The 57671-nt window shown below is 33.6% G+C and carries 50 protein-coding genes (1 of these 50 only partly in view); 12 read left to right on the top strand and 38 right to left on the bottom strand.

Going from position 1 to position 57671, the window contains the following annotated elements:
- Nucleotides 1-2474, bottom strand: partial view of a type II CRISPR RNA-guided endonuclease Cas9 gene (gene cas9, locus M2372_RS00275; protein WP_228455665.1) — the 5' portion only. The gene continues 1963 nt to the left of window position 1, outside the view; 2474 of the gene's 4437 nt are visible here — the first part of the coding sequence; the start codon lies at nucleotides 2472-2474; its stop codon lies off the left edge, out of view.
- Nucleotides 2475-2688: 214 nt separating this feature from the next.
- On the opposite strand from cas9, the gene M2372_RS00280 reads away from it, so the two are divergent.
- Nucleotides 2689-4812, top strand: a complete 2124-nt coding sequence (locus M2372_RS00280; protein WP_115971588.1) for a Tex family protein — start codon at nucleotides 2689-2691, stop codon at nucleotides 4810-4812.
- Between the two features lie 174 nt (nucleotides 4813-4986).
- Nucleotides 4987-5619: an HAD family hydrolase gene (locus M2372_RS00285; RefSeq protein ID WP_185018744.1), complete on the top strand. Its 633-nt coding sequence runs from the start codon at nucleotides 4987-4989 to the stop codon at nucleotides 5617-5619.
- Between the two features lie 138 nt (nucleotides 5620-5757).
- Here the strand turns inward: M2372_RS00285 and M2372_RS00290 are convergent, their stop codons facing one another.
- From M2372_RS00290 to M2372_RS00325, 8 genes are all read right to left on the bottom strand, one after another.
- Entirely contained in the window at nucleotides 5758-6045 is a 288-nt protein-coding gene (locus M2372_RS00290; RefSeq protein ID WP_123318861.1) for a hypothetical protein, read from the bottom strand.
- Between the two features lie 142 nt (nucleotides 6046-6187).
- Nucleotides 6188-7054 (bottom strand): hypothetical protein, encoded by an 867-nt coding sequence (locus M2372_RS00295; protein ID WP_148060739.1) that lies wholly within the window; start codon nucleotides 7052-7054, stop codon nucleotides 6188-6190.
- Nucleotides 7055-7057: 3 nt separating this feature from the next.
- A complete protein-coding gene (locus M2372_RS00300; RefSeq protein ID WP_123318859.1) occupies nucleotides 7058-9529 on the bottom strand; it encodes a L,D-transpeptidase family protein in 2472 nt (823 codons plus the stop codon).
- 21 nt (nucleotides 9530-9550) lie between these two features.
- The gene (locus tag M2372_RS00305; RefSeq protein WP_123318858.1) at nucleotides 9551-10054 is read right to left on the bottom strand and encodes a DUF4280 domain-containing protein; all 504 of its coding nucleotides are present in this window, start codon (nucleotides 10052-10054) and stop codon (nucleotides 9551-9553) included.
- 37 nt (nucleotides 10055-10091) lie between these two features.
- A complete protein-coding gene (locus tag M2372_RS00310) occupies nucleotides 10092-11219 on the bottom strand; it encodes a hypothetical protein (RefSeq protein WP_123318857.1) in 1128 nt (375 codons plus the stop codon).
- A 383-nt stretch (nucleotides 11220-11602) separates the two neighbouring features.
- Nucleotides 11603-13174: a M20/M25/M40 family metallo-hydrolase gene (locus tag M2372_RS00315; RefSeq protein WP_123318856.1), complete on the bottom strand. Its 1572-nt coding sequence runs from the start codon at nucleotides 13172-13174 to the stop codon at nucleotides 11603-11605.
- A gap of 294 nt (nucleotides 13175-13468) precedes the next feature.
- The gene (locus tag M2372_RS00320) at nucleotides 13469-14617 is read right to left on the bottom strand and encodes a carboxypeptidase-like regulatory domain-containing protein (protein ID WP_123318855.1); all 1149 of its coding nucleotides are present in this window, start codon (nucleotides 14615-14617) and stop codon (nucleotides 13469-13471) included.
- Between the two features lie 348 nt (nucleotides 14618-14965).
- Nucleotides 14966-15142 (bottom strand): histone H1, encoded by a 177-nt coding sequence (locus M2372_RS00325; RefSeq protein ID WP_034684091.1) that lies wholly within the window; start codon nucleotides 15140-15142, stop codon nucleotides 14966-14968.
- Between the two features lie 751 nt (nucleotides 15143-15893).
- On the opposite strand from M2372_RS00325, the gene M2372_RS00330 reads away from it, so the two are divergent.
- Nucleotides 15894-16133 (top strand): hypothetical protein, encoded by a 240-nt coding sequence (locus M2372_RS00330; protein WP_123318854.1) that lies wholly within the window; start codon nucleotides 15894-15896, stop codon nucleotides 16131-16133.
- A gap of 129 nt (nucleotides 16134-16262) precedes the next feature.
- On the opposite strand, the gene M2372_RS00335 is transcribed toward M2372_RS00330, so the two are convergent.
- Complete coding sequence (locus M2372_RS00335) at nucleotides 16263-17672, bottom strand: PLP-dependent aminotransferase family protein (RefSeq protein WP_123318853.1); 1410 nt, start codon at nucleotides 17670-17672, stop codon at nucleotides 16263-16265.
- Between the two features lie 116 nt (nucleotides 17673-17788).
- Here M2372_RS00335 and M2372_RS00340 point away from each other — a divergent pair, with 116 nt between their 5' ends.
- The 3 genes from M2372_RS00340 (at nucleotide 17789) to M2372_RS00350 (ending at nucleotide 20601) form a co-directional block, all read left to right on the top strand.
- Entirely contained in the window at nucleotides 17789-18304 is a 516-nt protein-coding gene (locus M2372_RS00340; RefSeq protein WP_123318852.1) for a hypothetical protein, read from the top strand.
- Nucleotides 18305-18394: 90 nt separating this feature from the next.
- Nucleotides 18395-19306, top strand: coding sequence for an AraC family transcriptional regulator (locus tag M2372_RS00345; RefSeq protein WP_123318851.1), 912 nt, complete (start codon nucleotides 18395-18397; stop codon nucleotides 19304-19306).
- 89 nt (nucleotides 19307-19395) lie between these two features.
- Complete coding sequence (locus M2372_RS00350; protein ID WP_123318850.1) at nucleotides 19396-20601, top strand: MFS transporter; 1206 nt, start codon at nucleotides 19396-19398, stop codon at nucleotides 20599-20601.
- 70 nt (nucleotides 20602-20671) lie between these two features.
- On the opposite strand, the gene M2372_RS00355 is transcribed toward M2372_RS00350, so the two are convergent.
- Both M2372_RS00355 and M2372_RS00360 read right to left on the bottom strand, forming a co-directional pair.
- Entirely contained in the window at nucleotides 20672-21025 is a 354-nt protein-coding gene (locus M2372_RS00355; RefSeq protein WP_123318849.1) for a DUF488 domain-containing protein, read from the bottom strand.
- A gap of 100 nt (nucleotides 21026-21125) precedes the next feature.
- Nucleotides 21126-22223 carry a lactonase family protein gene (locus M2372_RS00360; protein WP_123318848.1) on the bottom strand — a complete coding sequence of 366 codons (1098 nt, stop codon included), beginning with the start codon at nucleotides 22221-22223 and terminating at the stop codon, nucleotides 21126-21128.
- 346 nt (nucleotides 22224-22569) lie between these two features.
- On the opposite strand from M2372_RS00360, the gene M2372_RS00365 reads away from it, so the two are divergent.
- Nucleotides 22570-22929: a prevent-host-death protein gene (locus M2372_RS00365; RefSeq protein WP_115971571.1), complete on the top strand. Its 360-nt coding sequence runs from the start codon at nucleotides 22570-22572 to the stop codon at nucleotides 22927-22929.
- 1294 nt (nucleotides 22930-24223) lie between these two features.
- On the opposite strand, the gene M2372_RS00370 is transcribed toward M2372_RS00365, so the two are convergent.
- The 13 genes from M2372_RS00370 to M2372_RS25500 form a co-directional block, all read right to left on the bottom strand.
- Nucleotides 24224-24766 (bottom strand): hypothetical protein, encoded by a 543-nt coding sequence (locus M2372_RS00370; protein ID WP_123318847.1) that lies wholly within the window; start codon nucleotides 24764-24766, stop codon nucleotides 24224-24226.
- 41 nt (nucleotides 24767-24807) lie between these two features.
- A complete protein-coding gene (locus M2372_RS00375; RefSeq protein ID WP_123318846.1) occupies nucleotides 24808-25341 on the bottom strand; it encodes a hypothetical protein in 534 nt (177 codons plus the stop codon).
- A gap of 923 nt (nucleotides 25342-26264) precedes the next feature.
- Nucleotides 26265-26702: a hypothetical protein gene (locus M2372_RS00380; protein WP_123318844.1), complete on the bottom strand. Its 438-nt coding sequence runs from the start codon at nucleotides 26700-26702 to the stop codon at nucleotides 26265-26267.
- Between the two features lie 326 nt (nucleotides 26703-27028).
- Nucleotides 27029-27499 carry a hypothetical protein gene (locus tag M2372_RS00385; RefSeq protein WP_123318843.1) on the bottom strand — a complete coding sequence of 157 codons (471 nt, stop codon included), beginning with the start codon at nucleotides 27497-27499 and terminating at the stop codon, nucleotides 27029-27031.
- 363 nt (nucleotides 27500-27862) lie between these two features.
- On the bottom strand, nucleotides 27863-28258 hold the full coding sequence (locus tag M2372_RS00390) for a hypothetical protein (protein WP_148060738.1): 396 nt from the start codon (nucleotides 28256-28258) through the stop codon (nucleotides 27863-27865).
- 11 nt (nucleotides 28259-28269) lie between these two features.
- Nucleotides 28270-28527, bottom strand: a complete 258-nt coding sequence (locus M2372_RS00395) for a hypothetical protein (protein ID WP_123318841.1) — start codon at nucleotides 28525-28527, stop codon at nucleotides 28270-28272.
- A gap of 239 nt (nucleotides 28528-28766) precedes the next feature.
- Complete coding sequence (locus M2372_RS00400) at nucleotides 28767-29291, bottom strand: hypothetical protein (protein ID WP_123318840.1); 525 nt, start codon at nucleotides 29289-29291, stop codon at nucleotides 28767-28769.
- Nucleotides 29292-29294: 3 nt separating this feature from the next.
- Nucleotides 29295-30557 (bottom strand): RHS repeat-associated core domain-containing protein, encoded by a 1263-nt coding sequence (locus M2372_RS25495; RefSeq protein ID WP_123318839.1) that lies wholly within the window; start codon nucleotides 30555-30557, stop codon nucleotides 29295-29297.
- The gene (locus M2372_RS00410) at nucleotides 30535-31026 is read right to left on the bottom strand and encodes a hypothetical protein (protein WP_123318838.1); all 492 of its coding nucleotides are present in this window, start codon (nucleotides 31024-31026) and stop codon (nucleotides 30535-30537) included. The genes M2372_RS25495 and M2372_RS00410 overlap by 23 nt, the downstream gene beginning before the upstream one ends.
- A gap of 706 nt (nucleotides 31027-31732) precedes the next feature.
- A complete protein-coding gene (locus M2372_RS00415; RefSeq protein ID WP_123318835.1) occupies nucleotides 31733-32095 on the bottom strand; it encodes an enoyl-CoA hydratase in 363 nt (120 codons plus the stop codon).
- Between the two features lie 9 nt (nucleotides 32096-32104).
- Nucleotides 32105-32704 (bottom strand): hypothetical protein, encoded by a 600-nt coding sequence (locus M2372_RS00420; protein WP_123318834.1) that lies wholly within the window; start codon nucleotides 32702-32704, stop codon nucleotides 32105-32107.
- 157 nt (nucleotides 32705-32861) lie between these two features.
- Nucleotides 32862-33560 (bottom strand): hypothetical protein, encoded by a 699-nt coding sequence (locus tag M2372_RS00425; RefSeq protein ID WP_148060737.1) that lies wholly within the window; start codon nucleotides 33558-33560, stop codon nucleotides 32862-32864.
- Between the two features lie 6 nt (nucleotides 33561-33566).
- Nucleotides 33567-34733, bottom strand: a complete 1167-nt coding sequence (locus M2372_RS25500; RefSeq protein WP_123318832.1) for an RHS repeat domain-containing protein — start codon at nucleotides 34731-34733, stop codon at nucleotides 33567-33569.
- A gap of 405 nt (nucleotides 34734-35138) precedes the next feature.
- Here M2372_RS25500 and M2372_RS00435 point away from each other — a divergent pair, with 405 nt between their 5' ends.
- Entirely contained in the window at nucleotides 35139-35483 is a 345-nt protein-coding gene (locus M2372_RS00435; protein WP_123318831.1) for a helix-turn-helix domain-containing protein, read from the top strand.
- Between the two features lie 140 nt (nucleotides 35484-35623).
- Here the strand turns inward: M2372_RS00435 and M2372_RS00440 are convergent, their stop codons facing one another.
- The 10 genes from M2372_RS00440 to M2372_RS00485 all read right to left on the bottom strand — a co-directional run bounded on the left by M2372_RS00440 (nucleotide 35624) and on the right by M2372_RS00485 (nucleotide 48765).
- Nucleotides 35624-35854, bottom strand: a complete 231-nt coding sequence (locus M2372_RS00440) for a hypothetical protein (protein ID WP_123318830.1) — start codon at nucleotides 35852-35854, stop codon at nucleotides 35624-35626.
- A gap of 3 nt (nucleotides 35855-35857) precedes the next feature.
- Nucleotides 35858-36937 carry an RHS repeat-associated core domain-containing protein gene (locus tag M2372_RS25560; RefSeq protein ID WP_123318829.1) on the bottom strand — a complete coding sequence of 360 codons (1080 nt, stop codon included), beginning with the start codon at nucleotides 36935-36937 and terminating at the stop codon, nucleotides 35858-35860.
- Between the two features lie 364 nt (nucleotides 36938-37301).
- Entirely contained in the window at nucleotides 37302-37706 is a 405-nt protein-coding gene (locus M2372_RS00450; RefSeq protein ID WP_123318828.1) for a hypothetical protein, read from the bottom strand.
- Nucleotides 37703-38119, bottom strand: coding sequence for a hypothetical protein (locus M2372_RS00455; protein WP_123318827.1), 417 nt, complete (start codon nucleotides 38117-38119; stop codon nucleotides 37703-37705). The genes M2372_RS00450 and M2372_RS00455 overlap by 4 nt, the downstream gene beginning before the upstream one ends.
- Nucleotides 38120-38121: 2 nt before the next feature.
- Nucleotides 38122-39333: an RHS repeat-associated core domain-containing protein gene (locus tag M2372_RS25505; protein WP_185018769.1), complete on the bottom strand. Its 1212-nt coding sequence runs from the start codon at nucleotides 39331-39333 to the stop codon at nucleotides 38122-38124.
- A 191-nt stretch (nucleotides 39334-39524) separates the two neighbouring features.
- Nucleotides 39525-40001, bottom strand: a complete 477-nt coding sequence (locus M2372_RS00465) for a hypothetical protein (RefSeq protein ID WP_123318826.1) — start codon at nucleotides 39999-40001, stop codon at nucleotides 39525-39527.
- 165 nt (nucleotides 40002-40166) lie between these two features.
- Nucleotides 40167-40628: a hypothetical protein gene (locus M2372_RS00470; protein ID WP_123318825.1), complete on the bottom strand. Its 462-nt coding sequence runs from the start codon at nucleotides 40626-40628 to the stop codon at nucleotides 40167-40169.
- Nucleotides 40629-40636: 8 nt separating this feature from the next.
- A complete protein-coding gene (locus tag M2372_RS00475; RefSeq protein ID WP_228455664.1) occupies nucleotides 40637-44284 on the bottom strand; it encodes a DUF6443 domain-containing protein in 3648 nt (1215 codons plus the stop codon).
- A gap of 70 nt (nucleotides 44285-44354) precedes the next feature.
- Entirely contained in the window at nucleotides 44355-47138 is a 2784-nt protein-coding gene (locus tag M2372_RS00480; RefSeq protein WP_148060736.1) for an RHS repeat protein, read from the bottom strand.
- A gap of 7 nt (nucleotides 47139-47145) precedes the next feature.
- The gene (locus M2372_RS00485) at nucleotides 47146-48765 is read right to left on the bottom strand and encodes a T9SS type A sorting domain-containing protein (RefSeq protein WP_123318823.1); all 1620 of its coding nucleotides are present in this window, start codon (nucleotides 48763-48765) and stop codon (nucleotides 47146-47148) included.
- Nucleotides 48766-49391: 626 nt separating this feature from the next.
- Here M2372_RS00485 and M2372_RS00490 point away from each other — a divergent pair.
- Nucleotides 49392-50234 (top strand): M12 family metallopeptidase, encoded by an 843-nt coding sequence (locus tag M2372_RS00490; RefSeq protein ID WP_123318821.1) that lies wholly within the window; start codon nucleotides 49392-49394, stop codon nucleotides 50232-50234.
- A gap of 228 nt (nucleotides 50235-50462) precedes the next feature.
- Here M2372_RS00490 and M2372_RS00495 read toward each other — a convergent pair whose 3' ends face one another.
- From M2372_RS00495 to M2372_RS25565, 3 genes are all read right to left on the bottom strand, one after another.
- A complete protein-coding gene (locus M2372_RS00495) occupies nucleotides 50463-52376 on the bottom strand; it encodes a hypothetical protein (protein WP_123318820.1) in 1914 nt (637 codons plus the stop codon).
- Nucleotides 52377-52509: 133 nt separating this feature from the next.
- Nucleotides 52510-53913, bottom strand: coding sequence for a hypothetical protein (locus M2372_RS00500; RefSeq protein ID WP_123318819.1), 1404 nt, complete (start codon nucleotides 53911-53913; stop codon nucleotides 52510-52512).
- A 247-nt stretch (nucleotides 53914-54160) separates the two neighbouring features.
- Nucleotides 54161-54532: an alpha-ketoglutarate-dependent dioxygenase AlkB gene (locus M2372_RS25565; RefSeq protein ID WP_123318818.1), complete on the bottom strand. Its 372-nt coding sequence runs from the start codon at nucleotides 54530-54532 to the stop codon at nucleotides 54161-54163.
- 300 nt (nucleotides 54533-54832) lie between these two features.
- Here M2372_RS25565 and M2372_RS00505 point away from each other — a divergent pair, with 300 nt between their 5' ends.
- The 3 genes from M2372_RS00505 to M2372_RS00515 all read left to right on the top strand — a co-directional run bounded on the left by M2372_RS00505 (nucleotide 54833) and on the right by M2372_RS00515 (nucleotide 57053).
- A complete protein-coding gene (locus M2372_RS00505) occupies nucleotides 54833-55879 on the top strand; it encodes a hypothetical protein (RefSeq protein ID WP_148060735.1) in 1047 nt (348 codons plus the stop codon).
- 182 nt (nucleotides 55880-56061) lie between these two features.
- Nucleotides 56062-56463, top strand: coding sequence for a hypothetical protein (locus M2372_RS00510; protein ID WP_123318816.1), 402 nt, complete (start codon nucleotides 56062-56064; stop codon nucleotides 56461-56463).
- Between the two features lie 32 nt (nucleotides 56464-56495).
- Complete coding sequence (locus M2372_RS00515) at nucleotides 56496-57053, top strand: hypothetical protein (protein WP_123318815.1); 558 nt, start codon at nucleotides 56496-56498, stop codon at nucleotides 57051-57053.
- Nucleotides 57054-57671: the final 618 nt, after the last annotated feature.

The following is a 57671-nucleotide window of genomic DNA, read 5'->3' on the forward strand; positions in this document are numbered from 1 at the left end:
GAAGAAGAAGGTTGGGCCGTTTTACTGATTTTCAAAATATCATCGTCAATTTCTATATCAGAATTTAAAATTCCATCTTCATAAATCTTCAAAATCTCCTGTTGCATAGGAGAATAAGGACGAACATCTTCTACAGAATTATCACTCATCATTTCTGCCAGTAAAGCTTTGATACGGAGATTTGTATTTTCATTTTCCGTTATTCTCTTTGTAGCCTCTACCCTTTCATCTTTTGTTTGTTTCATCTCCCTTCCCAGCTCAATATGAATTTCGTTGAAGAAATCTTTAGCTCCATTTCCGTATTTCAACCAGATATCCTTTACCACTCTAAGCGTTTCTGTAATTACCTGTTCAACAATTGGGTTACGAAGCGAATGTTGTTTAAACCCTTTTAAGAATTCTTCCAAATCATCAGCAGAATTCCATTTATCAATCATTGATCCTTCTGAATGTCTTCCATAAACAACGTATTGAGCCAACCATAATTGTAAACCTCGAAAATCATTTTCTACCGTAAGATGAATTGCCTTTTCTCTCACTTTATCTTTGATATTTTCATCAAATTCACCAGTAATAATTTTCTGAATCCTATCTTTTGAATGTTCGTTGATATTTTCGTAATTCCAGTATTTACCTAACCTCATCAAAGGCAGCAATTTCTTAATAGCTTTTTCAGAAAAGGAGCCATATTCACTTTTAAATGGGGGAAATTTTTTGAATGCTTCGAAGAACGAATTTTCATCCAGCTTATATTTCCCAGCAAAAGTTTTCAATGCTTTTTCATATTCAATCTTGTCATTGACAGAATAGATTATATGCCAAATTTTTTGTTCAATGTCTCTTGTCAGAAAATCATCAGAGATATTTTCAACCTTATCCAATCTCAATGAAATCATTGTTTTGGTTTCGTTACAAGGATATTTTTTGTCTTCAACATAATTCCAGCGAAACTTTTCAGTTTCAGCATTGAGTAATTTTCCTTTAAATTCTTTTTGCTCCAAAAGAAATTTAAGTAGTGGCTTCTGTTCAATTTCTTTTCTGTTATTCAAGAATTCAAATAGATTTTCAAAATCTTTGGTGGTGCTTAAAAATTCTTTTGTAACGTTAACATCATCATCTTTTTTATAAATATTCAGATTAAAAATCCATTGCCAGATACGGAATTCCTGATAAAACGGGTTAGACTTTGGGATTACTTTTAAAAACTGCGTATGTTCTACTCCATTTGCATCTTTATACTTTCTGAATTCCAAAGTACAATTGGAAATAGATGATTTCTGACTTCTCAAAGGTCTTTGGTAAAAAATAATATCATTCATAAAAAGGTGTACAAATTCTTTTTTACTTAAAGTCAATTGATGTGCTTCGTTATTTCGATACAATTCCCGCACACAATCGTTGTACAGGTCGTCACTCTTCAATTCCTGATAAAATTCTTTCTGCTTTTCTAAAATTTGTTTAAGTTCTTTCTTGTAAAACTTTCTTTCAATGGTACGAACCAGTTTACCTTTGATCTTCTGTTTCGGATTTTTAAGAAGAGTTTCATAAATATATGTTCCAACAGTTTTGTGGGATTTATCAATTTCCTGCTCGGTTTTCTTTTTTATAAGTGTCCAATCATTTTCGCTAGGTGCACGGAAACTTCTTTTTTCATTTCCGTCTTTGTCAGTTTTGACACTTCCATCATCATTTAAATCAGTAGAAACTATAAAATCTCTTGTTTTATCTTTCCAATCTAATAAAGACGTTTTGCTTGAACGTCTGTAAATCCAACCATTTTCTAAAATTAAAGAATACCAAATATCAGATTTCCCTTTTTGAGGCTCATCTTCCAAAACATCTATAATTTTTAAGGAATAAAATTCTATAAGTTTATTTGGATTCTCTTCCTCTTCCTCGCCACGTAATTGATAATATCCACGTTTTTGATTAAAATTCAATAGAATCCAGGCCAGCTCTTCTTTTTGTATTTTATGAGCAAGTGCCTTTTTCCGGAGATAATAAATCGTCCAATCGTAGGGAATTTTTTTGTCATTTTCTAAAAGTTGGGGTTGATGATTTTTAAAATCAGTAAGCATTTCATCAAAAGAATTCTTGAAAATAAATCCATCATTATTATAAGCCAATTTCGGTTCAGACTCTTCTTTGAACTTTCCAAATCGTTTTTCAAAATCAATTTGCAAAGCATAATGTTCCGGAAGAAAATTCAAAACGTTCAAAACTCTGTGAAGCCTTTCTCTTCTTAACAAAAATCTTTCACGCAGTCTTCTTACCCCTCTATAATCAGTTCTTGCCGCGGTTTGTGAAACAGAATTTCCAGCACCGAATTCTCCAAGAACCTTCTGATCCATTGGAATAATTCGGCTTCCCATCCCAAGAATTTCGCCATACTTGTTTTCAAAATTCTGTCTTATCAAGGCCCAGCCAATGGAGTTGGTTCCCAAGTCTAATCCAAGTATATTTTTAATCATCATTTTATTTTTTGGTACTACATAAAAATAGAAATAAAAAAAACATTCAAATTATGGATTCCCATAATTATAGTAAAGATGTTTTCTTCTATATTTGTAGTAATAATTTTGAAAAGCAATTCACAATAAGGATTATTCCGTTGTGAAAACATTCAAGGCGGGGCAACTCGCCTTTTTTCGTTTTAAAACCCTATTTTAGCCTTCCGAAAACAGAACAATGACGACCGTAGAATTTATACAGAAACAGCTCGATATTTCTGAGAAGAGCATCAACAATACTTTACAATTATTAGCAGAAGACTGTACCATTCCTTTTATTTCCCGATACCGTAAGGATAAAACCGGAAATCTGGATGAAGTACAGATTGAGAAGATCTCAAAGATCAGCAAGCAGTTTGATGAAATTGTAAAGAGAAAGGAATCTATTGTAAAATCTATAGAAGAACAGAATGCACTGACCCCCGAGCTCAGACAAAGAATTGAAGAAAGCTTTGATATCCAGGAGTTGGAAGATCTATATCTGCCTTTTAAAAAGCGTAAAAAAACCAAAGCGGATAATGCTAAGGAAAAAGGATTAGAGCCTTTAGCCAAAATCATTATGAGCCAGAAGAATAATGAAGTGCAGTTTCTGGCATCCAAATATTTGAATAATGAGGTTCCTTCTGAAGAAGATGCCCTTCAGGGAGCGAGAGACATTATGGCAGAATGGATCAATGAAAACATGTATGTCCGTAAGAATCTGCGTCGTTTATTCCAGCGTAAGGCTGTTGTTACTTCTAAAGTCGTGAAGGCTAAAAAGGATGAGGAAGATGCCCAGAAGTTCTCTCAGTATTTCGAGTGGGAAGAAAACCTCAGCAGAATTCCTTCTCACAGGCTTTTGGCTATGTTGAGAGCTGAAGCGGAAGGTTTTGTGAAAACCAATGTGGGGATTGACAAGGAAGAAGCCGTCGATTTTATTGAGAAAGCAATTATCAAATCTGATAATGAAAGTTCTGAACAGATTGCATTAGCGATAAAAGACAGTTATAAAAGGCTTCTGGAGCCTGCTATTTCCAATGAAGCTTTACAGGAAGCCAAAGAAAGAGCTGATAAAAAAGCCATTGAAATCTTCTCTGAAAACCTAAGTCAGTTACTTCTGGCTCCCCCACTGGGAGAGAAAAGGATACTGGCGATTGATCCCGGTTACAGAAGCGGCTGTAAAGTAGTTTGTATAGATGAAAAAGGAGATCTTCTTCATAATGAGACCCTCTACCCTCACGCTCCACAGAATGAATCCGGAATGGCAATGAAAAAAATCCGTTCTATGGTGAATGCTTACAATATTGAAGCAATTTCTATTGGGAATGGAACAGCAAGCCGTGAAACTGAATTTTTCATTAAGAAAATTGCTTTTGATAAGCCTTTACAGGTTTTTGTGGTTTCGGAAGCGGGTGCCTCTGTGTATTCTGCCAGTAAAATTGCAAGGGATGAATTTCCAAGCTATGATGTAACGGTTCGTGGTGCGGTTTCTATCGGAAGAAGACTTTCAGATCCATTGGCTGAACTGGTGAAAATTGACCCGAAATCGATTGGCGTTGGACAGTATCAGCATGATGTGGATCAGACTCAATTGAAAAATGAACTGGATTCTACTGTGATGAGATGTGTGAACTCCGTAGGAATCAACCTGAATACAGCCAGCAAATCATTATTAAGCTATGTTTCCGGGATTGGAGAGAAAATGGCTGAAAACATTGTGAATTTCAGAGCTGAAAACGGAGCTTTTGAAGACAGAAAACAGCTTAAAAAGGTTCCGAGACTTGGAGAAAAGGCATTCCAGCAGGCCGCTGCATTTGTACGAATCAGTAATTCAAAAAATCCATTGGATAATTCTGCCGTACACCCTGAAGCGTACGGAATTGTTGAAAAAATGGCCAAGGACCTGGGCATTAAAACCAATGAGCTGATTGCCAATAAGGAAAAAATAGCCCTGGTAAACCCTGAACAATATATTACCGGAGACATCGGAATCCTGGGAATCAAGGATATTTTAAAAGAGCTTGAAAAACCTGGTTTGGATCCAAGGAAAGCCGCTAAAGTATTTGAATTTGATCCCAATGTAAAAAGTATAAGAGACTTGAAAGCAGGCATGATCTTACCGGGAATCGTCAATAATATTACCGCATTTGGTTGTTTTGTAGATCTTGGGATCAAGGAAAGCGGACTGGTTCATATTTCACAGCTTAAAGATGGATTTGTATCGGATGTGAATGAGGTTGTAAAACTGCATCAACATGTGAGAGTAAAGGTAACTGAGGTGGATGAAGCAAGGAAAAGGGTGCAGTTGAGTATGATTTTGTAAGCATGTGATCTGTATTGTTTTAATTCTTAAAATATTTTAAGGGTTTAGAATATTAAGTTGAACTTCTCTTTAAAGTATTTGTTTATAAAAATCAAAGATTTTTACTTAACTGACCTTAATGGTTAAATAATTGCTTGTTAAAAGTCTTTATTCATCAATTAAACAAGAAACATTTTGAGTTATAAAAATTTAATTTTCGATCTGGACGGAACTTTATGGGATTCCAGAGCAACGATTATCAAAATATGGAATGATGTTTTAGGCAAGCATCAACTTATCCAGCAAGAGCTGAAGCCTGACGATATGAATCAATATATGGGTTTACTCGCCCACGATATTCTGAAGGATATGCTTCCGGGAATTTCGGATCTGGAGATTCAGGAACTTCTTTCTGAAGTGGTAGCTCAGGAAAACAAGGTATTGCGTATACAAGGCGGTATTCTTTATCCTGGTGTGGAAGATACACTGAAAAGCCTGGCCAATACCCACAATCTTTTTATTGTAAGCAACTGCCAGGACGGATATATTGAGTCTTTTTTAGAATATTACCAGTTCAATAATCTCTTTGTAGACTTTGAATCTCATGGACGCACTCAAAAAACGAAGTCAGAAAACATAAAGCTTCTCATGGAGAGAAACAGTTTATCTGTTGATGATTCTGTATATGTTGGGGATACCCAAACTGACTATGATTCTGCTGCTTCCAACGAGTTGCCTTTTATCTTCTGCGAATATGGATTTGGAAAGCTTTCTAAACAGCATGAAGCCCAAATTTCAGTATTTTCTGATTTAAAAAATTATATTTAATTAAAATCCGTCCCGCAAAACTGTGGGACGGATTTATTTTTTATTTGATCTTTTGTATCGGCATTTCAATAATCCCGTTATGAGGTGGAGAGGTCAAAAAACTTGATATAAAGTATTCATTCTTTCGTTTAACCAATGTTAATAAAGGTGACAGTTCTCATTCCTCCCTTCTATTATTCTTTTTGTAAAAAACTCTATAGAATCTTTATTGGCTGTGGCAAAAATTCCTCCAATGTATTCTTTATAGTTATCATCCTTACTATACCTTTTCCTTTTATTATCTGCTAACCAGCTTTTAAATATACAACTATCAGGTTTTATCAAGCCTTTCCATTGTTTAAATAACTCACCAGAAATAAGTTCATCCTCTCCTTCTAACTCATCACCTAATTTTGTGATATCATTATTTTTCTTCTTGATTATCACTTTGATCTGTCAGGAATGTTGAGTTTTTACGTTCTCCATTTACCGGACTATCCGTTTTTGTACATGAAAACATCTGCACAAGTAATAAAACATACCTCAATCTAATGCTTGATTGAAAGAAACTTTTATTCATTTGTAATATCTATTTATTACTAATTTCACCTGAGTTTAATTGAAGTTTTTCGATCATAGGAAAAACATGTTGTTTAAAATAATTCATTTCCGGCACATTCATCTTTTGCATCAGCTCTTTTCCAAAAAAAGAATTAATATTTACAAAATCTTTATTAATCGTTTCAAAATTGGTATAAAAAGAGGGTCCAAGCTGCACTTTTACTTTTGGCATCCCATCCATCTTTTTCATCAATGGAAAATATACTATTTCTTTCTGTGCCTCAGATTTTAAAAGCAACAGATCTTTTTCACCAGACTTTATATAACCTAAATTCATATCTAAAAAATCCTCATCAATAAAGTACCCTTGAGACATTTTAAGAATATAATTTAACAATGAAGAATCATTATATTTTACACTTTGCTGAATAAAGAAATAAGAATCATTTAAAAACATTTGGATCAAAAGGTTTTCATAGAGTTCGATTCCATTATAAGAAACCGTTTCATTCTTTGAAATCTCAGATAATATATAAAAAGCATTGCTATCCGATAATTCTGCTATTCTTAGCAATAGTAACTGGCAAATGAAAGAAGATTTCAGCTCGTCTTCTTCTGTTTTAATATCAGTCAGATATTCTATGAATGAGCTTCTAAATTTCTTATCCAAAAGATCTTTTATCTTAATATTTTCGATATAATCTTCTTTATATTTAATCTTTTTAAGCAGAATATTATTTTTATCAAACAGGTAGTTATTTTCTAAATGTAAATTATCAATGAGTTTACTTTCCTGCTCCAGTTCTATAGTTTTTTGAGTCATAAGTTCATTATTTTGTTTATTATTCTGGCAACCTGTTATAAGGAGAAGTGTAATCAATAGGAATATTTTCATAATTTATTTTTTAATTATTACTTTTCCAGGTTTTACGCCTGGATCTGTTTTTTTAAATTCAATCCACCAATTATAGAAGTCTTTTGCATCCTTATCGTAAATTCTTATACATCCTTCGGTTCTTTTTAATGTTTTAACAGGATAACCTTCCTGTCTGCCTCCATGTATTCTAATAGAAGATCTTCCACTGTTATCAGCCTCATCTTTACTTCCCTTAATAGGTTCAAAAACTAATCTTGGATTTGGACCATATGTAATTTTATTTGCGGCTGTAGAACTATAAAAAGGAGTACTTTCATTTATTTTATAAGCCCCATATGGAACATCAGCTGAAGTTTCACTTCTATCTTCTCCTTTTATTCCTTCCAGTAAACAATCAACTATTGTAAATACCACCTTACTGTTATCATCGAAAACTTCTATTTTTCCTCTTCTGCAATTATTTCTAATTGGCGTTCGTTCTAAGTGGGTACATTTATTACCAGTATAATGTTCTGTAATGATCACATTCCAAGTTCCTTTTTCAGGCAATAAAGTTGCAACAGCATTACCTTTTTGACAGTCAAAGAATTTTCCTTTATTTAATTTTCCTTTCTCAATATATTTTTGGATTCCTTTTTTAATTTCTGCTTTGGTTACCATTCCATCTCCATTACCATATTTAGGATTAGTATCAAACCCAGAATTTACTCCATAAGCATTTATCCGCTCTTTATAGTTTCTATCACCTTTATTCAAACCTTCTCCATCTCTACTAAATACAACATGTTCATCAGACTTTCCCATTGAAGCTGGAAATAGAATTCTTAAATAAAAATCCACAAATTCATAATCCTTATTTCTTATATTTTCAAAATATTTTTTCACATAATCCAATTGCTTTACTGCAGTCATCTTTGCAAGTGCACTTGTAGTTGTTCCTAAGTCTTTAGCTGTATCAGCCATAAATTGAATTAACCCTGTTGCTGTAGACTTAGGATTTTTAGCAGAAGGGCTAAAACTTTCTCCTGTTTCCCAAGCCATGCAGGCCATGAGATTATTAGCCATTACCATATAATTTTTAGGCCATAAATCCTTACATATTTCAACTACTTTTTTTCTAAAATCACAACTTACTTTACCACTCCAGATTAAATCTTTATATTGTTCCTGACATATACAGTTTATCTTTTTCTCTTCTTTCTTCTCGTTAATCACTACAACAGAATCATTAGCCTCCACCTTCATCGGTTCTGCACCAGCACTTACAGGGATCACCTGAGACGTTACAGAGGTATTCAAATGTTCAACTTCTATAAAATATTCCCGTTCATTGCCTTCTCCCCATTCGTAGCTTTTGGTATACATAGCTTTGGTCAGGATAATACCGTTAATAAAGTTGTTAGTATCATAAGTCAGTGTTATTGGTTTTTCATACATAAGATCATTGCTGTATAGTGAAAAATCTTCTTCCCAGATTCTTACCATTACATTTTTACCTTTCATACTTTGAGTAACGATCTTAATCGATACAGCATCACCTGTTTTAGCATTTTTCAAAGGTTTTCCTGCTGCATCTGTAAATGCTGCACTTATGATTTTCCCTTCAGGATCAGCCTGTTTTTTTGCAGCTGGGGTTTGAGGAAATTTAGGAGTATCTTCTTTAGGTTTTGGCTTACCAGGCTTTACCTCTTTCTTTTCAGGAGCAACCGGAGATTTCCTGTGAGGAGGAGAAGTTTCCTTGGATTTTTGCTTTTCAGGAAGCTCAGGAATATGGGTAGGATTGGCAATATTTACATTGGGACTGGCCTTCAGAATATGTTTGGAAATCATTTCTGCCGTCACATAATACTCATGAGCTTTCCCTTCGTTCTTATCTCCTTCAGCTACCTGAGCATTGGCAATCTGCACAGCCATAGTATAGCTGGGTAACCTGAAAATCACTTTAGCAATACCTTCATGATCCACTTCACCTACAAGAGGTACCGGATTGATTCTGTTCATCATATTAATCACCGGATCATGCCCTTTTCCTATTGCATCATCTTCCCATAAGGTGAAAGATACTTTATGACCGAACATCCCCACACAATAAGCCTTAGCGATTAAAGCATCTGTATAATGAAGCAGTTTTCCTTTTTTTAAACGCTGAGAATTAATGTCCAATAAATCTATACGGAGTATTTTCGGTTCCTCGGCATGCTTTGGTTTTATATACAGTTCACCTTTATCCTTCCCTCTCGTTACTTCAATTTTTAAAGCTTTATATTGTAAACTTTTATGGGTGAATTTATAAGTAATCTGCTCGCCTTCTTTTTTATTTCCATGAGTAGTTCGCCATCCTTTCCGGTCCTGTACATGGATATTCCACTGTATTTTAACAGGTGGAAATGAAAAGGAATTGGAAGATATCAGATTATCAAAAACTGCAAGTGAATAAGCCTCTACGTTTCCAACAACAGGTTTTGTACTTCCGGTAATAGTCAATTTTGCCATATCTGTTAATTTTGAAACATGTTACTCGTAGACCGGATCGGGTTCTTCCAGATCTTCCTTGGATTCTTTTAAATCCATAAACGGATTGATAAAATGATAGCTTTTCGGATCAGCCAACGTTATATTTTGCCGGTTCATGGTTGAGGTTTGTCCATGTTCCTTCACTGTAATGATTCCTCCGGTACTGCACATCAGCTCAGAGATTTCAGAAAGACAGCTTTTCCCCATAATCTTTACTTTTTCATAAGTTTTCTGCCATTTTCCGGCTGGAGCATAAGCGCAGGGTAAATACCCTCCGGAGGTAGGTTTTAATCTGCATTTGCCGAAGCTTGCCCCGGAAGGGTTGAACTCTACATCTTCTTCCGTAACAGCAAGATTATCTTCTGAAGTTTCATGATGATTCCAGTAATGCTTCTGATGGGACATTACCTTAAACTGAGGGAATAAATCTCCCTGATTACAGCAGGCTCTGCCTTTTTGGATGACAAAGTGTTTACCATCGTGTGCTGATAAATTTTCTGACATAATTTTTGTGTTGAGTTGGTTCAATCGTGTTTTTTAATTAACCTGCTAATTTTTCCAGTTCAAAAGTCATAGACTTCTCATAACCGGCAATCTGAATATCAAATTCTGCTTTTATCTTCTGAACAGAAAAATCTTCAGCATTCAAAGTATATATTGCTGAATGATTGGCCGTCAATGATTGTAAATGAGGCTTTGTTTCTTCCTCATATTCAAGGTCTGTATTATACAATTCTTCAATGGTACGATAATCTACAGATTTGCCAGTCTGTAAAATTTCTATGAAACGGGAATCTCTTTCCGGTAAAGTATGATTCAGTAATTCCATTTTAACCGGAGAAGCCGGAGCCAGCCATGAAAAGTCATCTGTATATGGAACTGCTGTTCCCTTTATGTTATAGTCGGCCTGATAAAAAAGGCTGAACAGAAACTGTATTGGCAGTATCTTTTTCAGACTGTTATAAATAATCTGAGGAGTAGCCATTTTAGCTTTCATATGATCAATATGTGAAGATGCATAGAATCCCTGATGATAGTTTTTTAATGATTCAATTTCACTCATCATTTCCGGGATCTCTTTATGGGTTTCTGCTGCTATCAGTTCTCCGGAACGGTCTACAATCAATGTTATGGGATAAATGATTTTTACAAATGCGGAAGCCAGGTTACTGATCTTCTCTCCCGGCTCTTCTCCGTCTTTTTCAAAATCACTCATTGAAAAATGAATATAATGTCCTTTTTCTTCTTTTATATGATTAAAATGTAATGAATAGGCATATTCACTTTTCTGAACCCTATCATCACTTTCGGTTTGCTTTACTCTATAATCTCCAAGTACAGATCTTCGGTTAAAAGGAATTTTTCCTTTGGGGAACTGTTTATACCAGCCTTTTCCACGCTCCCTGATCAAAGAATTTATGGTCAGGATCTCTCTTTCATCAGGAATACAGAGCTTATGCAAAAATCTCAACGCTCCGTTTTCAGGAATAATATCAAGAAAACTGCACCGTTTATTGTGATATTCACGGAGGTATTCGTGGTTTTCAAGCATCAGGTCCCTTGCGATACTTTCCAAGGTTTCTCCAGACTTTACAAGATAAAAATTCTGTTTTTCTATAGGATCAATTCTGTGAGCAGGATCTTTCCCGATCAAAATATTTTTTTTCATAATGTGTGTTTTTTAATTCTAAAAGCTTTTTAAAATTAAAGATCCCCACTTTATCTCTTTTTGCATTTACGTGTGTTTTTATTGCATATTATATTAAAAACATGTACAAAAAAATTAAAATTTATGCAAAATAAAAGCTGTTCCATTTCTGAAACAGCTCCGTTTATTAGGTATTCGTACAACCTTGTTTTTCAAGCACTTAATATTTAATCTGCATTTTTGCATGCAACAATCATACATGAAGATTATTTATGCTAAAATAGCCATTACTAAAAAGCAAACACAAAGGCATTATTTCAACAATAAGTGAAGTAAAAAAAATAAAAAAAGGTCGCCTTTTCAGGCAACCTTTTTACTGAAGAGCTATTTTTTAAAAGACCCTTTTATTTATAATCTTTAGAACTTCTTTTAGGCTCTTTTGCTTCCGGCCATTGTACCGTAATTCCTTTCTCGTCTTTAGGCATTACTCTTTTCTCCCTATTGGTAAATTCAGGATCTTCAGAAGCCATATAAGCCAAAGCTGCCGTTAAGATCACGTTATTCTTCACCTCATCAAAAACAATCTTGTCATAAGTATCTTTTGTAGTATGCCAGGTGTATCCGAAATATCCCCAATTCAGAGAACCTAATGAGAATCCGGGTACTCCTGCTGCCACAAATGAAGCATGATCTGATCCGCCACCGCCAGGCATTCCAGGGAAATCTGTCTTTATGTGACTTCTTACCGCTTTTGGAACACCATCAAGCCATTTTCCAATATAATCATAAGCTTTTACGAACCCCTGACCACTGATATTGACAACACGTCCGGTACCGTTATCCTGGTTGAATGCTGCCTGTGTTCCTTTAATAATCTGAGGATTATCTGCCACAAAGCCTCTTGAACCGTTCAATCCCTGTTCTTCACTTCCCCAAAGACCAATCACAATAGTTCTTTTGTTATTAGGATAGTATTTTTTAAGGATTCTCATGGTTTCAAGCATTGTAAGTGTTCCCGTACCATTGTCTGTAGCTCCCTGTGCTCCGTCCCATGAATCAAGGTGAGCAGAAAGGATCACATACTCATCCGGCTTTTCTTTTCCTTTAATCATACCGATCGTATTAAAGCTTTTTGCCTCCGGAAGTACCTTCGACTGGGCATCGATTTTAATTTTAGGCTGAGCTCCTTTTTCTGCCATTCTGTAAAGCATTCCGTAATCTTCCACATCAATGTCTACCATAGGAATTTTGGATGTCTTAGCTCCAAAGATTCTGTTTGCCCCCATAATTCCGGTCCAGTTTGAAATAGCAATTCCAGCTGCTCCTGCATTTTCTAAAGCTTCAGGAAGTGTATTATTATCATAGCCGATATTTTTTACATAAGCTGCAAAATCCTTGGTTGCCTGCTCTTTTTCTGCCTTAAGTTTTTCATAAAGTTCCGGAGTAGCAAATTCCTTAATCTGCTCATCAGAACGTCCGATTTTCTGATACTGGGCCATCAGCACAATTTTCCCTTTTACGGAAGGAAGCCATTTATCGAATTCTGCTTTGGTTGATACTTTTGGAAGAACTACTACTTCTGCTTCCACCGCCTTTTTGGTAGCCGGACTCCATGCCAGCTGAGTGGCAGACAATGATTTTACCCTTGGAAAAACCATATCAACATGAGTGGTTCCTCTCTGCCATCCCTTCCAGGTCCCGAACTGCTGAAGATTGGCCTCAATACCCCATGAACGAAGCTTTTCTGCACTCCATTCATTAGCAGCAAGCATTTCTGGAGTCCCTACAAGACGGGGTCCTATCCCATCCAGAAGCTCATAAGCCATGCCTTCAAGCTGGGAACTGTTGTTTACTTCATCTACAAAACTCTTTACGATTGGATTAAGGTTTTCTTTTGGGTCTACCTTTACCTGGGCCCATGAAAATTGGGCAGCCAACACTACAGCCGGTACTGCAAAAAATCTATTTATCCTCATAATGTATATTGATTGCACTAAAGATAAAAGAAATTGCGGAGATGATGAAGGAATGGGCATAAAAAGTAGGTATAAATACTGTTTGAATAAACCGTAACTCTACAATTTTAAGAATTTCACAGTTGAAAAAGTGACAATATTCTGTATACTCCATTTGGCTTAAAAATTACAGCATGGATTTTTACGAATATAAAATTATTGAGTCTGTAATTATCACAAACAAAACCATATTAACAACTCATTACCAAACAGATATAAATATTTACAGGTAAATAAAAATTCAAATCTAAAGGATTATTTTCCATTCATAAAAATCTGTTCTTCTTCGGAAAGCAGAATGGTATTGTTCTTATTTTCCTTTACAGGAACGTTATCCCAGATGTTTTTACTGAAGTCTACCTTTGGATCAAGACCTTTGTCATCAGATTTCCTAAAGGTATTATAGATCAGTTCTCTGCTGAAGTTTTTCTCATGTTTTACTCCTTTGTAAACTGCAAAGTATTTGTAGCCTTCAAGTTTAGTCAATGCAGGAACATACCCATCATCATTTTTAGAAAAATCAAATACCAGCATTGCATTTCCAAGCTTATAATCGTATTCTTCTCCTCCGGCTGTTTTTCTTTTGACCATAGGGTAATTTTCCTGTATGTAATGGACTTCAAAATACGTAATTACTTTATCTGCCGTGTTATATTTAAACTCCCCTTTCATTTCAATTCCTTCTCCGGATCTGATCTTAAAGATCACCAATTGTTCGTTACCATCTTCAAATACCATGGTCCCCGAATATTTAGCACCCTTACTTTTTATATGAAATAACACCCGGTTAAGTTCAAAATTGAAAAAATAATTCCCCATATATTCATGAGAAAACTCTCTGTTACCTGTAGTAAAAATACTGTCTGATTTGTTATTTTTCAGATATTTCACATTATTCAGCTGCATTTGAAGAATCTGGTCATAATCCATTTTAACCCCGTCTCTGTAACTATAATAATTGCTTTTACTCCAAAGCTTCGCTTCTGCAATGGCTAGAAAATACAGCTTATCATTATCTGTCTTTTTTTCTTTGTAGACCACATTGTAAACAGATGGTTTTCTGTAATATCTCTTTTTATAATTTGTATTGATATCCTCAAAGATCTCCTTAAGATCTACACTGGCCATTTTTACTTCATCAATATTTTTATATGCTCTTTTAAGCTTTACTGAGGAATTATATGCTGGTATTACTGCGCTTTGAAAACCCGAAGCTGAAACTCCGAAGTCAGCTGCATCCTGATCTACCGGAGCAAAACCGTCTTCATTGGTATAAACAATCTGGTTATGGAGAATAATTCTTGCATTGGGAACCGGAGCTCCGGTTTCTGAATCTTCTACTCTTAATTTTTGGCCCGAAAAAAGTCCGAAAACCAGAGCAAATAAGACATAATAATGTTTCATGAAAGTGCTTACTGTTAAGACAATTAAAATACAAATTAAATTTACAGTTTTCACGATAGAGTGTAAAAATTAAAAATCGGAAGAATAAAACTGAAAATTGTTTTTTATATAAAAGAATATCACGCTCAGCAAAACTTGCGCTTCAGCGTTATTTCAACATATATACTTATAAAATTATAAAGTGAGATGGTTTCAATGATCGGGAATATTGATAGAATTATTTATCCATCTGTATAATCATTTCCATTCAATAAACAGTAATGCCTTCAAAATTGAAAATCGCAAAATCCGAAGTCTCAAAAATAAAGGCATAAAAAAACCGGCTACAAAAGCCGGCTAAAGGTTGAATTACTTCTTAGATTCTTCTACAGAAACTTTTCTGAAATCCTTGAACAATTTGCTAAGTTCTAAAGCTGATTTACGAGCTCTTGTACCTGCTGCCTTGTTTCCTTTTTCCGCTTGTTGGTTTGCCTCAGTTGTGAACGCTTCAAATTCTGCGTTGATTTTTTCAATTAGTTCTTTCATTATATTTAAAAATTTAGGCTGCAAATATAGGTTTTATGGTGATTCCAGCCTAGTCGCAGAGAAAAAAGTTTAGCCAAAATGAGTGAAATTTTAACATATTTCTACTCTGAAACCGATTTTTATCGATTTTCACCCTCTCATTTTCATAAAAAACCTGCTGCAATCCCTAGCAAGCCAATTTTTTTCCAGGATTACCTCATTCATTTTCTTTCTCAATTTTTATTTTAATGGCAACAAATTTTGAAAGGCTTACCTGCCACCTATCTTATTTTTTCAAAGCACCTCATGAATTATCTTGTGTTCTGGATTTTATATTAAATTTTAAAAAAATGACTTAATCCATGTTCATAAAATTAATTTTCCTGGCGCTTATACTGCCATTATTTGTTTTTCACAAAACAAGATCGGTTATAAAATTTATTATGATGAAGATCTTGCAAAGAATGGGTTAAAAGTACAGGTAGATTATAAATTGAAAAAAGCATCTGATACTTTATCCTTTTATTATGTTGATGAAAACTGAGGTGAGAATGATCTTTTTAAAAACCTGACAATAGTAATGAAGAAAATCCTGATATTAACTTTGAAATTAAACCTGAAAGCAATACAATAAAGATCCGGAAGAAAGAAGGAACTGAGTTTTCCCTAATCTATCATATCAAACAAGATTTTATAGCCCCCCAGTTACAATATATTCAACCGTCCGAGAATCAATAACACATTCTTTCATGTTTTGGGTAAAAATCTTTTTATGGTTACAAAAGCACCAGATGAGCGGGAATTTGAATTTTCTGTTGAGTGGGTGAATTTTCCGGAAAAGTTCAGACTTCATAATAATTTTGCTTCTCAAATTCAGAAACATATCATAAACGGTGAAGATATTGATCTTACAAAGGAAAAATGGATAGATGGTTTCTATTTCAAGATTACTGGTGGAGTTCCTCAATTGGAAGTTGACAAAAGTAAGAATATCAAGTATCTGATTGAATAAAACGGGGATATAAACCACCCCGTCAAATCTTTGATCTGACACCCTCCAGAGGAAGGGAATTGAAGCCCTTCGATTGTAATATAAGCCTAATAGGCTATTTTGTATTTCTTTATACACTTTCTTTTTCTCTTACATGAACTCACAAGCCTTTGTTCCTGTTTTATCTAATACCTGAAGACTTTCAGGAGTTATTCTTTCTGCAAAGACCACTCTAAAGTGATGATCGTATTTATCTGTAAGGGAAAATGTATTTCCGGGAGTAAATAAAATATTATGCTTTTCGCAATACTGATGAAATCTTTTCATATCCATATTTTCAGGCATTTGTGCCCAAATACTGTATCCTCCTTGAGGTCTATGGAAATAAGATCCTTCCGGAAATGACTTTCTCAGGACTTCAAGCAACTGAATGGCCTGTTGATTGAGTTTCTTCCGGAATGATCGCAAATGCCTTTCATAGCTGTTTTCCTGTAAAAGTTTCAGGATCAATTCCTGATAAAGTGGAGATACTGATCGGCCCAGGGCAAACTTTGCTCTTTCTGCTCTTGCATAAAATTGTCCGGCACATAGCCAACCTAACCTAATCCCAGGAGCCAGGGTCTTGGAGAATGAAGAATACATTATGACCCGCCCTTTTTCATCAAAACTTTTAATACTGGAGGGTCTTTTTTCTTCAAAGTAAAGATCAGAGTACATATCATTTTCGATAATGCATATCTGATGATCTTCTGCAATTTTCAACAGCTCCTTTTTAGTATCATCACTCATCATAATTCCGGTTGGATTATGGAAATTGGGAGTGACGATAAGTGCGCGGACATTATTTTCGCCACATACTTTTCGGAAGTAATCTGTGTCAAAACCACTTCGGTAATGAACAGGAACTTCAATAACCTTCAGTCCAAGATTGGCAATAACTTCCAGAATGGAAAATACACATGGGCTATCCACCGCAACCACATCACCTGCCCTGGTTACAGACGTAAGTGCAATTGTAAGTGCCTGCAAAGCACCATCAGTAATGATAAGCTCATCGGGATTGAATCTGCATCCATATATTCCCATTTGTTTTGCAATCTGTTTTCTCAGTGCTTCAAGTCCGTTGGAAGGATAATACCTCAGCAGAGAAGCTCCTTTTTCCCGGATCACTTCCTGCATAGTTCTTAGAATAAGTTTTTGAGGAATCAGAAGATCACCGGGCACTGCGGTATTGAAAGAACTTGATTCGGAAATCCTTTTGGAAGTCAGCAGCATATTCTTCATAAATACCTCATCCCGAACGACAGGAGGAAGCTTTGTTCTGAATTCAGGAATGTTCTCTTCTCTTTTATCTGCAACAAAATAACCTGAACGCGGACTGCTTTCAACCAACCCTTTGATGATCAGATATTCAAAACCATTTTGCACAGAGCTTGTACTCAGGCTATATTTTGCTTTTATTTCCCGAATAGAGGGTAGTTTATCACCACTCTGTAAAATTCTGTTCCGGATCTGCTCTTCAATTACTGCTGTAAAAGCTTCGTATTTGTATGTTTTCATCGTCTCAGGTCAATCTGTACCGAACAAATTTACAAAATTAGAATCTGTATCGATTGTATTTTAATCATCTGTATCCTTTCTGAATGAATTAATCTCATAATTTTGAAGAAAAAAGAATGGAAATCATTTCAAAATTCACCATAGGTTCAGATGAGGGCGTTAATGATCTTTTTACAGTTGTTAAATCTTATGTAAACACAACTTATAAAGACCTTATTTCAGTGGAAGAGATCAAACACTATATTGAAGACTGGGATCCCAGGAAAATGATCAATGAACTGAACAATCTCTCTAACCAGCTTATTATTACCTATGCCGATCAAAAGCCTGTAGGATATGGTATTTTAAAAAGTGGTTCCCGTTATCCCGGATTTCCGGAAGAGAAAAGGCTTACTGAGCTTTATCTAGTAATTCTTCCTGAATACAGCACTCCTGAGATCCGTGAATCATTATGGAAAAAATGCAGAGCTGCGGCCTCCTTTACTGATATTATCTGGACTAATATCCTTATTCAGGATCCTTTACTGGAATTTTTGAAGGAATCTGGTTTTAGTATTAAAGAAAGTTCCAGGACAGACCCTTTTCAACTCTCTTCTTATATTGTAGAAATGCAGATCACTAAGAATGGGTAGGTTTTAAATCAATACCAATGATAAAAACTATGGAAGGCAAATCTTAAAAGAAAAGATTTGCCTATCTTTGATTTTTATAATTCTGGAAAAATGAGTGATCAACTGGAAACCATAAAAGATTATTACAACCGTACCCGCAGAAACATTCTTGATGTCCCTGAGGCTGATTTTGAGGGTGGTAAATCTCATTTCAACATTATTCCACGGAAATATTGTAGTTTTAAAAGCCCTTACAACCGTCGTGATTATTACAAGATATGCTTTATCATAGGCAAGGGAACGGCTCATTACGCCTCTCATAAACTGTATGTTGACCGCCCTGCCCTATTCTTTCCTTCTCCTAACATTCCTTATACGTGGGAATGTGAAGATGATTTTCAGGAAGGGTTTTCCTGTCTGTTCAATCAGGAATTTTTTAATGTAAATTCAGAATTCAATTTGTTTAAAAAAACTTCACTGTTTAAGGAATGGAGTAAGCCTTTTATATTCCTGAATGAGGAACAGATCCAATTGGTCAGTATGTACTTTGAGCAGATGTACAGACTGAATCATTCTTCTTATCCGTTCCGCTGCAGCGGTATTAAAAGTAATCTGGCTTCTGTTTTACACCTGGCTCTTGAAAACCGGGTTGAAGACGTAAGTCTTAATGAGCTTCCTGCCAATGTGCGTTTATACAGACTATTTGATGAACTTCTTAACAAACAGTTTCCTTTAGACTCTCCGGCCTACCCTTTAGTTTTAAAAACGGCTTCTGATTTTGCAGATCATCTGAATGTGCATGTGAACCATCTGAATTCCTCAGTAAAATCGGTTACGAATCTTACAACCACTCACATCATTAAAGAAAAAATATTTGAGGAATCTAAAAATCTGTTGAAATACACCAACTGGGATATTGCTCAGGTGGGGTATACACTTGGATTTGAACAGCCTTCCCACTTTAATAATTTCTTTAAAAAGCATGCGCAGACTTCACCCCTGAAATTTAAAAACTTATTTTAAATATTTGAATTTTGTAATTTTTACTTTGTCTTTTAAAACTTAGTTTTCTATTTCTTGGAGTATTTTTGCATGGTAAAAAATGAATGAACATGTTGAGAGAAGCATCTGAGAAACGCATCAGATTAATAACCATTATGGCCTTTGTGTCTATCCCGCTTTCTGGGTTTGTCACGGATATTTACCTGCCATCCTTTCCTTCTATGGCCAAGGAAATGATGGTTTCGGAAAAAGATATACAGATTACTTTAACCTCATACCTTTTAAGCTATGGAGTTTCCCAGTTATTTGTGGGAGGAATATTAGACAGCATTGGACGCTATCGCCCTAAATTACTGGCTTTATTCATCCTTATACTGAGCAGTCTTTTAATTACAATGACTAATAGTATTCTGCTGATATGCCTGCTCCGTATTCTTCAGGGAGCCGCTGTCTCAGTACTTGTGGTGGCTACGCGTGCCATTTTTGTTGACATTTATGATTCGGAAAGGGTAAAGCATTACCTGAGTTATTTTACAATTGCATGGTCTTGCGGCCCTATTCTGGCACCTTTTCTGGGAGGGTATTTAGAAAAATTGTTTAACTGGCATGCTAATTTTTATTTCCTGGCCTTTTATGCAGGATTTTTATTCCTGTTTGAGTGGTTCTTCAGTGGAGAAAGTCTTCCACAGAAAAAGAAACTTGATCTTTCAGAAAACATCAGTCTGTATTCTATGATGCTTAAGAATAAGATCTTTATGCTGGGAATCATTATTTTAGGATTAAGTTATTCTATTGTAATGCTTTTCAATATCACGGGACCTTTTATTATTGAAAATACATTCCACTTTACTCCTGTTGTGATCGGATACTGTACTTTGATCTTAGGATTTTCATGGATGATCGGAGGTTTTATCGGGAAACGCAGGCTGACACTGGACTTCAAACCAAGGATTTTACAGCCGATTCTTCTTCAGTTGGTCCTGATTGCAGGATTAATCATTACAAGTTACTTTTTTGAAAGTCTTTATATAATGATTCCCTTTGCTTTTTTTATTCATATCTGTTCCGGGATCTTATTTACATCATTCTTTACGACAAGTATGCTGTACTTTCCTAAAAATGCAGGTACAGCTGGCGGGCTGATGGGCGGACTGGTCTATGTTATCACCTCTGTTACCAGTTTTATTATTTCCGTAAGCGGAACGGTAACGGAGCAGAAAGGGCTTTCCTGGCGTTATCTGATCATTGCAGTTTTGCTCCTTGGAGTAATCCTCATTATGAATCAGGCCGTAAAAAAAGAAAAAGCAGAGAATTGATCTCTGCTTTTTTTATTGTTGTTGACTGCATTATGATACGGAGAGCTTCACTCAACAGAAGAATGTCAATTTATTTCAGATTTTCCAGATACTTTTTTAAAACAACAGCATGACAGTGTTCTTCATCCTTTGCAGCATAAACCAATATAATTTTTTCCTGATTTTTAAGGCGTTTCAGAAAATCTTTACCCAAATTACTTTCATAAAGTTCTTTCATATATTTTTCTGAAAATTCTTTCCAGAGTTGAGGATCGTGATGGAACCATTTTCTTAATTCTGAAGACGGCGCAATGTCTTTATCCCATTCATCAATATCAGCTTTTGCTTTATTGAGCCCGCGAGGCCATAAACGATCTACCAAAACCCGACAGCCATCTTTTGGGGAAGGTATTTCATAGACTCTTTTTAATGCAATTTCGGACATAATACCAATAATAAAGATCAATCAAAACATGAATAAATAAATGCAAACTTCATTCCTTCTTCCTTTGAAATTCAGTATTCGGTTTTAATAATATCAAAAATTAATATTTCCTGACCTGCACTGTTGAAACCCCTTCCAATTTCACTTTTTCCACTTTTTTCAGGAGTCCTGTTTCAGCATTTCGTTTGAAAACAACAGCAGTTCCACTTACCGGATGGGCCACTATCAAGAAATTTCCGGTACTATCGATGGTAAAAACTCTCGGATGTATTCCTTTAGTAGATTGGTAGCCTACAGTTTTTAAAGTTCCATCATTTTGGATTGAAAATATGGCTATATTATTCTCATTTCCCCTGTTTGAAGCATACAGATAGCGTCCGTCAGGAGAGATATGAACATCTGAACTTTCAAAATTATCTTTAAATTTCTCTGAATGGGTATTGATTCTCTGAATGGATTCCAGTTTTCCGTTCTCATATTGATAAACACTTACTGCGCCCCCCATTTCTTCGATACAATAGGCGAATTTTCCATTTGGATGAAAGGTAAAATGTCTCGGACCACTTCCGGGAGTTGCCTTTGTAAAAGAAGCTTCCGTTTCTGTCAATGGCTCTTTTTTATCGCTTCCAAATGCATAGGTTCTTATTTTATCTGCTCCAAGGTCAGGCAAAAAGAGGTACTTAAAATCAGGAGAAAAAACCGTTGAATGAATATGGGCACGATCCTGTCTATCCGGATTTACACTTCCTTCCGAAAACTGAATGTTCTGAACATGGGGCTGTATAAATCCATTTTCTAAAATGGGATACGCAGATATGCTTCCTTCCGTATAATTTCCATTGACCAGCCATTTTCCATTTTGATGCGCTGCCAGATAAACCGGATTTTCGCCACCACTTTTCTGACTGTTGATAAAGGTGAGAGACCTTTTCTCCGGATTGAATTCAAAGCTGCTTACGCTTCCTGCATTTTTTGTCTTACTCTCGGTACAGGAAAAAAGATACTTTCCATCGTGTGATAAGGTTAGAAATGACGGATTTAAAACTCCCTTAACGGATGTTACTTTTGAGAGTTTTCCTTTGAGAGTATCCAATTGGTAGACATAGATTCCTTCAGATTCTTTATCATGGTTAAATGAACCAAAAAACACATAGGTATTCTGCGCACATAATGTAAGGCTTGCTAAAATAACAAGCATTGTGCTTAACGTTTTTTTCAATTTTTAATTAGTTTTTTTTAAATGTTCCGGGAATAAAATAGGGAACTATAAATTTATATATATTTATTTGAATTAAGATATTTTTCAACCATCAAAAAAAATTAAATCTCCTTACTGCAATACATTTTATGACTTCATTACCTATCACATTTCACTTACAACGATTATATTTAATTTACTCATACATTTTTATCAATAAAAAACTTTATCTTTACTCATTCATTCTTATAACAGATAATGTACTATCATGATTATGGGAATGATCTATTAACAAGGCGTTATTATGGATATAATTAAGCCTACCTTTACTAAAATTTAAATTATAATGAATTATAAGCTCGAGCTCAATACTCAAGAGCCTAACTCTAAAATTGTTTTTCACAACATCATATTTGATTCATTCAAAATCAATATTGTTGAAAGATACATCGGGGCAATGAATTTCCGTCCAAAACTATCTAATGTTTTATTTAAAGTAAGAACCTTGGATAATCAACTTATTAACAGGAAAGATGGTAATATAAGGGTGAAAATTAAGGAAGACAATTTTGAGACGTATCAGAAATTATCACAGGCATTAAATTCTTACGAGTATAAAAATAAGCTGATCAACAGACAGGAAACGGATCAGAATTATGTACATTTTATATTGAGCCTAGTGATTGCAAACTATAATCTTAATTAGTATTTTCTGCAATTGATTTTCCATTGACACCCGTATCTTTGGCGTCAATCCTTATCAATTGATCTTCATCACCGGATCGTTTGCAATACGTTCCATGATGTGAAAAATTTTCACAGGAGAATTCACAGAATTTCAACGCTGAAATCATTTGAGACAATCATATTATAAGCCTGGAAGTTTTAAAAACTTCCAGGCCAATTTGCTTTTACACCTACTCTCAGGTATTTCGATCAGATCATTTTATATCTTCTGTCTATTTCACACCTTTTGAAATAGATCTATTATTAGCATAAATTTTTACATGAGAATACCTAGAGGAATCTCCGTTGAATATTCTTGTTATATAAAAATCCGCTATACTTTAAGGCAAGAATCATTTTTTTTTATTAAAAATAAAAAATTTATTGCATTATTCGCTTCAGACAATATTTAATTCAAAAAATAAACAATATTAATATATCATCATTTTCATTTTATCTATATAAGCTTAATAAATTAAAAAGCAAATGAAATTCACAATAGGTCTTATTGATAACTACAATTGCCTAGTAACATAATTTGTTTTAAATTTGCACCCGATTCTCATGTTTAATTTGAGTTTTCATGGTTATTAGTTTTTATCCTCGAAGTCATTCGGGGATTTTTTGTTTCTCTACTTTTCAAGAACAACTTTAAAGTTTTGATGAATCCAATTCAACAGAAGCTTTCAGCTGTTTTACAAAATATGGTGGAGTGAATCCTTTTTCTTTTTAAAAGTATTGACGATAGGATATGACCGTGATAAATCAAGTTTCTTAAAATTAATTATACAGTGAATAATTCCTCCATTAGCCAATACAGTGATTAAGTCTTTATAAAATTGGGTCTGTCCAAAGCTGGCACCTTAAATTCCCGGATAATAACCTCCGAAATTATAAGTTCCTAATGATCCCTGGATATGATTCATTCCAAAAGGATAGTAATTATTAATATTGGTAATCTCAAGAGTGCCTTCGCTGTTTTTAGCAAAACTTACCCCTGTATTTCCAAGGATGTCTTTATACTGGTAATATATAATTATTTTCTAATCTAAAAGAAGAAAACCATTGCATGATCGGCAATGATTTCTTTATTATTTTTATTATTGAAAGCATGAAAATGATGCTCGCTAGCAAGCTGCCTATCCATCCCGCTCTGTGTAATGATAAATCTGCTTGATGTAAATAAGCAAATAAAAATACACACAAGTTATATTCTAATCTTGTTTTTTTCATATAAGTACGTCAAAAACATAATTCAATAATTTTAAATTATACTATAAATCAGATGAATCAGGAAGATTTTTTATAAATTCTTTTATTTTAATATCCTTTAGCCCATCATGTTGCATGTAATGTTCAATTTTTAGTGCTTTACTATAATCTTTATAAGATATTTTATATCTTAGTATACCTAAAGAGAATTTTGATATTTCAACTCTTAATTTTTCCATTTCTAAGGGATGAACCTCACCATCTTTTTCAAGCATTTTTTCAAAATCAATCAATTTTTGGCATATATAATACATTTCATCCTCAAGGAAGACAGGAGGTAACCCAAATAAAAAATTAATTCGAGAAAGAATTTTTTTTTTATATCCATACTCTTTTATTCCGTAAAAATATTCTAATTTATTAACATTTATATCAGCCTTTAATATTAAAAAGTTCGCTACATTTCTAGGGTTTATCTGATTTGAATAAAAATTATTCAATTCTCTAATACTTGTCCATCCTGCTCTGTGTAATGATAAACCTGCTTGATGTAAATAAGCAAATAAAAATACACATAAGTTATATTCTAATTTTATTTTTTTCATATAAGTATATCAAAAACATAATTCAATAATTTTAAATTATACTATAAATTAGGAAGATTTTTTATAAATTCTTTCACTTTAATATCCTCTAAGCTATCATGTTGCATGTAATGTTCAATTTTTAGTGCTTTACTATAATCTGTATAAGATATCTTATACCTTAATATATCAAAAGAAAATTTTGATATCTCTAATCTTAATTTTACCATTTCTAAGGGATGAACCTCACCATCTTTTTCAAGCATTTCTGCAAAATTTATTAATTTTTGACATATATAATAAATTTCATCCTTAAGGAAGACAGGAGGTAACCCAAATAAAAAATTTATTCGAGAAAGAATAATTTTTTTAAACCCATACTCTTTTATTCCGTAAAAATATTCTAATTTATTAACATTTATATCAGCCTTTAATATTAAAAAATTCGCTACATCTCTAGGGTTTATCTGAATTGAATAAAATTTATTCAATTCTTTAATGCTTGTCCATCCCGCTCTGTGTAATGATAAATCTGCTTGATTTAAATAAGCAAATAAAAATACACACAAGGTATATTCTAATTTTATTTTTTTCATATTTTTAATAAATGGGCTCAAACTTCTTGCATATGTCCTTCCACTATAATTCTTCCAGAATTTCCCGCGCCACCAATATAAGGACTAGAGGTTGCCCCCATTTAGGAACTATAAATTCTACATATCACCTCCAGGATAACCTGCTGCTGCTGCCCCAAACGGACAATAAAAGGAGCTACTTCAACGTCTACTCCAAATGGACTAGGCGATGAAACATTGATAGAACCAATTTTCTTGATAGTATTAACAGCTGAAGTAGATTATACCCCATAAAAACCATTGCAAGATCAGCACTGGCTTCTTTTTATTTTTACTATTGAAAAAAGCACGAGCTTAAATAGTTTGAAATATTATCTCGTCATGTATTAAATTAGATTGGTTATCAAAGATTCTATCTCTATTCTCCCATTTGTTTTTCCCTATCAAAAATCCACTAGCTATTATATAATACTTCTTTTTTTTTGATTCTATTTCAAATATTTTCATATTGTACATTAATAGATTCCGATCAATATCTTTAGGAAATTCCTGCACTGTAATTTCTTTTATATCTAATTCGGAAAGATTAGTGGGATATTCATATAACTTACCGCCCAAAATTCAAGGTCAATATTATATCCCTCATCTTCCGAATAATCATCTTGATCAGGATATTTCATTTCACTACGTAATAGCAAAGAAGAGTGACTTACAACATAAGCCCACATTTTAAATTTTCTGTTTGAATAAAATATCATAAAATCTATATATATTAATGAAATAGCGAATAACTATTCAATATTTCATAAATAAAACTTTAATAATTTCATAAACTTTTATTCATAATTTTCAGAATTTCATTTCCCATCTTAAACTGTGACAAATCCCAGTATCAGGATTGATTAATTCTCAATACAATAATAAAAGATTAAAACTTAACCTTTTTAACTGATACTTATATTTTTATTTTTTATAAAATGTAAAATCTGATATATTCCTTCAAAAGGTAATCCACTCTCTAAATTACAAATTATATAATTTTTATTTTTTTGCTTTATTTTCAATTTACTAAACTGAGTTTTATTTAATATATTACTTTTTAATTCTTCCTCTAATGCAAGACTAACCTCAATAATATCATTCAACTCAATATAATTAATTAAACTATTATCATTTATTATAATTCTTGTACTTGTAAGTAAAAACCAATTTTCACTATTTTCAAAATAAATAATTAATGGTTTTTCCTCTTTAAGTAAAGCATTCCAAACTATATTGTATCGTTCTTTATTCGAATCATTAATTATTTTTGTTTTTAAACCTTCATCTCCTTTTCTTTTAAAAATAGATAGATAAATAGGTGCTTTATTTTCATTTATCATTTTAATTTTTTTTTGTGAAATTTAACTTGGCTTTCCTTATTTCTATTTAAAGAAATGTATTCAAACTCATAAAGATAATTAAAGGATAATAATTATTAGTGTCGGTAATCTCAAGAGCGCCATCTCTGTTTTACAAAACTTACCCTTGTATTTCCAAGATGGTCTTTATATTGGTAATATATAATTATTTTCTAATCTAACAGAAGAAAACCATTGCATGATCAGCAATGGTTTCTTTATTATTTTACTGTTGAAAGCACAAGCATGATGCTCACGCTAGCGAGGTTGGGCTCAGTAATAATGTCAAAACAATTTAATTTTCTCTTTTAATCCTTTTTTTCACACCAAAGCACAAAACCATTTCTCTCTAATATCAGAGAATCTAAAATTTTACCAAAAGCAGTATGAACATCCCCTTCTATTACTTCGTCTATACAATCATAATCAGGTTCAAAAACTATAACCCATTTTTTTTCGACCCCAGTTAAAGAATATAATAGATTCAATAATGTATCATTTTCTCTAGGAATATTTGTATCTACAGAAAGTTCATTTATCAAACTTTCGATTCCATCAAGTATTGAAATACATTGCCATTGTTCTCTTTGAAAATCATTTGGCAAGAATGGTATGATGTGTTCAGGAACATTTGATTTGATTAATTTAAAATAATGAAACCAAGCTTCTTCCTGGCCCTGTGGAAATTTTTCTCCCTGCCACTCATAAACAGGTTGTTCAAAATTAACAGTTGTTATCTTTGACTCTATTGGTAATAAAAATTCGAAACCTACGTCCATAGTTATAATATTTTTTAAGGAAATGGCACTGCTTTACCATATTGCCAATTCTTTCCGTTATTGAAATTAAAAATGTGCTGATGCGGATTTGGATGTACTAAAGGACGTCCATGTGTTGTCCAATCCACTCTACTCCAAGGAACTATTTTCCCATTCGCCAAAGGCCAAGAACCACCTGTAAATGTTGCCGACTGTCTATATAATATACCATCACTAGTATCATATATAATTTTTAATAGTCCATGGCTGCATTAAATTTTCTTTGTTCTTCTGCTATCAGACCGTCGTTGTAGTATTTACTGACTTGGATTACAAACAACTAGGGCATTGAATGCCAATACCTTAATTTTAACTTCGTAATTATTAAAATGTATTTTTTAATGTGCCTACATAAAGACTTAAGATAAGCAATCCAAAAAATGAAATGATAGCATAACCAATTACTAGAATTTCAGCTATTATTTTTTTTGTCTTACTAAAATCTTTTACTTTCTCTTTAATTTCTTCATAGGAAGTAAATTTCCAATATCTCAAGCTCATTAATAAAATAATTGGTAAACAATAAATTATTACTATGTACTTATTCAAAGGTAAGGTATTCATATCATAAAAATGATCTAAAAACATCAATACAAATATCAAATTAAATGAAAGTAAGGAACAAGTTCCTATAATTCCTGAAGCTTTATGTGTCCCATCTTTTTCAAAATGATGGTAAAAGTTAGTTATCTGATAGTATAAATAATCAACGAGTATCATATATATTTTTTTTAATAGCCCATGGCCGCATTAAATTTTCTTTGCTCCTCTGCTCTCACACCATCATTGTAGTATTTATTCACTACTCCTTCAATATGTTGTCCTATACCTTTTCCTGTTACTAATGTTGTAATCCCATTAGCTATAAAATAAGTCCCTGCAATAGCTTGTCCCCAGCCTGTTGGTGAAATAGCTGAAAATAGAGGAAGCCGTGCTTCCAGTAAAGGTATAGCCGCCAGTGCTACTTCCCCCACCACCGCCTCCTTCATTAGGACAGGAAAATATCATCGGGATATTCCTGACCACTCATCCATAGACATTCCCGTTCCGCCTTTTCCGCCTGCAAGATAATACGAAGCGGCTCCGCCAGAACTTATATTCCAGCTCCAGGTATCAGGAGCATAAGCTTTTCTGCCATCTGAGTCGATAAAGCTTACCGGGTTGTATCTGGTATTTCAAAAATAGAGCATTGAAAGAACAATGCTCTATTTATTATTAGTATCGTAAATTATTTCTGTTCTTTATCTTCACCATATATTTTTTTTAGATTTTCTATTTGCTTAGCTTTCTGTAGAGAATCTTCTCTTCTCTCTTTTGCTACAATTTCTGGAGCATAGGGGCCGACCTGATCTTTTCTTGCTTGTTGATCTAAACAATAAAATGAAAAAATGAAATTTCCAATAATTATTAATACTATTCCAAATACAATCCAGCTTCCTAGTATATTCTTTTTATTTGGTAGTTTATCAAACTCCGAAATAATATTTTTCCATCTATTCTTATAATGAAAAATAAAATAATCACTTATTGTTATAGCTATAATGATTATAAACCATACGATAGTAGTTCCCATAATATTTGATGATGGGTCAATAAGAATCTTATAATAAATCAGAATAGATATGATTGTCCATATTTCTAATACTCCTATTGCCATACTAGCCTTACCTTCACTCCACCATTTTGAAGGAGCAGAAGCAGACATTTTATAGAATTTATAAAATAAATATTGGTATGCTTTTTTTATCAACATTGTTTAAAATTTTTGTGAACCATAAGGAGCGGTTATAAACCCTGGCATAATCGCTGCATTGTCAGACTGTATACTTTGGTAGTCATTCCCATAACCTTCCCATCCTCCAGGATAAAAAGCATCAACACCAAAATATAATATTCCTGCAGCTGGATTTATCCAAGTTCCATAGGCTCCTATAGCTGTATTCAAACCAGCTTTTGCAGGATGTACTTTGTTGGTTGATTCTGGATTATAGTAATAATTATAAACACCTCTTGCATCCATTGCAACACCTAACCAAAAAGAACCTTTACCCACCATTTCACCAACACCTTTTAATCCTATTGTTTTTGTATATGCATTTTTTATAAAAACATTACCATTAGCATTAGGACGATACAACTTAATTGTTGATCCAACACTTGTTACTCTAGCTTCACCTGATATTTTTTCTACAGCTGTCCCAACAACTCCCAACCCCCAATTTCCACGTCCTCCTGTAGAATACCATTCCGGTGTATTGTCCGGTTTGTAAGGATTAAAATTATAATAAGACTGTCTGATCTCCGGAACGTCTGATCCATTAAGATTCAACATATGCGCCACCATCTCCTGTGCTGTATTTGCATTTCCTTCTGCTCCTCCTGTCCACCAAGTTATGTATCCACTTTTATAATTATTAAATAAATAATCTATAGAATTGGATGTGGAGCCATTAGAATTAAAATAACTCATCAGATTGTTAACACTTGAAGGTGTGTTTGCTGTAAGAGCTCCGAAAGCCCCACTTCCACCACCATCTAAATTCCCAGGATAATAGCTCGTTGTCAATCTTCCGCCACCGCCCAGCATTTGCCCCATGACTCCATTTCCCTGGCTTTCAATAAAACCTGTATACTCTGCCTGCATTGCCTGATAATCGTTAACCAATGCCTTTCTGCCATCAGGGTCAATGAACATTATCGGATTATTTAATCCATAATTATATGGAGAAAATCTACGGGAGATCTCTGCCAGAGGATCGGCAACTCCCCATCTTCCAATATCCGGCATATAAAATCTTGCCCCATAATCATACATTCCCGTTTCCTGAAGCTCTTTACCATTATATTTATAAGAATAATGGCTTCCAAACTTAGACGTTCCTAATGATCCCTGGATATGATTCATCCCAAAAGGATAATAATTATTGGTATCGATAATTTCAGGAACTCCTTCGCTGTTTTTAGCAAAGCTTACCCTGGTATTTCCAAGGTGGTCTTTATACTGGTAATATATAATTATTTTCTAATCTAATAGAAGAAAACCATTGCAAAATCAACAATGGTTTCTTTATTATTTTATAATTGAAAGCTCTAGATGATGCTTGTGCCAGCGAAGGAGTTTCAGTCAGTAGATTAACTACGTTCCATCTTTCATAATTATCATAAAAAATCATCCCTAAGATTATGCTAAAATCTTCATTGCTAAAAATAGAACAACTTTTTTTCTCCCCATCAATAACAGATAGTCTAACATTTTCTAAATCTGAATTTTTCATTCGTTTCACAACTTCTCCGTGTCCATCAAAATAATGTTTTGTATGAATACTATAATCTAATCTGTCATTATAAATATCATACAAATGTTGTCTGGTTTCTACAAAAGATATATTAAAAATGTCTTTTTGACCTTTAATTTGTTTAATATAATCAACAACCTGATCTAAATAACATCTTATATCATATAGATCATTTATTATTTTATCATTCATTTTTATCAATTTTATTTTATATATGGTGTCCAGATTCCTCTATTCCATGGACTGATTTTTTGTGCACCGAATACCCCTTACTACCGAATGAATCCTTTCATGTGGTTAAAAAAGAATAAATTAAACATTTTAAATTGTATTCTTATTCAAGATATTTTTTCCTTAGAATAATTACTCTCTGTTATATTTGTCATTTTTACTCATGCTATGTTTTAGATAAAGATATGAAATGGATTACTTAAGGGAAGTAATCTATTAAAAAATGCCATACGAAAGGATTCGTGCGGCAGCTTGTGAACAGACATGTCTCTATTTTATCATTGCTACAAAAGGTTTTACAGCATTTAGAAACTGGAGAAAATTAGCTTGCTATTTCTGGGGCACTTCCTTTTCAATACTCCTCGGGTTCAAGTATAAAGAAAGAACAAAAGTGAATCATCTTGCGGATAAAAAATGAAATCTTTAGTACAGATGTGTGCATTGACAGCTATTAAATATGACATTCAAATAAAAGAATACTATTACAAAAAGAAACAAAAAGGTAAAAATCCTATGCTTATTTTAAACAATATTAGATGCAAACTTATAAGCAGGGGATTCGCCGTAATAGAAAGACAAACTCCTTATATTAATACTTATAAATTTGCATCTTAAATTTTACCTTTTTTTATTTGCTTCGTGTCATAGAATGCGCAGCGGGGTAGTTTTATTCAATTGAATTCATATTGGTGAATTCACCTTCATCAATTTCACGTTCTAAATATCCAACAACTTTATCCCAATTCTCACTAAGAAAAAACATTCCATAATACTTTTCTCCGAGTATACTCACAAACCTTAGTTTGCTTTTTGAATAATTTTCTAAACCTAATATTAAATTGCCTATTTCGTCTGATAATATATTATTATCATTTCTTTTGGCAGTATATTGTCTAATTTTATACACACCTATTAAGTTCTCCCTTTCAAAATTATCGCTATTACTGATTTTAATTTTATAGTTTTTAAAATCACCTAGCATTTGTCTTTCTTTTTTTATTAAGCTAAATATATTTTCAGTTTCTAACATAGTAATAATTTATTTTGATCTTGGTAAAACGTATTGAACTTTTGCTCCATATGTAACTCCAGGCACAAGCCATTCGGACTCATCTAAAGTAAAAGGATTGGGAACAACATGTCCCACTGTAAAGCTTTTAGACATAATAATACCAGGAACTCCTTTTCTATAAAATGCATTTCCTATGGCAAAATCTCTTGCAACATTTATATCACTACTCCAACTAGTCCAAATACTAAGATTATCTCCTCCAGCATGAGCTTCCATATCTCTATGAGATCCCCATGTTGTAGCAACCTGTCGAAATCCTGCAGGTATCGCAATTCCTTGCATTGCTTCAAAATACATAGAACCTTTAGCTTTCGAAGAAACCCCTCTGTATAGAGTAATAGTTGATTCCGGTTCACCCGTTGTCGTTATTGGTATATCTGCAGGTATTGTTAAAGGTTTCGAATTAGGAGCAAATCCACTATCTCCAGTCAACATTAATGGTAATCCCCAAACACCCCCACGAAGCGATCCTACTGCTGCCATAACTTCCTCCCAAGTGAAAACTGCTTCACTTATAGGTATTACTTCACCCACTTGTATGGTTCTTGTAACGGTAGCTCCTGGCAAAAAAGTTGTAATGCCTGCTCCTTTATTTCCTCCAAAAATACGGCTAAAAAAGTTTCCAATTGATTGCCAAAATGAAGGTTTCGATCTCCACCATATACAAAATCCACCGCAAAAGCGGTGGGTTTTTATTATTGCTCACAGATTATAATCCAAAACTTTAATTTTTATAAATATAAGTTAATGTGTTACTCACTAATTTTCCAGTAAAAAACTTGTATTTTTCTAAATGTTTTTTTTGTTTTTTTGTTAAATAATTATAAATACTTTCGTCAGCACATAAATTAATTGATAAGTTATATTTTTTATTATTTGTTAAAGTATAGTAATCATACAAATATGTATTTCCCCTTTTAATATTATAAATATCCATTTCAATTTTAATATCCAATTTTTCTTTTGGTGATAAGGTAATTAGGTTTTCGTTCAGATATAAATTTCTTATCGCATCTTCATTATTGCTGAAGGAGTTTTTTTCTTTCCAATTAAAAATTTTATCTTTTGCTTTCAATTCTTCTTTTTTTAATCTTTCAAGATTTTTCTCGCTTAACCTATCTATATGAAAATTACCAATCAAAGGCTCCATAATACTATCATTATCAATATCTTTAAAAAATAATGTAGGAGCAAAAAAACTATAAGAATACTCTAGACTTTTAAGATTACTACAAACTTCATCAGGATTATAAGCTTTAAATCCTTTTTTATCAAAAGGAATAACATAATAATCATTTGTTTGATTAACCATTGATATAATTATTGTCGATTTTTTTTCATTTAAAAAATTAATTTTTAAATCAATCTGTGCGGAAAACATTCCATATAAAAAGAATATTATAGATATTATTATTTTTTTCATTCGATGCTATTTTGGAATTGTTATAAATTTATTATAGAGATTAAGTAATGTTTTCATATTCTTATTAATTAGATCTACTTCATTTTGATTATGTCGCAGTAATTCAGATGGAGAATTTGGTCCATGCATATAATAAGTGTAATCGCTGGCACTCATATTTTTTCTGGTATTTCCCCATTTTTCTTCCCACGAATAGGATATTAATTCTGTAAAATAACCAAGGGCATTCCGTCCCATAGGTCCATTCGACCCAACAGTTTCATAAAAAGTACTTCTAAAATAATCCGTTATAGAATGATTGGTTTCATGGCCAATTACATATGCAAGTTCTAATATACTATCTATGTTATCCACATTAAGTAATATTTTATAGCCCCTCGATTGTCCGTCTATCATCCAACTATTTGTTTTTTCAAAAAAGACATTTGATCCGATAGGCTGTTTAGCAACATAATTTAGAATTGATACAAGATCACTTATAGCACTTATTTTTGAAATTTTAGATGCGTCCTCAAATTTAGCCTTAGTATTAGCCGGATCTTTAAATCCAGCATTTTTTAATTGCTCAACCAAAGAAAATAAGCCATTAACAAAACCAGGCTGTGAAGCTCCTTGTTGTATAAAAGCAGTCATCGACGGATCTGTAAAAGTCATTCCGGTACTTCCACCACCAAAATTGGTATTCCCACCTAAATTCCCAGGGTAGAAGCTTGTACTCAACCTTCCGCCACCGCTCAGCATTTGTCCCATTACACCACCACCCTGGCTTTCAATAAAACCCGTATACTCTGCCTGCATTGCCTGATAATCATAAGGAAGTATCTTTCTGCCATCAGGGTCAATGAACATTATCGGATTATTTAATCCATAATTATATGGAGAAAATCTACGGGAGATCTCTGCCAGAGGATCGGCAACTCCCCATCTTCCAATATCAGGCATATAAAATCTCGCCCCATAATCATACATTCCCGTTTCCTGAAGCTCTTTACCATTATATTTATAAGAATAATGGCTTCCGAAATTAGAAATTCCTAATGATCCCTGGATATGATTCATCCCAAAAGGATAATAATTATTAGTATCAGTAATCTCAAGAGCGCCTTCGCTGTTTTTAGCAAAACTTACCCTGGTATTTCCAAGGTGGTCTTTATACTGGTAATATATAATTATTTTCTAATTTAATTGAAGAAAACCATTGCATGATCGGCAATGGTTTCTTTGTTATATCTTGTTAGTCCAAAATCATTTATTCATTCTGTATTTTTCAAAACTACTTAATATCATATCTTCTAATTGAGTAAAATTGCAATTCACAAAATTGGATGATATTGATATGGGAGTACCATAAGATCTATAATTTGCTTTAAGTAATTTTGATTTTATACCTTTTGAATTATTAATGTAACACTCTGAATTTTAACATTTATAAGCAAAAAACTTGTTGATGCTATATGATTTTTTTCAATTGAAGTGACATCCGTCCATTTAATGAAACCAACACTTACAAAACTTGAATTACCTATAATTCCTTTTTCATTAAAATATAGTGGTTTAACACCTTAAAAGATATAAACAATGGATACTTTCGGCAAAAAATTAAGAGAATGCAGAGAAACTAAAAATCTTTCTAAGAAAGATTTGGCAGCGCTTTTAAATACATCTTATTCTGTAATCGGGAAGTACGAACGTGATGAGATGATTCCTTTTATTGAATTGGCAAAAAATATCGCAAGGATTTTAGAAACTACCGTTGGGTATATTTTGGGAGAAACGGAACAGGTAAACATTTTTAAAGATCCTGCAGTGCTCAACCGTTTCAACGATATTGAAAAGCTTGATCCTGAAAATAAAAAACATCTGCTTTCTGTAGTAGACGGATTCATTCGGGCGCTTAAATTTAAAAATATTGCTTCGCTATAGCTTGTTTCGTTTCCAAGTTGGAAACGAAACTAATAATATAAAAATAAACACGAGCAGATTATTCTGCTCGTGTTTTGTTTTAATTTCTGTATATTAATTATTTAAAATCTTGCATCACTAAATCTGATACATGACCCATATTATGCATTTAATATAAGTCTACAATTAACTCCTATTTTCTCAGCTTCCTCATAAAATTCCTTTGCTAAATTAACATTGTCAATTTCTAAAACAACTTTTTCATTATTTAAAAGAGAATCAACATTGCTCTTAGACTCTTTTAAGGACATCTTTAATTTTTCAATTTGTAATTTTGTTAACGAAACTTTTTCAAGTCCTTCGCGCCAACTTTCTAATATTACTTTTACCATAGCTTAATCTACTTTAATTGTTATTGGTGATGGAACTTGTCCTATATATTTCCCAGTTGTTCTCCTTCCTCCTTGAATTACCACTTCTTGTACATTATATTGTTTTCCTAAATCTTTTGCTAGATTCCATAATGAACTACGCCCAACTTTTCCAGCTGAAGAACCTTGAAGATGCATTTGATTTAAATATAGCTTATCATTTTTAACCGAAAAATTTGTTATACCTTCAACTACTTCATCTCCAATTCTAGCTGTAAAGATCATTATATCATCTTCAATTGTTCCTATTTTTACTAAATTTTCTGCCGCATCCGCAGCATTTGCAACTCTTCCAAAACCGCCATACATTAATCCGCCACCGCTTCCTTCATCTTGTAGTATCTCCATATGAGAACTGTTCACATTTCTGGCAAATCTATCCAGCCAACTTTCCCCCTCGTGGTACAACGGATAATCTCGGTAGGCTCTGTACTCCTCTAATGGGCTTTCACCATTGGCGTTTACATTAGCATTTCTAATAAGTCCAAACAATGCTGTTTGTCCATAGCTCATTGGAACCCTCTCCACTTGCCCAACTTCTAGCCTTCCTGCTTTTTTCTTCCCTCCAAACAGCCAACTTATAAATCTTTTTATAACTCCGGGACCTGTTTCGCTTTTAGGAGTGGGACCGCCAGTGCGACTTTCTCCACCACCCAAATTTCCTGGATAATAGCTTGTACTCAATCTTCCACCACCGCTCAGCATTTGCCCCATTACACCACCGCCTTGGCTTTCAATAAAACCTGTATACTCTGCCTGCATTGCCTGATAATCATAAGGGAGTGTCTTTCTGCCATCAGGGTCAATGAACATTATCGGATTATTTAATCCAGAAAATCTACGGGAGATCTCTGCCAGAGGATCCACCACTCCCCATCTTCCAATGTCCGACATATAAAATCTTGCCCCATAATCATACATTCCCGTTTCCTGAAGCTCTTTACCATTATATTTATAAGAATAATGGCTTCCAAACTTAGACGTTCCTAATGATCCCTGGATATGATTCATCCCAAAAGGATAATAATTATTGGTATCGATAATTTCAGGAGCTCCTTCGCTGTTTTTAGCAAAACTTACCCTGGTATTTCCAAGGTGGTCATTGTACTGTAAATATAACGCTTAATATAGAAGAAAATCAGAGCAGAAAATTTTTCTACTCTGATTCAGATTTGTAAAGTTATTGAGATCCAACGTTAATAAGAAGCTCAAAGTCCAGAGACTTTGTGCAGCGGGGTATTTCGTAACAATTTTGAATTGTGAAAATAATCCAAAATTCAAGAGCTATAAGCGCCAAGCTTGCCCTAAACTTACTGAAGAAATTTTCAAAAGGTGATGATGTCCATAACATTATTTTGTATAATTTATAGAAAAAGTAATAATAGGCTTTTTTCATTTTTTACATTTCTTATCCAATCATACTTTTCATCAGATTTACTGAGAAAATGAAATTAAAAATAATTAATACTATAATACTCCAGACTATTATTCCACCTATTAAATTCTTTCGTTTCGGCAATTTTTCAAACTCTTCAAAGTAAGATTTCCATTTATTAGGAGAACTAAAAAAATATATGTTCGAACTGACAATTATAGCATAAGGGATAAATCCTGAAGGCTCTGTAATTGATAAGCTAATTTTTCTACCAAGAAAAATACTTAAATAACCGTAAATAGAAATGCACAACCATATTTCAAGAGCAATTATTACCAAACCCGCCCTGAAATTACTAAAAAAATCACCAAATGGATATGATATTTGTAACATTATCTTATATAATTTATAGAAAAAGTAATAATAGGCTTTTTTCATTTTATTGTGCCATAAAATTTTTGATATAAATAATGTATTGAAACAAAAAAATTCACCGTTATAAATAAGATGATTCCCCAAACAATAATTCCTCCAACTATATTTTTTTTCTTAGGTAATTTATCAAACTCATCTTTATATTTTTCCCATATATTATTATAATAATCAATTGATATATAATTTGAAGCTATAATAAGAATTGCTATTACATATAGTGGTAGATTAGAGCTTAGTTTCGGATTATTATTACTGACAATGTGATAATAATTCCGAATTGTGAAAATAATCCAAAGTTCAAGAGCTATAAGCGCCAAGCTTGCTCTAAACTTACTGAAGAAATTTTCAAAAGGTGATGATGTCCATAACATTATTTTGTATAATTTATAGAAAAAGTAATAATATGCTTTCTTCATTTTTAAAATTTTTGAGAACCATAAGGGAAAATATATTGTCTAGGCATTCCTGAATTGGTATTGATAATACTGTCAAATTGTGTTTGTCTTCTTTCTGTATCTTTTATTGCTCCAGGATGCTCTGCATTACCCATCCATCCACCTGGATAGAAAGCATCTATACCAAAGTAAAACATCGCTGGTATAGCTCCCACAGGAGTTAAACCATAAGCTCCCATTGCTGTATTAAAATAAAATTTATTCTCAGATATCTCACCTCTTTCGAGAGCTCCATAATCCAATAAAACAGCTAATCCAAAAGAAAATCCACCAATAGCTTTTGCAATAGATGCTGCTTTAATAAAAGTACTCCCGTTACCGTAAAATTTACTTCCTAAAAAATTTACAGGTGCATTAGGTCTTGCCGTTCCTATGTAAAATCTATTCACAAATGTATCAATTCCAGTTCCAGCAGCTCCAATGAACCAATTAGCTTTTCCAGTAGTACCATACCCATCATTCGAAGCATTCTCTACAAGCTTCAACATATGCGCCACCATCTCCTGTGCTGTATTTGCATTTCCTTCTGCTCCTCCTGTCCACCAAGTTATGTATCCACTTTTATAATTATTAAATAAATAATCTATAGAATTGGATGTGGAGCCATTAGAATTAAAATAACTCATCAGATTGTTAACACTTGAAGGTGTGTTTGCTGTAAGACCTCCGAAAGCCCCACTTCCTCCACTACCTAAATTCCCAGGATAATAGCTTGTAGTTAATCTTCCGCCACCGCCCAGCATTTGCCCCATGACTCCATTTCCCTGGCTTTCAATAAAACCTGTATACTCTGCCTGCATTGCCTGATAATCGTTAACCAATGCCTTTCTGCCATCAGGGTCAATGAACATTATCGGATTATTTAATCCATAATTATATGGAGAAAATCTACGGGAGATCTCTGCCAGAGGATCGGCAACTCCCCATCTTCCAATGTCCGACATATAAAATCTTGCCCCATAATCATACATTCCCGTTTCCTGAAGCTCTTTACCATTATATTTATAAGAATAATGGCTTCCAAACTTAGACGTTCCCAATGATCCCTGGATATGATTCATCCCAAATGGATAATAATTATTGGTATCGATAATTTCAGGAGCTCCTTCGCTGTTTTTAGCAAAACTTACCCTGGTATTTCCAAGGTGGTCTTTATACTGGTAATATATAATTATTTTCTAATTTAATAGAAGAAAACCATTGCATGATCGGCAATGGTTTCTTTATTATTTTACTGTTGAAAGCACAAGCATGATGCTCACGCCATCAAAGGGGCATTGTAGGCATTATAGCTTCCTAAGCTAGATAGAAGATTGTTACTTAAATTAGGTAATACAATACTCTAATTTTACATACTTATAAATATTCATAAATTATTCTCTTCAAACCATTTTACAATATCTCCTATTAATGATTTTCTGTTTCCTGTATTTTCTATGGTAGGATTTTTTCTTCTTTCTTCAAATATTTTTTCACGATTGTAGTGTCCCACAATAAATGTTAAGAAGGCAGAAATAATAAGGTATGTTCTTATTAAGACACCTCCGTTTTTATCTTTTTGAAAATTATATTGTAAAAATCTTTTTGTTCTAACAAATAAAAGGTGATTGAGAATACCAATCAATAACATACTAATTACAATATATTTGGTTGATGCAATTAATTGTATGTTATAAAAAAAACTTATTAAACCTATTATAGTTATTACATTAATACTTATAATCGTTGTACTAATTGCTGTAGCACTAAATAATGCCTGAAATTCATTCTCATTCTGCTTATCTTTATAGTATCTATAAATTCTGAACAAATAATAATAATAATAATAATAATATGTTTTCATTTAAATTTTAATTTTCTCCCAGTTTGGGGAATAAATAATTACCAGTTGAATATTCATATAAAAAATTTTCCTCCGAAATAAGCAAGAATAATAGCCCGTTACAGGCTATTTAAATAAAAATCAGAGTATTATATCAATACTCTGATTACGATAATTAAAATATTATTAGAATGTTTCTTCAAACCATTTTCTTATTTTACCCTCTAAAGAAGGTCGTCTTTCGATTTGTTCTATCGACGGGTTTTCTCTTCTCTCTTTGAATATTTTTTCACGATTAATATTAGCAAGTATAATAAATGAAACACTTAAAGCAATAATAAACGTAATAATATATATTCCTCCCTTTTTATCTTTGTGAAAATTAAAGCTTAAAAATTTCTTTTTTCTAACAACGAAATAATAATTTATTAATCCAATAAATATAAAAAACATTATAGCATAAAATTTATTGGGATACATCGGTAATAAATTGAAATAGTTAGCTAATCCATGGAAAAATAATATAACAAAACTAGTCAATACTGTACTAACAATAGTCGCACTAAATAATGCCTGAAATTCGTTCTCATTCTGCTTATCTTTATAATATCTATAAATTCTAAATAATAAATAATAATATGCTTTCATTATTTGTTTTAGTTTTTTTGCGGTTTCTCAAACAATGATTCTCCTGTTGAATATTCATATATGAATTTTCCTCCAAAATATGCAAGGCTAATAGGTGCACCCCAGCCAGTAAAACCAATAGCTCCCATTGCCAAGTCAACACTAGCTTCTGTTCCTGTAATTTGTCCATCTAAATATTGATAACCTGTTACAAACATTCCTACACCCCCTACAACTTTTCCTGCTATAGAATACGCAGAAGTTGCTTTTCCAGCTGCTGTATAGCCGTTTCTAAGCCCTTGCACTCCTCTTACAAATTTACCATTGGCTCCTTTTTCTAAAATTTTGGTAGATTTAACAATACCTTTTGCGTCTACCCAATGATACTTACTGTAAATACTTTTTTCTAAAGCGTAATAGGCAATTCCTCCGGCAGTCATAGTATTTCCTACATGTCCCCAATCAAAACCTTCCTGACCAGGTAAGTAATGAGAGGGCTGCTTAATTTCCGGGATATCAGAGTTAGATAGCTTCAGCATATGCGCCACCATTTCCTGTGATGTATTTGCATCTCCTTCTGCACCTCCTGTCCACCAACTCATATAACCATTATGGCTACGCAGTGAATACTCTCCTCCATTAGCGAATACTGAGACTAAATCTTTATAAGCCTGAGTCTGGCCAAAGGTGGCACTCCCACCAAAATTGGTATTCCCACCTAAATTTCCAGGATAGAAGCTTGTACTCAACCTTCCACCACCGCTCAGCATTTGCCCCATGACTCCATTTCCCTGGCTTTCAATAAAACCTGTATACTCTGCCTGCATTGCCTGATAATCGTTAACCAATGCCTTTCTGCCATCAGGGTCAATGAACATTATCGGATTATTTAATCCATAATTATATGGAGAAAATCTACGGGAGATCTCTGCCAGAGGATCCACCACTCCCCATCTTCCAATGTCCGACATATAAAATCTTGCCCCATAATCATACATTCCCGTTTCCTGAAGCTCTTTACCATTATATTTATAAGAATAATGGCTTCCAAACTTAGACGTTCCTAATGATCCCTGGATATGATTCATCCCAAAAGGATAATAATTATTAGTATCGGTAATCTCAAGAGCGCCTTCGCTGTTTTTAGCAAAACTTACCCTGGTATTTCCAAGGTGGTCTTTATACTGGTAAATATAGCGGTTTTCTGCATAACTGTAAAAACCTTCGGCAGTGGGCACAAAATCCAGTTTCCACGCTGGTGTTAAATCAGAATCAGGAAAGATTGTGCCTCTATTTGTATAAGCCTGTTCTTCAAAAGCAGATTCTGTACGGCAGGTCAGACAGATCCCGCCTCCCTCAAAATAACGATACTGAAAACCATCCAGATAATCCGTAATCTTTGCAACAGGAGTTTCTCCTCTTCGCCCTCCCTGTTTAAAATAAGTTTTTCTAAGCTTAGTTCCATCTGCACGGTAAAGGTAATCCAGACTATAAGAATAGGTCCCAAAATCAGATGTTTGAACAATGGATAATCTCTGAGGAAGATTCAGATGATTATAAACAATAGATTGAATCCCTTTATCCTTCATATTGATCATATTCCCGTTTGAGTCATAATCAATCATATTATCTCCTCCTTCATAACCGGTATCGTTTAATGCGTATTCTTTTACCTGATTCAATCGGTTTCCTGTATACTGATAGTCAAGATCATCCACTTGTGTTACTGTAGTGCTGCCGGAAATTGGGATAGCATTTCTTTTCAATGTTTTTATATTTCCGTTCATATCATACGTCACCCTTTCATTAAAAGTATTATTGAAGGGAGTCGTTGAGTTCGGCTCAGAATATACAGCATCCCGAAGCCTGTTTACCTGATCATAGCTGTAATTATAACGTTTCAATATACCTTCTGATGCATTTTTCCAATCTATTTCCGCAATATTTCCATTGTATTTTCCGGGAGCAACATTCGGATTTTGAGGGGTTACATATTTTATTTCATAACCAAAAAGCTTGCTCCCAAGATTTGCAGGGTCATTTATTTTGGAAAGCCCACCTTGGATATTATAGGTATAATCTATACTTTGAAGCGGATTAGCGATATCGATACCACCCACCTTTTTATTTTTGAGCTGAGAAAGTTCATTGTATTCATTTCTGGATAAAATTTCTTCAGGCTTATCATTGATTTTATGTTTGTGAACAAGTAATCTGTTTTGAGCATCATAGGTAAAAGTCTGTGTGATCACTTGTTCGGCATCAGTATCCAGTCTTTTATGATATACTTTAGACTGCTTCGTTAATCCTATAAAATCAAGCTCCAATTCTGTCTTGGTATAGCCTCCCAGGTGGTTAATAGAATTGGTAGCCACCACTCTGGATTTGGAATCATACCAGTTCCAGGTTTTGGTCCAGTCATCATTTTCGATATTCTTTACATAAGAAGCCGTAGGAAGATTTTTGGTATTCAGAGAAGCAGTAAGGTCGTCCTTGATAGTATTTTGTCCCATGATTTGTGTAGGAACAGCCGGAATCCCAGAAGGATAAGTATCATAGTAATTAACACTTAGAATAGATTCCGTATCCACCATAAAATAATTATTGACATAATAAACCGTCATCCCACTTTTGGTGAATCCCTGCGTGCTTCGAGGTTCTGTAATAATCAGGTCTTTAATCAGATCCTGTAAAACAGATCTTTTTGCGGTTGATACCACAATACCTGTATAGGCAACTCTTCCCAGAACATCATATTTTGTAATGAACCACTTGCCCTTCAATGCCATTGCTGCATCCTGGGTCAAGACCAGTCTGTCGGCTTTATCATACACCATATACTCCCAGCCTTTTCCAGGCAGCTTTTTTTCTACAAGCCTTCCTGATCCGTCGTATCGATATTGATAGCAAAGATTATCCTTTACCGTTCCATCCAAGGAAACAACAGAGGCCAATGGAGGAATTACCAGAATCAACTGTCCGTAATCATTGTACACATAATAGGTATCTATATTCTGGGTTCCATCATTTTTACGGGTTAGAATGAGCTGTCCTGCTGTATTTTTAAACTCAACGGTTATATTTCCATCACCATCAGTAACCGTAGTTTTTATCAATTGATTATTCGCGTAGGTTCCATTTTCAGTCACAGCAGAAACAGTAGCGCTATCACTCCACGAATTAGATACCGCATACTTTTTTACTTCTCCATTCATGTTGGCACTGTATTCTATCTGAACCGGATGCGAAGTCCAGTCATTTCCAATCGGAATCACTTTATTAACTCTGCTTAAAGGAGAGCTTTCCATCTGTTTTTCAGAGTAAATTTTTTCAGCACCATAGATCCCCGGAGCATTAGCCAGCGGTGATGTATACTTCGCACCAGACTGTGTAGCCGTTTGCGGAACAGGAAGGTATTCTTTATTTATTCTCCCGAAATCATCATATTCTATATGGGTAACTATATCCTTTCCCGACGGAGTGGCTGCAATATCCACAAGTTGGGTATTTCTTCCCAGCCCATCAAAATATTGGACAGTCTCTGTTTTTTTGACACAGTTTTCATCAAGACAATTCTTGACATAGGTATAGTTCTCTGTAGTCGTGGTATTTAATGTCTGGGCCTGAGAATATCCCAAAGCCAACACAATACCCAGTATATTTAAATATTTTTTCATAGTTGATAATCATCATAAATTGTGAAACATGATCTCTGTAATTGTCTTATATACAATCATCGGAAAATCATTAATGCCTATAGTTATACTGATATTCACTGACTGTCTTACCGTTTCCGTCCATTATTTTTATCAGCCTGTTGAATGCATCATAAACATAAGTTGTTTTCATTCCGTTAGGTGAAATACTGTTGGTAACCCCTATCATCGGATCATAAGTAGAGGTGGTCATAACATAATCTTTAAGGGCAGGATCTTTACGCATATTCTCCAAAGCCTGTAATAAAACTGCTTCATTATCAGGATTGTCTGCATCAGCATTGGAGGCTGATACAGCAGCTATAACAGATTGCAATACTGATACCTGATTAAAGGAAAGCCCTTCAATCTTTGCAATAGGGTATGTTTGGTAATATCCCCAAATGGTAGTAACCGGAACATTATCTTTTCCGCGTGCCTGAAGCAGATTTCCTTTATCATCATACTGCTCCATATACCCTTCTGTGACCTGATTTTGGTTCTGTGTATTAAAGCTTGTTACGGACGAAGGATGCAGAGATGAAGCAGCATCATACTTTGTTTCTGTTTTACCTACAAGAATTCCGTTCACTTTTACATTCGTCTGCAATGGAACAGAAATCATATTGGCATTGATAAGTCGGGTGTTGTTCAGATCTCCGGCATATTGTATTTTCTTTTCAGTAATTTTCCCATCTGGAGCAGTTTCTTTCATGGTTGACAGCTGAAAATTGGATGGATTAAATGTAGATTCTGATATATTTTGCAGTTTTGTTCCATTGCTGTAGTAAGTATTGGATACCGTTTTGGATGATTTTAACCAAGATGCCTTTGATTTATAACCAGGACATACCATATATTCATTTACTCCATTAATTTCATCAAATACATAGTCCATATTTTCATCTGATAACAATTGATTTTGCTTATTAAAAGTCTCCATTTTCATCTTAACCCCTGAAGACACCATGTTGTAGTAAGGCCTGTACCACGATTGATTATTCAGAATGTAGTCATCAAGCGTTTTAAAATAATGTTTGGTATATCCCAAGTTACTGGAAGGTTCTCCATAAATTTCCTTGACATTTGTATAGATTATATATCTATCATCATAATCAATATCTTCCCCATGGGTGCATGTTTCGTTATAGAACATCTTCCCACTTGAAGAATTGGAATCTGTAAAAAGGTCGTAGTTATAAGTAATTGTTTTCTTTACTATTTTATTAGCATCATAATATTTTATACTTTTTATACGCGGAATTTTTACATAATAACTATTTCTAATAGGGCCATCAGTATTGAAAACGGCATAATTAGTGAGTGACCCATTACCATTTCCACTGATTTTAATGGTATAAGTACCTGTAGGCAGATCATAATTTTCTATCCAAGGACATCGTTTTTGATACTCAACCAACTTCTGTCCTGCAGAATTAAAGAGCTCATAAGTTGGCGGGATAATAATATCCCCATGCATATTTTTAATAACATAGGTTTCATCAGCATTAAAAATCACACGGTACATTTTTTTCTTTGGAACCTGAAAGGTATAATTACGAGTAGTATGGGTGTCAAAATTAATGCTATCTACGACCTTTAAATATTGATGATTGGGTTCTCCAATATAATCATCAGAAAATTGAGAATTAACCTTATTTGCATAGATTTCTCCTGCTTCAAAATTATATTCGACCTGCCCTCCTTCTGGCAGTGTCATACTCTTTAAAGCAGAGACAAAATATTTAGGATTTATTGGTCTGGTATCGGTGCACACATAATCCCCGTATTTATTAGGATCGGATAAGGGTCCGTAATTGTTTAACGATTCACTACTATAGTCAAACGTTCGCTTTTCTATTTCCTTAAGGCTTTTATCCAATTTAATCAAGTATTTAAGATTACTATTCCAATAATCAAAGCTGTACTTAGAAATCAAATGTGAAGACTTATTCCATTGTGAAATCGTTTTTATCTTATAAGGATCTTCATTTTTATCAAATGTCTCAACATCCTGATCAAACACGTTTTCAAAAGTTATTTTACCATATCTTGTAGATATGGTTTCCAATTTACAATATTGATACAGCAGAACAAGTGACTGATAGCCAACATATTTACTCTTTTTTTCATAGGTAAAATTGGCTATCTCAGTATTACTTTCATCTACAATCTTAGTTAAATAAAAAGCGGATCTGTAGTTAAATCCACTACTGTATCTAACATCAAATCGGGCAATACTATAATCACTAAAAACATATTTAAAACCCTTAGTATCAGTTATTGTAAATGAATTCAGGATAAGTGTTGCAGGGTTAGAATCTCTTGTATATTCTATTTTAAGATTATTTCCTGAGATATTATTTACTGTAAATGTATTATTGATAGTATCTCTTACAATCTTGAATTTCCCTGAATTCCCAGGGAAATTATAATAATAAATATCATCAAACTTATTTTTTTTGTAATCATATTTACTTGCATCCTGATATTTCTCATCAGGATCATTAACATTTTCTTTAGAAATGACCCCTCCTTTAATCATTGACCATCCGATACCTACTTCAGTTCCTCTTTTATTGGGTCCGGAGTTATATACGTGATAGTTTAAACTCACTGAAAGATTCAGGTTTTGATTTCCTGTGGGCAATGAAAATAATGGAAGGGATATATCAGGAACTCCAGTGGATAATGAGACCGGTGTATTGACATAAGACGCCATAGAAGAAACCGATGGCACAGGAGCCGAAGTATCCCCAAAGTTTCTTTGAGTAGATGAAGTTTGTGACCAACTCCAGTTAAAGAGTAATATTAATATTAAAAATATTCTTTTCATACGTGTTTTATTTCTTAATTAATTTAGCATTCGCTGTTTTATTAGTATCAGTTTTTATGGTAACCAGATAAGCTCCCTGCACCAAAGCCTGGGTATTAATCTTAGTCACTCTGTTCTTTGTTTTCAAATTTTGAAGCTGTCTTCCGCTCATATCATACAGCATAATATCAGCTTCTTTAAAATCAAAACCTATTTCTATATAAGCATAATCAGATACAGGATTCGGATAGATCTTGATATCATATTTTTCAATCAGATCATTTACCTGTTTATCACCAAGCTTTACAATCTTCCAGTTTTCTTTCCCTAATTCTTTGGCACTGGTTCCTGCCAGAATAATAGAACCGTCTCTGTTGAGTTTCAAATCTGAAAGTCTTTCTTCTTTCTGTCTGGATTCTCCTGTTACATGTTTTCGCCACTGTTCATTTCCATTACCATCCAGGTAGATCATCCAGAAGGTCTCATCATCTTTTTCTATTCTTCCTTCTGCCTGGGTGTAACCGCCTAACAGAATTCCTTTCGAGGATTTGTCGTCTCCTGAACGGATCACACTGGCTCCCATCAGAATATCACGGTTTTTGAAATTGTAGGATTTCTGCCACTGTTCATCACCTTTTTCATTTAAAGAAATCAGCCACAGATCGGTTCCTTCTTCAATTCCAACAGTCTTGTTTCCTGATCTTTCGGATCGGGATTCACCGCCGATGATATAGCCATTTGAGGTCAAAGACAGGGTTCTGATATGGTCATCTCCTTTTCCACCATAGTTTTTTTCCCATTCTACTTTTCCGTTTTTATCCAGTTTGATAATCCAGTAATCTCCTTCACCGAAGTTGCTGCTGGCTTTTGGCGTCTGGCTAATGGCTGTTGAACTGACAGATCTTTCATCTGAAGATTTACTTTCAGGATTTCTTACCTCCAAATTCTTCACCTCGGAGCTCCTTGAATAAATCCCCAATAGGGCTCCACCATCTTTTGTGGGAATCATTTTCTCTACTTCATCCAAACCTTTTCCACCTACTATCAATTGAGAGAGTTCTTTTCCGTCTTTATCGAGTCTGGTGATCCAGACATCTTTGGAGCCATACCCTTGGGAAGAGTTTTGTACATTCCCGGCTACAAAAAAGCCTAAATCTGTACTTTGAATGACTGCTTTAGCTTCTTCATCGGAAGAGGTTCCTAATGTTTTCTGCCAGATTTCATCTCCGGATTCACTGATTCGGATCAGCCAGATATCTGAACCTCCTTTGGAATCTTCTTTCTTATCCAGTCCTTTTCCAGAGTATGAGGTTCCTGCTAAAAGAAATCCTCCCTCCTGAGTGCTGACTGTTGCAGATAAATAATCGTGATTGTTTCCTGAGAAATACTTTTCCCAGGCTTCTTCTCCTTGCTGATTAAGTTTAACCAGATGGAAATCATAGCCATTGTTTTGTTTACTTCCTGAAGTTTGCTGTTTGTTGCTTTGTATAGAGCTTCCTGTGATAAGATACTGCTGATCGATAGTGGTAGTGACCTGGCTAAGGAAATCCTGAGTAGAGGACTTGACATCTTTCTGCCAGAGAACATTCTGGGCAGATACGCCAAGAATTGTGCATACAGTACATGCACTGAGATAAATCTTTTTCATTCCCGTGTTGTTTTGAGTTTAATGATTAGTTTTCAAATTTTCGCAAATTTAACTTTTTTTAAATCACGACAATATGATTTAGCATATAATACTTCTAAACATGATGATATTTCTATCAATATTTGTCATTTCATATCATTCTCATACAAAGCTACAATGCGACTGCGACAGAAACTGTCGCAATATTTAAATAAATTACAAAAGGATACTCAACAAATTACTGTATTTAATTTAATCAAGCTTTCAAATGCAACTCACACCCATGAGATATTCCCGCACTTAAATCACTCAATTTTGATTTTTGGAGACAGAAATTAACAAAAAAGGGATTAATTCAGTGAGGTTTTCAGCCATTATACCTACTCAATTTTGTATAATATACCGGATAATGATGTCAATATTGAATACTATACAATTAAAATTATAAGATTTTGCATCTATCAAACCCTTTTATAGAAGGGCTATTCAGTTAAATGTAGTATCTATGTAGAACCAGTCCAATATTAATTTACAAAAGAAAAACAGAGGGTGTTTTGTTTTTTATTTTATTTTTAATTTCAACACAATAGGTTATCCATATTTCCTATAGTCTAAAAAAACATTAATCACCAAAAAACACCCACATTATGGAATTACACAAGAAGATCTTATTGGGATCATTTATTTCAATGGCTATAGTATCATGTAATACTACAAATGATAATGTAGAAGAAAAAAACCCACAAGAACAACAAACACTCTCAGCATTGCAAGCTATACCCCAGGCAGATATCCCTGCCGGTTTTGAAAAAACACAAATGTGTAAAGATGTTTATCTTCCCGGGCAGGATTATATTCCCGGAACAGCTTCAAAAGGAGCAGTCGTTACCAGTAAAAAATGGCCTAATGGCAGCGTAATCACTGTAAGTCTTAATGGAGGAACCACTAAAGTTCGTAACAAAGTGATGCAATATGCTAATGAATGGTCTCAATATGCCAACATCAAATTTAACTTTATCACCAGTGGAACAGCACAAATCCGTGTTACCTTCACTGCTAACGCAGGCTCTTATTCATATATAGGAAAAGATGCTCTTAGTATAGCTTCCAATAAGGAAACAATGAACTTCGGCTGGTTTAATGATTCAACAAGTGATTCAGAATTCAGCAGAACAACCATCCACGAATTCGGACATGCTCTGGGAATGATCCATGAGCATCAGCATCCTCTAGCAGCTATTCCATGGGATAAGCCAAAAGTATATGCCTATTATGCAGGAGCTCCAAACTACTGGTCTCAAGCTCAGGTAGATAATAACCTTTTTGCAAAATACTCAACTTCTCAAACACAGTATAGCACTTACGATAAATTATCAATTATGCATTATAGCATCAGTTCAACGCTGACTACAAACGGATTCAGTGTGGGAAATAATACTGTTTTATCTCCTACAGACAAACAATTTATCGCATCAGTATATCCAAAATAAGTAAGCTACTTATCTCCATATGAGTCTGCCCTGGGTAAAATCAGGGTAGACTTTGTATGTTCACAACCGGTATGCAGCGGAATAGTTTTCAAATGATTTTCTCTAAGCGTCCGGAGACTTTGCAGTGAGTGATGACCTAAATCGTAGTTATTATATTCAAATAGTACTTTATTCTAAAACTTAGAGTCTGCTTAATGGCAAGGTTTTCATAAGTAAAAAATAAAGTTTTTAAATCCCAAACTCGTCTCTTTCCCAAATACATAAATTCCTTGTTGGCAATCCACAATAAATAGCTATTTCCGGGCGGTCCAGCTGCGATTCAAGATCTACATCCGCATCCCATACGGCTATATTTACTTCTTTTAAACTAGGTAAAGAGCTCAACACCCGTACGTCTGTAACTCTTGTATGTAATAAATCCAGACGTTCTAATTTTTTTAATGGTTCTAAACCGGAAATATCATCAAGCTCCATACTTTCCGAGAATGTCAGCCATTTCAAATTAGGAAATTTCGATATTCCTTTTAAATTAATCTTATTTTGAAGAACTGAGACATCTAATTTTTCAAGGGAAGGTAAATTTCCGAATGAAGAAAAGTCTTTAATTTCACTATTTTGCAGATCCAGAACTTTTAGCTTTTTCAAGTCTTTCAATTGTAGCTCTTTTACCCCTTGAAGTTTCAGAAATTCTAAATTAGGAAATCGACTCAGCCCCTTCACTTTACAATTATAGGCAGAAAACCGCAATCTTTTTAAGGATTTCATTTTGGGAAGTGTTTTAACATCAAATATCCTGTCATTGATGATTTCCAGTGACTTTAAGCGTTTTAAATGTTCAAACCCTGTAAAACGTGCTCTTGAGTTAAAAATTAAAAATTCCAACTTTTTTAAATTTCCTACATCAAAAATTGTCTTAGTTTTTTCAGTACTTACAGATAGTTTTTTTAATTTTTTAAGTTTCATGATAGATTCAGCAGTTTGTACAGAAACTTCACTCCCTATTTCTAAAGTTTCCAGAGCCGTAAACTGTTCAATTGGATAGATTGCCGGTATTTCCACAAATTCAAAAAAATCCAGCTCTTTCAGCTGATTTTTTAACGGAAGCAGTTTTGAAAAATTTCGAGACTTTATATTACTTTCTCCATGGTATGATAGTTCAAAACAGGTCAAATTAGGAAAATCGCTAAAATAGTTCTGTTTTTTGATAACAGAATCACTAACATTTACGCTTTTAATCTGCTTTGCAATGGGTAAAAAAGCATCCACATAAAATGTAGAGTCATCCAATGAAAGCTTATTTACCTTTTCAAATTCCCCGAGATCCTCAATGGTTTTTTCTTTAAAATTGGTAAAATGCAGTTGATTGATATAATTTCTGATGGCTATTACATTTTTTAAACTGAATGGCTTTTCCGCCTGAACAAAATGACAGATTATTTTTCTGTCAAAGGGATTTTCCAGTTCATATCTCTTTTCAATGGTAGTATTCGTATCCATCTCAATTTCTTCAAGCTTCTTAAACTCCGAAAGCCCTGTAATACTTCCTATCTGACAGTTTATGAACTCAATGTCTTCTACCGATTTTTTAAAAGGTATAAAAGAAATATCTTCAAACTGCGAGTTGGCAATATGGATCATGCGGATTGATTTCTCCTTTATTTTTTTAGGATGACAGGTGAAAGTTATCTTATCGAGATGTAATGAATACAAGCCCTCTATATTACTTATTTCCTGAATGTTTTCGATATGACAATTATTAATGAAAAGATGCTTGAACCCTTTCTTTGGTCCTGACATCTGAAGGCCATTCAGACAGGCAGCATCAAAACTCATATTGGAAAAGCGCATTTCATATGGAAACTCGCTTATTATATTACAGTCCGAATTTTTGAATGTTACATTATCAAAATTGAAATAAGAGCTATTTAATTTTAATAATTCGGAAAAATTGGTAAGAGTGCAGTTCTTGAGGTCTACTGTTCTTATCTTATCGAGATAGGGTAAAAACCAGGAAAAATCATCGATTATTAAGTCTTTGAGTTTTAAATATGATTTATTATAATTCTCTTCTGGATTTATACCTAGAATCTGCTTAATTTCTTCGTCCGTTTTCGGTGTTATGTTTACTTGGTCTTCTTTCATTTGGCCTGTTTTCAATTTCTGGTGATACTATTTAAATATGGATCTCATTCAATGATCGGAATATCATTTCTTCTGATATTTCAGCAGCAATTTCTCTTAGTGAGGGTTAAAAACAATGAGCGACAATTTTTTATTAAGTACATTGAAAAAACTGTCGAACCAACCTTGTTTTTGGAGAATAATACAGATAATAGCTTCCGAACAGTATCCCTTCGTACAATTGGGCAATAAACACCATGGTATCTCCGTTTTCGTCCTTCAGTTCCGGTGCATCATAATCGGTTACATAGTCTCTATCCTGAAAAGGATCGCTTAATATATTCATATGATTAGCATCATAATCGGCCTGGATTTCTTCTTCTGTTTTCTCACGCATATAATCTGCTTGATCCCAGATAGGTTCCGTACCAGTGCTTAACAGTAATGAATCATATCCCATCTCCGTATCAGATGCAATAAAATAACGTGTTTTTTCTGGAATTTCTTCAAAATAGGTATCTATATTATCCTCACACCTTTTGATAAACTCAGGTGTAAAATCTCCTGGTAACTGATCATCAAAACACAATACTTCATAGATATTATCTTCAGTTAATCTGAAATCTACCCAGGTATTAAAAACCGGCACAATCACAAAATGAAACCTCAGATCAGTATATTTTTTATGGGCAATGGACCCCGGAAAACTGTATTTAGGTAATAGAACCATCTGATGGAAGTAAGATGGATCGGTAAAAACTTTCGACGGATCTGAAATTTCTTCTAAAACATCTATACTCGGATCAGGATTTTCGAGTCTGTTAAAATAAATCTGATGCTCTTGCCTTCTCGGAGACTTAGAAAACTGACGGACAAGTTGTGTTTCCCTTGAATAAAAAAGGTAATGTGAACCCGGAAAATTTGGTGCATACAAACGGCATACAAATTCTAAAGTATTTCCGTTTTCGTCTTTGAAAACAGGCAGATCATAATCGGTGGTATAATTGAAATCTTCATCAAATTCCTCATATTCAAGTTCTCCTTCTTTTTCAAGTTCATAAAGGCTTTCATTTTCCACCTCTGTGGTCTGCCTCAGATAGGTACTGAAATCCCACTTCACTTTCCCTGTAAGTAATGTTATATCTTCTTTATGATAAAAGGTATCCTTCTCGCTATATACTGAAGGTTCACTATTTTGCTCAAAATAAACCTGCATGGCTTCGGTATACAAATCTATCAATTCAGAAGTAAGCTCAGGAACAGGCTTACCATTAAAGCCCAGCAACTCATATTTATTTCCATCGATTAATCTGAAATCTGCGTACTCAAAAAGCGTCGGAAATGCCATAAAGTGAAAAGTTAATCCTTCCAGTTCCGGTTTTGCAAGACTTCCTGGCAAGGAGAATTCAGGAATCAGAATCTTCTGTTCCTTGTATTTTTTATCTTTTTCAACTAGAGTTTCTGTAGGATAGCTTGTCAGTATTCTGTCAGACTGAACAGAAGCAGTATCAGAAGAACCAGCTTTTTTATAACTGGTAAATTGTCTTGGGTTTATCATGGTCTTAGTGTTACAGGGTTAGCCGTTTTTTGGCTGTATTAGTTTATTACATTGAAAAATCCGTCGCAATATAGGAACTTTATCCATATTTTTTGACAGTTAGATTATTTCTAAAAGAGCGGTTTCATTTTTTTTGTTTTTCTAATATTTTTTAAACTATTTGTATCAGTTTTTATTATTTTATATTCTCTTTTCAGACTGTAAATGGATAAATAGCCCTCAGCTCTTCCTCAAACAGGGGACCTTTTTATTCTTTAGTTTTCCGGAAAGTTATAGATATCCGTCTTTTTCGGGGGATTATTGTATCTGACCACTTATCATTTTTTACAGCTTTTATACATGTTTCCAATGATATCTTGCCTCTCCGCTTAACAGTAAAAGACTTTGGGGTCATAATTAGGATTTCCTGCTGTTCCCTATCTTTTGAAAACTGCATAATACATGACGATAAAAGGCTTACAGAGATAATAACATCCTCAAAACAAGGTACACAGTCTATATGGTTGGATATTCCCTGTCCGGGTTTATATTCATTAATAATAACCTGATCAAAAGAATTTTCAAGGTTAAAATTCTTTTTAATCTTTTCTTCCAAGGAAATGCCCATCAGGTAATACATCTATTTTAAGATCCTGATTATTTTTTTTTCTTAGAATCATCCATATATCCATAATACTGAACACCCCGCTTTAAATCTGCATCCCATTTCCCATTCTACATTATCAGCTTCAGAAACAATCAGCTTCTCTTCTTCGGCACTTAAAAAAATAAAATATTTTCTATTTTCTGTATCAATAAAGAATACAAACCTTTTACTACTACATAATTATTGCTATGAATAAAGAAATTTTCAAAGAGGCTTTTTTGTGAAATAATTTATTACATTTGCCCGATTTTAAAAAATATTAAACTAATTACAATGAAAACCCGTAAATTATTAATGCCATTGCTAATAACCTTCAGCCTTAGCATGAATGCACAAATGAAGGTTAATGAAAATAAGTATAATAAATTAATCAGAGGAGAAAAACACACTGAAGCATTAACCTATTTAAAAGAAAAAGGAATTGCCAATCCTGACAGTTATTGGTTTAATCGAGATGCTGAACAGTTACCTACTTTTTGCTTTGATCCTAATTTTGATGACTATAAGTATGACATTATTATTTCATATGCCAACAATAGTTTCAAAGAAATGAGTAATAAAAATAGAAGTTATTATGAAGTTGCTAACTGTTATCTTGTTAAAGCAAATCATTATTTATGGAAAGGAGATTATGATAAGGCAGCCCAGGCTTATAAGGAATCCTTGGAAATATTAGAAAAATATAAGAAAGAAAGTGATATTAACCCGGAGGATATAAAAGCTATAAAAAGTACAATTGACGGGGTTTATTTTAACCAGATAGAGGCTCATAAACTGGTAAAAGTATTGAGAAATTTAGATGTGAATGCGCTAAATTTTTCTGAAGAACAGGCTTATGTAGCCAGACAGCAAATAAAAGATTTATTGTCTGATTATGATAAGCCTCATAAGGTTCATTTTATCACCTATGAAAACAATTCTTCTATGAATAAAGGTTTTGCAACGTTTAACTTTAGAATAGAGAATTATTTTAAAAATAATTTTTTCTATAATATGTCTAAAAAAATAAAGGATAAATATCTCCCTACCATAAACTTATCCTATCTTTTCGGTGATGACTATAAAACTAAAGAACAGCTAGACCTGCAAACCACAGAAAGAAAAGCATCTTTAATTAAAAAGTATGGCAAAAGCTTCGGAGAATCAATTTTTAACGGAACAATCGCTGTAGGAATGACTAAAAAGATATTGGAAGAAGAATTTAACAAACCAAGAGCTGTAGATTCTTATGAGTATTCTGAATTCTGGACATGGTCCAATGTAATGGTTACCATTGATAAGAAAACACAGAAAGTAACTGGGGTAACACAGTTAAAATAATCTGATAAACCAACCAGATATAAAGGCTTTTCTTTTTATAAGAAAAGCCTTTTTTAAATTGATAATTTACCTGATATTGCAGAAAATATCCCATGAAAATGTAAAGGTGCCATTCAGAAAAAATCAACGGTAATTATCCGAGTTAAAAAGCATCCATACATCATAAACTAAACCAAGGAAACATGAATACAATTAAGATAAGTGTAGATATCAAACAGACAGAATCAATCCTGTTATTTACGATAACCGTACATAATTTTTCTGAAAAAATTATCTACTCCAATATCTCTGATGATTCGGGAGGCTTCACAAGAAGAACTGTTAATTTGTATGATGAGCATCAAAATAAAGTACATAGAGGAGTCAATTATATATCACCCACTACATACACTGAGAATGTAATTGCCATTGAAACCGGGGCAACTGCTCAATTTGTGATACCAGCTAAGCTTGAAGAAATGTATGATGAATTATTTCTCAATTTTAGAGGAGCCAATTTCAATGTTACCCAAAATAAAACCTATTATTTTCAAATGGAATACTTTGGCTCAACATCCGATATGATTCCTTTCAAAATTAATTAGAAAACATAGTCTGTCACCAATACCATCATGAAATGAATACAATATATGAGTCTAAAAATCTGGTATTAGAAGTAGAATTGTGCCACAATAACTCTTTTAATAACCTATTTGGTACATTAAAATGGATTATTGACGGAAGGGATATCGCCAATAAAGATGAAAATAATCTAAGCTATTTTTATGTTGACTGTGAAAGTCTTAAAGCAATATTAGAGGCAAATACAACCATTAAAAATGATTTATTTTACATATCAGACGCACTCATCTTACAGCATTGGAAAGAATGGGAAGATTTTATGGACCTTATTACAGAAGATCCCGAAATAGAAGGTACCGAAAATGTCATTTTTTTTGATCGGAATTATTTTAAAACAGGTAATATACTGACGAGCTTTTTCTTTGATGAGATCATGATTTTTTATACTCTTGAAAATAATATCATAAAGTTTAAGTATTGGTATAAACAGAATGGTACTGAAATTTATGAAATCCAGATACAAAAAGATACACTGATCGCCTGTACTTCTTCTTTCCTAGCGTTTTTTAACGATATTAATCGGGCTTTATTCAATTCTGCTTCTAAAACCTGATAGAGTTGGTTAAATCAATAAATTTGCCTTAATGTAAGGAGTAAGACTTTTTACCCAAGAGCCGGACACCATTAAAAGGTCCTATGAAAAATACACCATTGCCCCTAATCCTGTGCTAAAAGAAAAAAATGAATAGAGAAAAGTTTATTTCTAAAATTCAATCACACAAATCGTGTTATTACATTTACAATGAAAACGAACAAAACGAAAATACTGGCTTAATAAAGGTTTGGTTATATAACGATCAGATTATTTTAACCTGGGAAGAATGTCCTACGGGATTCGTAGATGATGAATCTACTTATACAAAGGATGAATTACATAATTTTAACAGTTTTGAGGAACTTGAAGTTTTTTTTAATGATAATAATCTCTTTTATTCTAATTTCAAATCCTAATAAACATTAAAATAGAAATAGAATATATACAAATATGTTTTGATAATTAATCTTAATAATCCTTGATAAATATAAAGAGAAAATAAAAAACATGATTAGTCTTGAAAATCTGATATGATCCCTTTCAAGATTAACTAAAGAAAGTATTTTTTACTAATACCTTCATTCAGTACATAAACAATATATATTGATTCCCGGACAATGATCAGGACAGGAACCT

This window comes from Chryseobacterium sp. BIGb0232 (assembly GCF_024810195.1).
Classification (GTDB): Bacteria; Bacteroidota; Bacteroidia; order Flavobacteriales; family Weeksellaceae; genus Chryseobacterium; species Chryseobacterium pennae.

What these genes read in the sequence shown, in the direction of transcription:
- M2372_RS00485 (WP_123318823.1), bottom strand. Translation starts at nt 48,765, where the DNA reads ATGAAAAAGATTTATCTCAGTGCATGTACTGTATGCACAATTCTTGGC.
- M2372_RS00350 (WP_123318850.1), top strand. Translation starts at nt 19,396, where the DNA reads ATGTTGAGAGAAGCATCTGAGAAACGCATCAGATTAATAACCATTATG.
- M2372_RS00470 (WP_123318825.1), bottom strand. Translation starts at nt 40,628, where the DNA reads ATGAAAGCATATTATTATTTATTATTTAGAATTTATAGATATTATAAA.
- M2372_RS00280 (WP_115971588.1), top strand. Translation starts at nt 2,689, where the DNA reads ATGACGACCGTAGAATTTATACAGAAACAGCTCGATATTTCTGAGAAG.
- M2372_RS00450 (WP_123318828.1), bottom strand. Translation starts at nt 37,706, where the DNA reads ATGAAAAAAGCCTATTATTACTTTTTCTATAAATTATATAAGATAATG.
- M2372_RS00325 (WP_034684091.1), bottom strand. Translation starts at nt 15,142, where the DNA reads ATGAAAGAACTAATTGAAAAAATCAACGCAGAATTTGAAGCGTTCACA.
- M2372_RS00390 (WP_148060738.1), bottom strand. Translation starts at nt 28,258, where the DNA reads ATGATACTCGTTGATTATTTATACTATCAGATAACTAACTTTTACCAT.
- M2372_RS00415 (WP_123318835.1), bottom strand. Translation starts at nt 32,095, where the DNA reads ATGTTAGAAACTGAAAATATATTTAGCTTAATAAAAAAAGAAAGACAA.
- M2372_RS00305 (WP_123318858.1), bottom strand. Translation starts at nt 10,054, where the DNA reads ATGTCAGAAAATTTATCAGCACACGATGGTAAACACTTTGTCATCCAA.
- M2372_RS00315 (WP_123318856.1), bottom strand. Translation starts at nt 13,174, where the DNA reads ATGAGGATAAATAGATTTTTTGCAGTACCGGCTGTAGTGTTGGCTGCC.
- M2372_RS00490 (WP_123318821.1), top strand. Translation starts at nt 49,392, where the DNA reads ATGGAATTACACAAGAAGATCTTATTGGGATCATTTATTTCAATGGCT.
- M2372_RS00300 (WP_123318859.1), bottom strand. Translation starts at nt 9,529, where the DNA reads ATGGCAAAATTGACTATTACCGGAAGTACAAAACCTGTTGTTGGAAAC.
- M2372_RS00475 (WP_228455664.1), bottom strand. Translation starts at nt 44,284, where the DNA reads ATGAAAAAATATTTAAATATACTGGGTATTGTGTTGGCTTTGGGATAT.
- M2372_RS00505 (WP_148060735.1), top strand. Translation starts at nt 54,833, where the DNA reads ATGAAAACCCGTAAATTATTAATGCCATTGCTAATAACCTTCAGCCTT.
- M2372_RS00440 (WP_123318830.1), bottom strand. Translation starts at nt 35,854, where the DNA reads ATGGTAAAAGTAATATTAGAAAGTTGGCGCGAAGGACTTGAAAAAGTT.
- M2372_RS00335 (WP_123318853.1), bottom strand. Translation starts at nt 17,672, where the DNA reads ATGAAAACATACAAATACGAAGCTTTTACAGCAGTAATTGAAGAGCAG.
- M2372_RS00380 (WP_123318844.1), bottom strand. Translation starts at nt 26,702, where the DNA reads ATGATAAATGAAAATAAAGCACCTATTTATCTATCTATTTTTAAAAGA.
- M2372_RS00515 (WP_123318815.1), top strand. Translation starts at nt 56,496, where the DNA reads ATGAATACAATATATGAGTCTAAAAATCTGGTATTAGAAGTAGAATTG.
- M2372_RS00410 (WP_123318838.1), bottom strand. Translation starts at nt 31,026, where the DNA reads ATGAATGATAAAATAATAAATGATCTATATGATATAAGATGTTATTTA.
- M2372_RS00395 (WP_123318841.1), bottom strand. Translation starts at nt 28,527, where the DNA reads ATGAAGGAGGCGGTGGTGGGGGAAGTAGCACTGGCGGCTATACCTTTA.
- M2372_RS00500 (WP_123318819.1), bottom strand. Translation starts at nt 53,913, where the DNA reads ATGATAAACCCAAGACAATTTACCAGTTATAAAAAAGCTGGTTCTTCT.
- M2372_RS00435 (WP_123318831.1), top strand. Translation starts at nt 35,139, where the DNA reads ATGGATACTTTCGGCAAAAAATTAAGAGAATGCAGAGAAACTAAAAAT.
- M2372_RS00425 (WP_148060737.1), bottom strand. Translation starts at nt 33,560, where the DNA reads ATGAAAAAAATAATAATATCTATAATATTCTTTTTATATGGAATGTTT.
- M2372_RS00360 (WP_123318848.1), bottom strand. Translation starts at nt 22,223, where the DNA reads ATGCTTGTTATTTTAGCAAGCCTTACATTATGTGCGCAGAATACCTAT.
- M2372_RS00345 (WP_123318851.1), top strand. Translation starts at nt 18,395, where the DNA reads ATGAGTGATCAACTGGAAACCATAAAAGATTATTACAACCGTACCCGC.
- M2372_RS00510 (WP_123318816.1), top strand. Translation starts at nt 56,062, where the DNA reads ATGAATACAATTAAGATAAGTGTAGATATCAAACAGACAGAATCAATC.
- M2372_RS00375 (WP_123318846.1), bottom strand. Translation starts at nt 25,341, where the DNA reads ATGAAAAAAATAAAATTAGAATATACCTTGTGTGTATTTTTATTTGCT.
- M2372_RS00495 (WP_123318820.1), bottom strand. Translation starts at nt 52,376, where the DNA reads ATGAAAGAAGACCAAGTAAACATAACACCGAAAACGGACGAAGAAATT.
- M2372_RS00365 (WP_115971571.1), top strand. Translation starts at nt 22,570, where the DNA reads ATGAATTATAAGCTCGAGCTCAATACTCAAGAGCCTAACTCTAAAATT.
- M2372_RS00480 (WP_148060736.1), bottom strand. Translation starts at nt 47,138, where the DNA reads ATGAAAAGAATATTTTTAATATTAATATTACTCTTTAACTGGAGTTGG.
- M2372_RS00455 (WP_123318827.1), bottom strand. Translation starts at nt 38,119, where the DNA reads ATGAAGAAAGCATATTATTACTTTTTCTATAAATTATACAAAATAATG.
- M2372_RS00370 (WP_123318847.1), bottom strand. Translation starts at nt 24,766, where the DNA reads ATGAAAAAAATAAAATTAGAATATAACTTATGTGTATTTTTATTTGCT.
- M2372_RS00330 (WP_123318854.1), top strand. Translation starts at nt 15,894, where the DNA reads ATGGTTACAAAAGCACCAGATGAGCGGGAATTTGAATTTTCTGTTGAG.
- M2372_RS00355 (WP_123318849.1), bottom strand. Translation starts at nt 21,025, where the DNA reads ATGTCCGAAATTGCATTAAAAAGAGTCTATGAAATACCTTCCCCAAAA.
- M2372_RS00340 (WP_123318852.1), top strand. Translation starts at nt 17,789, where the DNA reads ATGGAAATCATTTCAAAATTCACCATAGGTTCAGATGAGGGCGTTAAT.
- M2372_RS00320 (WP_123318855.1), bottom strand. Translation starts at nt 14,617, where the DNA reads ATGAAACATTATTATGTCTTATTTGCTCTGGTTTTCGGACTTTTTTCG.
- M2372_RS00295 (WP_148060739.1), bottom strand. Translation starts at nt 7,054, where the DNA reads ATGAAAATATTCCTATTGATTACACTTCTCCTTATAACAGGTTGCCAG.
- M2372_RS00310 (WP_123318857.1), bottom strand. Translation starts at nt 11,219, where the DNA reads ATGAAAAAAAATATTTTGATCGGGAAAGATCCTGCTCACAGAATTGAT.
- M2372_RS25565 (WP_123318818.1), bottom strand. Translation starts at nt 54,532, where the DNA reads ATGTATTACCTGATGGGCATTTCCTTGGAAGAAAAGATTAAAAAGAAT.
- M2372_RS00465 (WP_123318826.1), bottom strand. Translation starts at nt 40,001, where the DNA reads ATGAAAACATATTATTATTATTATTATTATTATTTGTTCAGAATTTAT.
- M2372_RS00400 (WP_123318840.1), bottom strand. Translation starts at nt 29,291, where the DNA reads ATGTTGATAAAAAAAGCATACCAATATTTATTTTATAAATTCTATAAA.
- M2372_RS00385 (WP_123318843.1), bottom strand. Translation starts at nt 27,499, where the DNA reads ATGGACGTAGGTTTCGAATTTTTATTACCAATAGAGTCAAAGATAACA.